Origin of the sequence: Serratia sp. AXJ-M (genome assembly GCF_046531865.1) — a bacterium.
Lineage (GTDB): Bacteria > Pseudomonadota > Gammaproteobacteria > Enterobacterales > Enterobacteriaceae > Serratia > Serratia liquefaciens.
Genome location: NZ_CP059394.1, coordinates 4,192,946 through 4,250,616, shown reverse-complemented (window position 1 = coordinate 4,250,616; position 57,671 = coordinate 4,192,946). Strand labels below are relative to the sequence as shown.

The following is a 57,671-nucleotide window of genomic DNA, read 5'->3' as shown; positions in this document are numbered from 1 at the left end:
CCGCCGGGATTGTGTTGTGGCGCAACGTCCGTAGACTGATGCCAGACAATGGGAAAAGAGAGAAGAGATGACTGAGATTAAGCTTCTGGCGGATTATCCACAGCATCGCGGTCAGGTGATTGATTGGCTGTGGCAGGCGTTTGGCAGCGAAAGCAGCCGGGCATTTTTCGCCAGCGTGGTGGATAGCGGGCTGTGCGGAGCCGATTTGCCCATTACTTTTATCGCCCTGCAGGACGATAAAGTGGTTGGCACAGTCGGCTTATGGCGCTGCGACTTGATCAGCCGGCAGGATCTGACGCCCTGGCTGGCGGCGCTGTATGTCGACGAAAGCCAGCGCGGCAGCGGTCTGGGGCTGCGGTTGCAGCAGCATGTGCAAGACTACGCCCGACGCACCGGCTTCAGTGAGCTTTATCTCTACAGTGACTTTAGCGGCTATTATGAGCGCCATGGCTGGCGCTACATCGGCGATGCGCTAGATTACCCCGATCGCCCGGTGCGGCTGTATCACCGGGAGTTGATCTAGTTCTGCTCGTAAACGTTATTGATGCTGGCCACCGAATGGCGGCGCACCAGCGTCGGGCTGAACATGTTGGTGATCTCCGGCAGCGGCTGATTGTTGGCCAGTGCCAGCGCCAGTTCGGCCGCCTGGGTCGCCATGGCCACCACCGGATAGCGAATAGTGGTCAGACGCGGCCGCAGGTAGCGTGAAATCAGCACGTCATCGAAACCAATCAGCGACATCTGCCCCGGCACATCCACGCTGTTGTCGCTCAGTACCGAAAGGGCACCGGCGGCCATTGAGTCGTTGTAGCAGGTGACCGCGGTGAAGTTTTTACCGCGCCCGAGCAGCTCGGTCATCGCCTGTTCGCCGCCAATCTCGTCTGGCTCGCCGTAGGCAATCAGTTTTTCATCTACCGCAATGCCGTGCTCCTGCAATGCATCGAGATAGCCCTGCAGACGGTCCGCCGCGTCGGAAATTTGGTGGGTGGAGCAGATGATGGCAATACGCTGGTGCCCCTGTTGGATCAGGTGGCGGGTCGCCAGCCAGGCACCGTAGCGATCGTCGAGCGCCACGCAGCGCGATTCAAACCCCGGCAGCGTGCGGTTAATCAGCACCATGCCCGGGATCTGCTGCATCCACCCGCTTAACTCACGATCGGTCAGCTTTTTGGCATGTACCACCAGCGCGGCACAACGGTGGCGTACCAGCTGTTCAATCGCCTGACGCTCTTTTTCCGCCTCGTGGTAACCGTTGCCAATCAGCAGGAAATTGTGGGTGGCGTAGGCCACCTGTTCCACGGCCTTGACCATGGCACCAAAGAAAGGATCGGAGACGTCGGAAACGATCAGCCCGAGCGTTTCGGTCGATTGCTGCGCCAGCGCGCGGGCATTGGCATTTGGGTGATACTGCAGTTGTTCCATCGCGGCCAGCACGGCGGTGCGTGAGCCTTCGCTGGCCTTGGGAGAATTGTTTATTACGCGGGATACCGTGGCCACGGAAACACCCGCCAGCCTGGCAACATCCTTTATGGTAGCCATATCTGTCATACATCCTGGGTAATCGCTTACATCCCTCAGTCTTGCGGAAAAAGCCCGGGGCTGCAAGCGCTGGCGATCGTAACTTGTGGCGGCTGTTGCAGATATGGGCAATTTACCCCGAGCTTAGACCTGCGCCGCTCAGTGATAGAGCCATTTGTGCTTTGGCGTGGCGCGTCGGCTAATGCTATTTTTGGGCATCCATTCTTGGCTGAGAACACCATGTCGATTAAACGCTATCCGCAACTCGCTCACTGGGGCGCCTATACCGCCGTGGTTGAAGACGGCAGGCTTATCCGTTGTGAGCCGTTTGCCGACGATCCGGATCCTTCCCCAATGCTCGACTCCATCGCGCCGATGGCCTATTCCGACAAGCGCATCCGCAAGCCGTCCGTGCGCCGCTCCTGGCTGCAAAAGCGTGAAGGCAGCGACCGTACGCTACGTGGCCGCGAGGATTTTGTCGAAGTGGATTGGGATCTGGCGCTCGATCTGGTGGCGGAAGAGAACCGGCGCGTGCGCGATCGCTACGGCCCCTCCGGCTTGTTTACCGGTTCCTATGGCTGGTCATCTGCCGGGCGCCTGCACCACGCTCGTTCGCTGGTGCGCCGTTTTTATTTTGCTGGCGGCGGCGGTGTCGATCAGTTGGGCAACTACAGCTGGGGAGCGGCCCAGTTTTTCCTGCCGTATGTGATCGGCACTTTCACCCCATTGACCGGCCGTGTCACCAGCTGGCCCAGCGTGGTTGAGCACTGCGAGCTGTTTGTGGCCTTCGGCGGCCTGGCGTTGAAAAATGCCCAGGTCTCTTCCGGCGGTGCGGCGGAGCACTCGCTCAAACCCTGGCTGCAAAAGCTGGTGAAAAAAGGCACTCCGGTGATCAACATCAGCCCGATGCGTGATGACTGCCCGGAATTTGTTAATGCCGAATGGATCCCAATTCGCCCGAATACCGACGTGGCGCTGATGCTGGCACTGGCGTATGAAATCCAGCGCCGTGGCGCTCAGGATGAAGCTTTCCTCTATAGCCACTGCACCGGCTATAGCCAGTTGGCGGATTATCTGCGCGGCACCGACGACGGCGTGGCAAAAACGCCCGAATGGGCCAGTGTCATCACCGGCATTCCGGCGGCGCGTATCGGTTTGCTGGCGCAGCAACTGATCGGCGTGCGCAGTTTTATCACCTGCTCCTATTCGGTTCAGCGCGCTCATCGCGGTGAACAACCCTACTGGATGATGATTGCCCTGTCGGCGATGCTCGGCCAGGTGGGGCTGCCGGGGGGCGGTTTCTCCTTTGGTCACGGCTCGATGAACGGGGTCGGCAACCCGCGGGTGGATACGCCGGGGCCCATGATGCCGGTCGGCGCCAACCCTTGTGGGCTTGCCATCCCGGTGGCGCGTATCTGCGACATGCTGTTGCAACCCGGCGGCTCCTATCAGTTCCGTGGCGAGACGCACCAGTATCCGGATATTCATCTGGTGCACTGGGCCGGCGGCAACCCGTTCCATCATCACCAGCAGCTAAACCGGCTGGTGGAAGGCTGGCAAAAACCGGATACGGTGATAGTGCAGGATATCTGGTGGACGCCGGCGGCCAAGATGGCGGACATTGTGCTGCCGGTTACCACCTCGCTGGAACGTAACGATATCGGCGGTTCATCGCGCGATCGCTACGTATTGGCGATGCATCAGGCCATTGCGCCACAGCATCAGGCACGTAACGACTTTGATATTTTTGCCGATCTGGCGGAGCGGCTCGGTTACCGTGAGCAGTTCACCGAAAACCGCGACGAGCGGGCCTGGATCGAATCTATCTATCAACAATGCGGCCAGGCGCAGGCTGGGACCGGCGTAGAATGGCCCGAGTTTGAGGATTTCTGGCGCAAAGGCTACGTCGAGCTGCCGGCACCGGCGAAAGAATTCGTGTTCTTCGACGATTTTCGTGCCGATCCGCAGGCCCATCCGCTGCAAACGCCGAGCGGCAAGATTGAGTTGTTCAGCGAGAAAATCGCCGGTTATCGCTATGCCGATTTTGCCCCACATCCGCAGTGGCAGCCGCCAGTCGAGTGGCTGGGGGCACCAGAAGCCAAAGAGTGGCCATTGCACCTGATATCCATCCAACCGAGCGATCGCCTGCACAGCCAGATGGATCCGGCGCCGCTGGCGCAGGGCAATAAAACGGCCGGACGTGAAACGCTGTATATGCACCCGGAAGATGCAGCCAGGCGCGGCATTGCCGAGGGGGCGGAGGTACAGGTCAGCAATGCGCGTGGCAATTGCCTGGCAGGCGTTGCGATCACCGACGGCGTCACCCAGGGCGTAGTGCTGATGGCAACCGGCGCCTGGTTTGACCCAGGTTTTGGTGCCGAGCGCCTGCAGGTGGAACAGTCCGGCAACCCGAACGTGTTAACGCTGGATATCGGTACCTCGCCATTGACTCAAGGGCCGAACGCCATGAGCTGCCTGGTAGAAGTGAGTGTACGATAAACATCCAGCCCCACGGCAAGGCGAGCTCACTGTGGCTTGAAAGGCCGTGGGGATACACCGCTGGTTACACTTTGCGCCCTAATGTTTCGATTGGCCGCTGGCTGGTTTTCGGCTCAACGGGGTAAATTAAACGTCCCAGAGGTATTGATTGGTGAGTTTCAGCAACTTGTTTGTTGAGCCCATATTAATTTGCACCAACCTACGCAGATGCGTAGGTTTTTTTTTGCCCGATCCCCCTCCGTCCCGCCTGCGTAAAATCTGATTTTGTATTTTTATTCCGCAGGACTATTTACATTTCATTGAGTTATTTCAGTACATCGCGGGAAATTTACAGCTGGTTGCATTTAGAGCAAAACTCTTGCGATTGATCGGTAGTTTCTTAATCGCCACCTCTCTAGAGTAGGTGATCCCAGAGGTATTGATTGGTGAGAAATCAGCATACTCTGTATGTTGAAGCCATTTTCAATTGCACCAACCTACGCGGATGCGTAGGTTTTTTTTTGCCTGCCATATAGTATTCTTTTCCCTACAACCATTTACGCTCATCTTGGGCAAAGGGAGAAGGGCATGATCTTTTCAATGCTGCGGGTGCTATTCCGCCTGCTGTACCGGGTACGCGTTGAGGGCGACGCCCGACATTTCGATCAGAAAAAGCTGCTGATTACGCCCAATCACATCTCCTTCCTCGACGGTATTCTGTTGGCGCTGTTTTTGCCGATCAAACCGGTGTTTGCCGTCTACGCCAGCATTGGCGATCGTTGGTTTATGCGCTGGTTGCGGCCTTATATCGATTTCGTTTCGCTCGATCCCACCAAGCCGATGGCCATCAAACAGTTGGTGCGCATGGTTGAGCAAGGGCGGCCCATCGTGGTGTTCCCCGAAGGGCGCATTACCGTGACCGGCTCACTGATGAAAATTTATGATGGTGCCGCGTTTATTGCCGCCAAATCGGGGGCGACCGTGGTGCCGATACGGCTTGATGGCGCCGAATTCAGCCCTTTTGGGCGTATGGCCGGGGTATTCAAGATCCGTTGGTTCCCGCAGATCAGCATCCGTATTTTACCGCCGACGTCATTGCCGATGCCGGTCGCGCCACGCGCCCGAGAACGTCGCATGCTGGCCGGCGATCGTTTGCACCAGATCATGATGAAGGCGCGTATGGACACGCGCGAGCCACAGACCCTGTTCCGCGCTTTGCTGGCGGCGCAGCATCGCTATGGTCGGAGCAAGCCGTGCATTGAAGATATCAACTTCAAGGAAGACAGCTACCAGACACTGATTATAAAAGCGCTGGGCGTCAGCCGTATCCTGCAGCGCTTTACCGCCGAGGGCGAACATGTCGGCATGCTATTGCCGAATGCCACCATTACCGCCGCGGCGATTTTTGGTGCCTCGCTGCGCAACCGTATCCCGGCGATGCTCAACTACACCGCGGGTTCCAACGGCCTGAAAAGCGCCATGCTCGCCGCCAGTCTTAAAACCATCGTCACCTCGCGCCAGTTCCTGGAAAAAGGCAAGCTGACACATTTGCCGCAGCAGGTGCCGGAGGCCAACTGGGTGTATCTGGAGGATCTGAAAGATACCGTGACCCTGGCGGACAAGCTGTGGATCCTGCGTCATCTGTTCCAACCCGCGCGCGCCATGCTGCCGCAGCAGCCTGACGATGCGGCACTAATCTTGTTCACCTCGGGGTCGGAGGGCAATCCGAAGGGCGTGGTGCACTCCCACGCCAGCCTGCTGGCCAACGTTGAGCAGATCCGTACCATTGCCGACTTCACTCCGCGCGACCGTTTTATGTCGTCGCTGCCGCTGTTTCACTCGTTTGGTTTGACGGTCGGGCTGCTGACCCCGTTGATGACCGGCAGCCGTATCTTCCTCTACCCCAGTCCGCTGCATTACCGCGTGGTGCCGGAGCTGGTGTATGACCGTAACTGCACCGTACTGTTCGGCACGGCCACTTTCCTCAATAACTATGCGCGTTTTGCTCATCCGTACGACTTTGCCCGGTTGCGCTATGTGGTAGCCGGTGCGGAAAAGCTGGCGGACAGCACCAAACAGATTTATCAGGACAAATACGGTATTCGCATCCTGGAAGGCTATGGCGTGACCGAGTGTGCGCCGGTGGTGTCAATCAACGTGCCGCTGGCGGCCAAGGTGGGTACCGTCGGGCGCATCATGCCGAATATGGAAGCGCGTTTAATGAAGGTGCCGGGTATTGAGAACGGTGGACGCCTGCAACTGCGTGGGCCGAATATCATGAAAGGCTATCTGCGGGTGGAGCATCCGGGCGAGCTGGAGCCGCCAGCGGCAGAGGATGAACAGGGCAACCTGCAGCCGGGCTGGTACGATACCGGCGATATCGTCACTCTGGACGAACAGGGCTACTGTGTGATCCGCGGTCGGGTGAAGCGCTTTGCCAAACTGGCGGGCGAAATGGTCTCGCTGGAAAGCGTGGAGCTGCTTGCACAGCGCGTATCGCCGGAAGGGCTGCACGCCGCTACGGTGAAAAGTGACAGCAGTAAGGGCGAGGCGCTGGTGCTGTTCACTACCGATGCAAGCGTAACCCGCGAAGCCTTGCTGCGGGCAGCGCGTGAATTGGGCAGCCCTGAACTGGCGGTACCGCGTGATATTCGCCTGTTGAAAACGCTGCCGGTGCTGGGCAGTGGCAAACCGGATTTTGTGACCCTGCGTAAAATGGCTGAACAGCCGGAGACTGTCTGATGAACCCGTCGTCGAACACTGATTCACCCTTGCTTTCGCGCAGCATGATTGCCGTCATTTGCGCACAGTTTCTCTCTGCGTTCGGTGACAATGCGTTGCTGTTCGCCACGCTGGCGCTGATCAAACAACAGCTTTATCCCGACTGGAGCCAGCCGATTCTGCAGATGGCGTTTGTCGCCACCTATATCATTCTCGCGCCTTTTGTCGGCCAGATTGCCGACAGCTTTGCGAAAGGGCGGGTGATGATGGTGGCCAACGGCCTGAAGCTGGCCGGCGCATTGGTGATCTGTTTCGGGTTGGATCCGTTCCTCGGTTATAGCCTGGTGGGCGTGGGTGCCGCAGCTTATTCACCGGCCAAATATGGGATTTTGGGTGAGATCACCAGCGGTGAGAAACTGGTCAAGGCCAACGGCCTGATGGAGGCCTCCACTATCGCGGCGATCCTGCTGGGCTCGGTGGCCGGCGGCATCCTGGCAGACTGGCACGTGGTCGCCGCACTGGCGGTATGTGCGCTGGTTTACGCAGCGGCGGTGATCGCCAACCTGTATATTCCGCGCCTGCCTGCGGCACATCCGGCGACGTCATGGACGCCACGTGCCATGACTCGCGCTTTCTTCAACGCCTGTGTGGTGCTGTGGCGCGATGGGCAAACCCGTTTCTCATTGATTGGTACCAGCCTGTTTTGGGGCGCAGGGGTCACGCTGCGCTTTCTGTTGGTGCTGTGGGTACCGGTGGCGCTGGGTATCGCCGATAACGCCACGCCGACGTTGCTGAATGCCATGGTGGCGGTGGGGATTGTGGTTGGCGCCGGTGCCGCAGCTCGCTTCGTTACGCTTGAGACCGTGAAACGCTGTATGCCGGCCGGGATCTTGATTGGCGTAGCGGTGGCGATATTCGCGCTGCAAACTACCTTGCTTAGCGCCTATGCGGTACTGCTGATTATCGGCATCTTGGGCGGCTTCTTTGTGGTGCCATTGAATGCGTTGTTGCAAGAACGAGGCAAAAAATCGGTGGGGGCAGGCAACGCGATCGCGGTGCAAAACCTTGGCGAGAACACCGCCATGCTGTTGATGCTCGGGCTCTATTCGCTGGCGGTGAAAGTCAGCGTACCGGTGGTCGGCGTGGGGATCGGTTTCGGTGTGGTTTTCGCGCTGGCGATCGGCGCACTGTGGTTGTCGCAACGACGGGCAAAATAATCAAAGGGGCGCGGTTTAGGCGCCCCTGATTATTTAGGGGGCAGGAATGGTAAAGCGGGTGTGGATCTCCTCCAGCCCCTGAAGCACGTCTTCATTCAACACCAGGTCGAAACTGTCGATGTTGGTTTTCAGCTGTTCCAGCGTGGTGGCGCCCAGCAGGGTACTGGCAACGAAGGGTTGCTGGCGAACAAAGGCCAGGGCCATCTGCGAAGGATCCAGTCCGTGTTTTTTGGCTAATGCGACGTATTCGGCAATCGCCAACTGCGTTTGCGGGGCCGAATAACGATTAAAGCGGCTAAACAGCGTATTTCGCGCACCGGCCGGTTTGGCGCCGTTCAAATACTTGCCGCTCAGGGTGCCGAACGCCAGGCTGGAATAGGCTAACAGTTCGACGCCTTCGTGCTGGCTGATCTCCGCCAGAGCAATCTCAAAACTGCGGTTCAACAGGCTGTAGGGGTTCTGAATTGAGACGATGCGCGGCAGCTCATGCTTTTCAGCCAACTGCAGGTAACGCATCACGCCCCAAGGCGTTTCGTTAGACACCCCGATATAACGAATTTTACCGGCGCGCACCTGCTCGGTCAGCGCTTCCAGCGTTTCCAGCAGGGTGACGGTAGCCTTTTCGTCAGTGTACTGATAGTTGAGCTTACCGAAGAAGTTGGTCGCACGCTGCGGCCAATGCAACTGGTAGAGATCGAGATAATCGGTGTTGAGGCGTTTCAGGCTGGCGTCCAGCGCGGCACGGATATTTTTGCGATCCAGCGCCTGCTGCGGGCGGATACTGCTGTCAGTCCCGCGCACCGGCCCGGCGATTTTGCTGGCCAGCACCAGTTTCTCACGGTTGCCGCGAGCCTTGATCCAACTGCCGATGTACTGTTCGGTCAGCCCCTGGGTTTCAGGGCGGGGCGGTACCGGGTACATCTCTGCGGTATCGATCAGGTTGATGCCAGCGGCTAATGCATAGTCGAGTTGCGCGTGGGCATCGGCTTCACTGTTCTGTTCGCCAAAGGTCATGGTGCCCAGTCCCAGCACGCTCACTTCTAAAGAACTGTGGGGAATACGGTGGTATTGCATTAACGGCCTTCCTTTCGTGTTAGCGCTTACGGGCTATACACCCGATAAAACAGGAGCCAAACAATCTGCAAGGCGGTGATATCGCCTTTGCCGACTATAACCAAGCCGAGAAGATGGGGGAAGTGGATTCAGTGCGGGGAGGGCTATCGCGCAACGCGGGGGCGATAGCCAATCGGGAAACTAGCGTTCGATGACCTGTGAAACCTGATCGCCGTTGATCTGGCGATGGTTGCCTTTTTCGTCTTTATAGCTGATGAGGCCGGTATCTTGGTCAATCTCTGGCTTGCCCTGAGTCAGGATCATATTGCCGTCTTTGGTCGCCATCACGTAATCGCTGGAGCATCCCGCCAACCCGGCGGCCATCACCAACGCAGACACTGCCATTACCCACTTTTTCATCCTGCGGATCCTCAGTTATGTATGCAAAAAGAAGCTTCTTTCTAGATTAGCAAACTATAGATGCATCGTGTTTCGGATAAGTCCTTATCTCTGTAAGAGAAAGTGACATTGAAACTGTGCGGGGGATACAAAAATATTAACGGGAGCGGCTTACGCTCGCTCCCGTTGGGGGATTACTCAGAGGCGGGTTTTTTCTTGCTGCGCATCAGGTTGAGCGCTTCTACCGACATCGAGAAGAACATCGCAAAGTAGATGTAGCCTTTAGGTACATGCACCTGGAAGCTTTCCAGCATCAGGGTGAAGCCCACCAGGATCAAGAATGCCAGCGCAAGCATTTTCACCGAAGGGTGGCGGTTAACGAACTCGCCAATCGGCCGGGCGGCAAACATCATAACGCCCACGGCAATCACTACTGCTGCCATCATGATAAACAGATGATCGGACAGGCCTACCGCGGTGATCACTGAATCCAGGCTGAAAATGATATCCAGCAGCATGATCTGCACGATGGCACCGAAGAAGCCGTGCACTTTAGTGTGGTGCTCTTCGTCCGACCCTTCGATGGTTTCATGGATCTCTTTACTGGCTTTCCAAATCAGGAACAGCCCCCCCAGCAGCAGGATCAGATCGCGAGCCGAAACGCTGTGATCCATGACGGTAAACAGCGGATGGGTCAGACGGATCACCCAGGCGATAGAGGCCAACAGCCCCAGACGCATTAACATTGCGCCGGCCAGCCCGATGCGACGCGCCTTGTTCTGCTGGGCTTTCGGCAGTTTAGACACCACCAGGGAAAGGAAAATAATGTTATCAATACCCAGAATGATCTCAAGAATGGTCAGCGTACCTAACGCTAACCAGGCATTGGGATCCATAATCCATTCGAACATTGCCTAGCCACACCTTAATAAAAAGCAAAGGCTGAATTATACGCGTTTATTGATACGGCGACACTGTTAGCTAAACACAGCCTAAACAAAAGCGATCAGATTAAGAAATGTCTTGCCAGCAGCGCGGCGGTGAAACTTTTTTTCAAATAGAAACCACGCGGTAATGTGAGGATCGGCTGACCTTGTTCGCCGATGGCTTCGGTCAGGGCTTTACTGTTGGCCGCCTTGGGGCGTAGTTGCAGCACTTCACCGTGCCGTGCGGTGATCCGTTCTACGTGGCCAAGCACGATCAAATCCATCAGCTCTTCCCAGTCGCGGCGCAGCATCTCTTCTTCTTCTTCGTTCGGGCTCCACAACAGTGGTGAACCTATGCGCCGCTGTGCCAGCGGAATCTGCCGCTCGCCTTCCACCGGGATCCACAGCACCCGCGCCAGCTTATGGCGTACGTGGCTGCTGGCCCAGGTGACGCCGCTGTTGCCGGTCAAGGGCGCTACGCAGACGAAAGTGGTTTCCAGCGGCTTGCCGGCGGCGTCTATCGGGATGGTTTTCAGCTCGATGCCCAACTCGGGAAAATCCTGTTCCGGCTTGCTGCCGGCCATGGCGCCAAGATACTGCTCCAGCAGCATGCCAACCCATCCTTTATCCCGCTTCAGGTCTTTGGGAATAGGCAACTGCGCACGTGTCGCCAGTTCTCCCAACTGACAGCCGGCAAGCTGCTGCGCCCGTTCAAACAGTTGCTGTTCATTTTCTGGAGGAGGGGGCAGAGGAGATAAAAACGCCATAATGCGAACCTGCTAGATTTGGTTGAAAAACGTACTGTATTTGTACACAGCGAACCTTGGTGGGTAAGGTCTGGGGAAAAGAATAATAGTAGCATGATTTTCCATGACTTTTTTCCCGCTACATGACGGGGGAAAAATTCAGGGCGACGCTTGTGCACCTGAAGCCACCGACAATAAACAGGATCTTACACCTATTTATCCACAGATTTATGGGATAACCCAAATTTTTACCGATCACTGGTTCGATTTACAGCCTTGACTCAGGGGGTTTTTTGCGAAATTGTCCGTTTTGTGCGTAACTCATACGGATAATCTGTGGATAAAAACGACGTTGGTGGATCTTTCGCCAGGGTAAGATCCTAAACGGATATAGATCACATTTTTACTCTGTATAGGGTTGTTGATAAATAAATAACTATATGTTTTTAATGGTGTAATTTTGTTTTTGTTTTTATGGTGATTTTGAGTTCACCAGAGTTTTACCGGCTTATCCCTTGAGTTCTTCACACACCTATCCACAGAAAAAGTGAATAAAACCGCGTGTAAACGGCTTCACATGTTTATAACTTTGCCATTATCTGTGAGTTATCCCAATGTTATCCGGTCTGCACCGCCGCAAAGCAGTGGTTTACCGCCTGTAGCTTGTGTGAAACAATCAGGGTATCTATGCGAATTTAAGCTTATCGAGGTAGTCCGGTGATCGATGATGATGGCTACCGCCCGAATGTTGGTATCGTAATCTGTAATCGTCAGGGGCAAGTCCTGTGGGCTCGCCGTTACGGTCAACACTCCTGGCAGTTTCCCCAAGGGGGGATCAACCCCGGTGAAACCGCAGAACAGGCAATGTACCGTGAGCTGTTCGAAGAAGTGGGGCTGAGCAAAAAGGATGTGCGTATCCTGGCCTCAACCCGCAACTGGTTGCGCTATAAATTGCCAAAACGTTTGGTGCGTTGGGACACAAAGCCGGTTTGTATCGGCCAAAAGCAGAAATGGTTTCTTTTGCAGTTAATGTGCAATGACGCTGATATCAATATGCAACGCAGCAGCACGCCGGAGTTTGACGGCTGGCGCTGGGTGAGCTTTTGGTATCCGGTGCGCCAGGTGGTGTCGTTCAAACGCGACGTTTACCGCCGGGTGATGAAAGAATTCGCCGTCACCGTGATGCCGATGCAGGAGCAGGCAGCGCAGCGGCAGACCCCCGCTTATCGCCGGAAGAGAGGTTAAGTTAAGCCGACTATGCTCACGCGCTTGCGAGAAATTGTTGAGAAGGTGGCCGCGGCGGCCAGCCTGACAGATGCGCTGGATCTTTTGGTCAATGAAACCTGTCTGGCAATGGATACGGAAGTCTGTTCCATCTATCTGGCAGACAATGACCGCCGCTGTTATTACCTGATGGCGACACGCGGGTTAAAAAAACCGCGTGGGCGCACTATCGCACTGGCCTTTGATGAAGGCATCGTCGGCCTGGTTGGGCGCCGTGCGGAGCCGATTAACCTGGCGGACGCGCAGAGCCACCCCAGCTTCAAATATATTCCCCAGGTGAAGGAGGATCGGTTCCGATCCTTCCTCGGCGTGCCGATCATTCATCGCCGCCAACTGCTGGGCGTATTGGTGGTTCAGCAGCGTGAGCTGCGCCAGTTCGACGAAAGCGAAGAGTCTTTTATGGTGACGCTGGCCACGCAAATGGCCGGTATCCTATCCCAATCGCAGCTTAACGCTCTTTTTGGCCAGTATCGCCAGACGCGCATTCGTGCGCTGGCGGCATCGCCAGGCGTGGCAGTGGCTGAAGGTTGGCAGGACAGCAGCCAGCCGTCACTCGATCAGGTTTACAAGGCCTCAACGCTCGATACCGCCAGCGAACGTGAACGCCTGACCCAGGCGTTGGAAGAAGCCGGGGCGGAATTCCGCCGTTTCAGCAAGCGCTTTGCCGCCAGCTCGCAAAAAGAGAGCGCGGCGATTTTCGATCTTTACTCTCACCTGCTGAACGACGCCCGCCTCAAGCGTGAACTCTTCGCCGAGATCGATGCCGGCTCCGTAGCGGAATGGGCGGTGAAACAGGTGATCGAAGTCTTTGCCGCCCAGTTCGCCAGCCTGCAAGACACCTACATGCGCGAGCGCGCCAGCGATCTGCGCGCGCTCGGTCAGCGTCTTTTATTCCACCTCGACGATACCACTCAGGGCGCAACCCAGTGGCCGGCGCGTTTTGTGCTGGTAGCCGATGAACTGACCGCTACCCTGTTGGCCGAAATGCCACAGGACAGGCTGGTCGGCGTGGTGGTCCGCGACGGTGCCGCCAACTCACACGCGGCTATTTTGGTGCGGGCGATGGGTGTGCCGACGGTGATGGGGGCGGATATCCAGCCTGCATTGCTCAGCCAGCGCCTGCTGATTGTCGATGGCTATCGCGGCGAGCTGCTGGTTGATCCTGAGCCGGTGCTGGTGCAGGAATACCAGCGGCTGATCAGCGAAGAGCTGGAATTAAGCCGATTGGCGGAAGACGATGTCGAACAGCCGGCTCAGCTCAAAAGCGGCGAGCGAGTGCAGGTGATGCTCAACGCCGGTCTTAGCCCGGAACACGAGCAATTGCTGGGAGGGCGCGTCGATGGCGTCGGCCTCTACCGTACCGAAATTCCATTTATGCTGCAGAGTGGCTTCCCTTCCGAAGAGGAACAGGTCGCCCAATATCAGGGTATGTTGCAGCTCTATCCGAACAAGCCGGTGACGCTGCGCACGCTGGATATCGGCGCCGATAAGCAGCTGCCTTATATGCCTATCAGCGAAGAAAACCCCTGTCTGGGTTGGCGCGGTATCCGCATCACCCTGGATCAGCCGGAAATCTTCCTGATCCAGGTGCGCGCCATGCTGCGTGCCAATGCCGGTACCGGCAATCTGGGCATTTTGCTGCCGATGATCACCAGTCTGGAAGAGATCGACGAGGCCCGACGCCTGATCGACCGCGCTGGGCGGGAAGTAGAAGAAGTGCTGGGGTATGAAATTCCCAAACCCAAACTTGGCGTAATGCTTGAAGTGCCGTCGATGATCTTCCTGATCCCGCATCTGGCCGGGCGGGTGGAGTTTATTTCGGTCGGTACCAACGACCTGACCCAGTACCTGTTGGCGGTTGATCGCAACAATACCCGAGTGGCTTCGCTGTACGACAGCCTGCATCCTTCCATGCTGCAGGTGCTCAAGATGATTGTTGTTCAGGCCCAGGCCGTCGGGCTGCCGGTGGGGTTGTGCGGTGAACTGGCCGGCGATCCCATGGGGGCCTTGCTGCTGGTGGGCATGGGCTACCGCAACCTGAGCATGAACGGACGTAGCGTGGCGCGGATCAAATATCTGCTGCGGCATATTGAGCTCTCCGACGCCGAAGTGCTGGCGCAGCGGGTACTCAGTGCCCAAATGACCACCGAAGTGCGCCATCAGGTGGCGGCGTTTATGGAGCGGCGTGGCATGGGCGGGTTGATCCGCGGCGGCAAGTAACGCCGCAGGCTGACTGATTTTTTTACAGAACTTTTCCCAGCAGTCCAGTCCGGAGACGCTTAAGCTTATGCTATTATCCGCCTCCTCACTGTGTTGAAAGCAACGGAAAAAGTGCTCCTGCTGCGTTTCACCGCGTTTGGCACCTGCCGCCCCCGGATGGGGAAGAATAATAGACATGTTGTGGTGATAGATGACCAATAGCTATCTGGCGTTTCCTAAATTTGATCCGGTGATTTTCTCTATCGGCCCGGTCTCTCTGCATTGGTACGGTCTGATGTACCTGGTTGGCTTCGTTTTTGCCATGTGGCTGGCGGTGCGCCGTGCCAACAAACCGGGCAGCGGCTGGACCAAGGATGAAGTAGAGAACCTGCTGTATGCCGGTTTCCTCGGCGTGTTCGTCGGTGGCCGCGTTGGCTATGTGTTGTTCTACAACCTGCCGCTGTTCCTGGATAACCCGCTCTATCTGTTCAAAGTCTGGGATGGCGGTATGTCGTTCCACGGCGGCCTGATGGGGGTTATTCTGGTGATGTTCTGGTTCGCTCGTCGTACCAAACGCACCTTCTTCCAGGTTTCTGATTTTATTGCCCCGCTGATCCCCTTCGGCCTGGGTGCCGGTCGCTTGGGCAACTTTATCAATGGCGAACTCTGGGGCCGTGTTACCACCGATACCCCATGGGCGATGCTGTTCCCAAGTTCACGCGCGGAAGACGTAGCGCTTGCCGCCGCCGATCCGCAACTGCTGCCGATCCTGAATCAATACGGCGTGCTGCCGCGCCACCCGTCCCAGCTGTATGAACTGCTGCTGGAAGGCGTGGTGCTGTTTATCATTCTGAACCTGTTTATTCGCAAACCGCGGCCGATGGGCGCCGTTTCCGGCCTGTTCCTGATTGGTTATGGCGTATTCCGCATTATCGTCGAAGCTTTCCGTCAGCCGGATGCCCAGCTCGGCCTGTTCGACGGCGTAATCAGCATGGGGCAGATCCTGTCCGTTCCTATGGTGGTGGCCGGTATTATTATGATGATTTGGGCGTATCGTCGTCGCCCGCAGCAACAACTGTCGTGAGGAACAAATGAAACAGTATCTGGATTTGATGAACAAAGTGCTCGCCGAGGGCACCCCTAAAGCCGACCGTACCGGCACTGGCACGCTGTCGATTTTCGGCCACCAGATGCGTTTCAATTTGCAGGAAGGCTTCCCGTTGGTGACCACCAAAAAATGTCACCTGCGTTCGATCATCCATGAACTGTTGTGGTTCCTGAACGGCGACACCAACGTGGCTTACCTGAAGGAAAACAAGGTCAGCATCTGGGACGAGTGGGCGGACGAGAACGGCGACCTTGGCCCGGTGTACGGTAAACAGTGGCGTGCCTGGGGAGCCGCAGACGGCCGTCAGATCGACCAGTTGACCACGGTGCTGAACCAGCTGAAACAGGATCCGGATTCACGCCGCATCATAGTCTCGGCCTGGAACGTGGGTGAATTGGATCAGATGGCGCTGGCGCCATGCCATGCGTTCTTCCAGTTCTACGTGGCGGACGGCAAATTATCCTGTCAGCTGTACCAGCGCTCGTGCGATGTGTTCCTCGGCCTGCCGTTCAACATTGCCAGCTACGCGCTGTTAGTGCATATGATGGCGCAGCAATGCGATCTGGAAGTGGGTGATTTCGTCTGGACCGGCGGCGATACCCACCTGTACAGCAACCATATGGAACAAACCCAGCTGCAGCTGACCCGTGAACCGCGTGCCTTGCCAACGCTTTTGATCAAACGCAAACCGGCATCGCTGTTCGATTACCGTTTCGAAGATTTTGAAATCGAAGGGTACGATCCGCATCCCCCAATCAAAGCACCGGTTGCTATCTGATTTTCTCCGCATAAGTTATCCCCGAGGGCGCACAGGTTGCGCCCTTATTTTTTTCTGCCGTCCCTCTCTGCGCACTGCATCGTATTTTGTTGTGCTTGTTCACCAGTTGCATAGAAAGCCTGCGCGATGCGCTTCAAGGCCGAAAAGCCCCCCTTTACCCTGTTGCGCGCCTGATTACACTGGCCGCCATGAACGACGAGATGAAGTTTAACCCCGATGGCCAGCGCGGCATGACGCTGATAGAACTGCTGGTGGTGATTACCCTGGCGGGTCTGCTGACGGGCTGGGGTGTCAGCCACTGGCGTCATTATCAGCAGGCTTTGCGGTTGGAACACACTGCACAACAACTGCTGGCTTTCCTCAACCGGTTGCAGGCTGATGCCAACTGGCACAACCGCACGGCGCTGCTGGGGATTAAACCCGGAACGGCCTGGTGCATCGGTGAAGGTCAAACGCCTGCGAATTGCGCTGCACTCGACGATGACATCTTCAAGCCGCATTACCCTGATGTGCGGCTGACAGGCCATACCCAAAAAGAGATGGGGTTTTATGGCCTGCGCAATAATGCGCAGGCGGGGCATATTGTGCTTAGCAACGGTGCAGGCAGCCTGAGGTTGGTGCTTTCTGCCAAGGGGCGACTGCGACTGTGCAGCGAAGGGGTGAGCATCAGGGGGGTTGCGCTATGTCAGCCTTAGAGCGGGGTTTTACGCTGCCGGAGGTGATGTTGGCGCTGACGTTCGGCAGCCTGATTGCGCTTGCTGCCGCCAAAACCTATCCGGTTTTACGTCAACACAGCGTCGATGTCGGCAGGCACTACCGGCTGGAGTCGGTACTGCGGCAATTGGCCTTCGGCATTGAGAAAGATCTGCGCCGTGCGGGGTTTTGCGCCGGTCAGTGCCGTGGGCAACCAATACTGCTTAGCCACCTTCCCGGAGAAGCGGCGGGCAGTTGCGTGATTATCGCCTATGACATCAGTCTTAACGGCCGTTGGGAGGCTTTCGGCGCCGATGCCGACTATTTCGGTTATCGCCTGCGCCAGGGGATGTTGGAAGGGCAGCGGGGTGTTAATCATTGTCGGGGCGGTGGCTGGGAACGCCTGATCGATAACGACGAAGTGCGTATCGAAGCCTTTAGCGTAAAGACCAACCTGGGTGAAAACGGAAAAACCTGGGCTACGCTGGTGCTAAGTGGCCGTGCGAAAACGGATAGCAATATACGGCGCAGCCTGGTCTGGGCGGTCAATATGGCTTCTCTGCCATGAACATTAGTGCCGAACGAGGCGGCAGTACCCTGGCGGCCGTGATGATGCTGTTGGTGATGGGGCTGATGCTGTTGAATGCCCAGCATCGCCAACTGGACAGCGCTTTACTGCTGGCGACCGACGAGAAGCGCTATTTACGGGCTTACAATCAGGCCGCTTCAGCGCTCAGTTGGGGTGTGGCCCAGACTTGGCCTCGCGGGCAATTGAGCGTCAGTGGCTGGTGGTGCCGGCAAGCCGACGCGCTACGCGCCTGCGCAAAATTATCATCCCAGGCGGGTATTGTCCTGGTGCGTGGTGAAGCACCGATGAATGGCGCAGAGCCTTTGCGGTTATATCAACGGAGCAAGCCTGAGGGCGCAACCGGAGAGATTGCGCTCAGAGCAGAAACCGGCGGGTGGCTGGATTTTTGCCCTGAAAAAAAGCAGGCGGACTGTGAGGATTAACCCAACTGATGCATCTGACGCAACCTTATGGCGCCAGCGGGGCTTCAGCTTGCCGGAGGTCTTGATTGCCGCGTTGCTGTTCGCGGTGTCGCTACTGGGGTTGTTACAGTATCATCAGGTGCTGTTGCAGTCGTTCCAGCGTCAGTGGCAGTATCGACAGGCGTGGTCGTTGGCGCACCAGCATCTGGAAGTGTTCGCCGCTAGCGAGCGCATGGATGCCGGGCTGCCGCCACTGGCACCCGGCTGGCGGCGTGAGACCAGCTTGAGCAGCCCACAGCCTGCCTGTCAGCGGTTAGTGGTAAGAATACAAACGCCCCAACAGCAGTGGGCGGAACTCAGTCGTTGGTACTGCATGCGCCAGTGAGCTGGCACATATTTTGTTTTAAGGGAGCGCCCAATGTTTAAGGTTTATCACTCCAATCAGTTGGACGTGTTAAAAACGCTGACCAGTATTTTGATAGCCAGAGAGCCCTTGGCCGATCCTTTCCAACAGGAAGTGGTGCTGGTGCAGAGCCCCGGTATGGCGCAGTGGCTGCAGATGCAACTGGCGGAGCAGTTCGGCATCGCCGCCAACATCGCTTTCCCCCTGCCGGCTACCTTCATCTGGGACATGTTTACCCGGGTGTTACCGGGTATCCCGAAAGAGAGTGCCTTCAGCAAAGACGCCATGACCTGGAAGCTGATGTGGCTGCTGCCCGATTTACTCACCCAGCCTGAATTTGCTCCACTGCAGCATTACCTCACCGACGACGGCGACAAACGTAAAATTCACCAGCTGGCCGGTCGGGTGGCAGACCTGTTTGACCAATACCTGGTGTATCGCCCGCAATGGCTGGAAAGCTGGCAGAAGGGCGAACGCGTTGACGGACTGGCGGAAGCGCAGCAATGGCAGGCCCCGCTGTGGGCGCGCCTGGTAGAGTACACCGCGGAATTGGGGCAGCCGGAATGGCATCGCGCCAACCTGTATCGCCGTTTTATCAACGAGCTGGAAAAGGCACAGCAGCCCCCAGCGGGATTGCCGCCACGGGTCTTTATCTGCGGCATTTCGGCATTGCCGCCGGTCTATCTGGAGGCCCTCCAGGCGCTGGGCAGGCACATTGACGTTCACCTGATGTTCACTAACCCTTGCCGCTACTACTGGGGAGATATTCAGAGTCAATCATTTCTGGCGAAATTGCAGAGCCGCAAACGACGCCATTATCAGGATCAAACCGAATATGCGTTATTCAAAGATCCTGAAAATGCCGCCGCACTGTTTAATGAAGCCGGTGAGCAAGACCTGCCGAACCCGCTGTTGGCCTCATGGGGCAAGTTGGGACGCGATCACCACTTTTTGCTTTCGCAGATCGAATCTGCGCAGGAAGTTTTCGCATTTGTCGATATCCCTGCGGACAATCTGCTGCATGGCATTCAGTACGATATGCTGGAGCTGAAGAACAGTGCGGTTATCGGCACCACGCCGGAAACGCTGGAAAGCAGCGCCACCAAACGACGACTGGATCCTGCCGATCGCTCCATCAGCCTGCACGCTTGCCACAGCCCGCAGCGTGAAGTTGAGGTGCTGCACGATCAGTTATTGAGCATGTTGGCGGATGACCCTGAGCTGACGCCGCGCGACATTATTGTGATGGTGGCGGACATCGACAATTACACGCCTTATATCCAGGCGGTATTCGGCAATGCCTCCCCGGAACGCTACCTGCCGTTTGCCATTTCTGACCGCAAAGCCAGCCAGGCCCACCCGGCGCTGCAGGCTTTTATCTCGCTGTTGGATCTGCCGCAGAGCCGCTTTACCTCAGAGCAGGTGCTAGCACTACTGGAGGTTCCCGCACTGGCGGCGCGATTCTCCATCCGGGAAGAGGGCCTGCGTCTGTTGCGCCATTGGGTGGGTGAATCCGGCGTACGCTGGGGCCTGGATGACGACAACGTGCGCGAACTGGATTTGCCCGCCACCGGACAGCACACCTGGCAATTTGGCATTACGCGTATGCTGTTGGGTTACGCCATGGACAGCAATGCCGGTGACTGGCAGGGAGTCTTGCCCTACGACGAATCGAGCGGATTGGTCGCCGAGCTGGCTGGGCAGCTAGCTGAACTGCTGGCGGCGTTGAGCCGCTGGCGGCAACGGCTGGGGCAACTGCGTACGCTGCCGGAATGGCAGCCGCTGTGCCGCCAACTGCTGGAGACCTTCTTTGAGCAGGACGGTGAAACCGAAGTGGTGCTGGCGCTGATTGAGCAGCAGTGGAACAAGCTGTTCGAGTTCGGGTTGGCGGCCCGTTATCCCGATGAGGTGCCACTGTCCATCCTGCGTGATGAACTGGCGTCACGCCTCGATCAGGAGCGGATCAGCCAGCGTTTCCTGGCCGGGCAAATCAATTTCTGCACCCTGATGCCGATGCGTTCCATCCCGTTCAACGTGGTTTGCCTGCTGGGTATGAACGACGGCGTTTACCCACGGACGCTGCCGCCGTTAGGCTTTGATCTGATGGCACAGCAGGTCAAGCGTGGCGATCGTAGCCGCCGTGATGATGACCGCTATCTATTCCTGGAGGCGATACTGTCGGCGCAGCAACGGCTGTATATCAGCTTTATTGGCCGTTCCATTCAGGATAACAGCGAACGTTACCCTTCGGTGTTGGTGACCGAGCTGCTGGAATACCTTGAACAGAGCTACTGCCTGCCGGGTGATGAGGCGTTGGACGCCGATGGCAGCGCAAAACGCGTGGGTGATCACTTGCTTAACTGGCACTCGCGTATGCCGTTTGCCGCCGAGAATTTCCTGCCCGGTACCGAAGATCAGAGCTACGACGCGGAATGGCTGCCGGCCGCCGACGGAAAAGGAGCTGCACATCCGGCGTTTAATCAACCTCTGCAGCCGGAAGCGCAGACCCAGATTTTGCTGGATGACTTGCTGCGATTCTATCGCCACCCTATCCGCGCCTTCTTCCAACTCCGTCTGGGGGTCAGCTTCATTCTGGAAGAAACCGAACTGCCGGATGAAGAGCCCTTTACCCTGGATAATCTCAGCCGTTATCAGTTCAACAGCCAACTGTTGAATACCCTGATTGACGGTGAGGACGCCACGCGCCTGTTTCAGCGAGTTCGTGCCGCCGGCGGATTACCCTTTGGCCCATTCGGTGAAATTTATTGGCAGAAGCAGCAGGAAGAGATAGCTGAACTGGCTGAGCAGGTGCGGGCAGAGCGTAGCGAAGGGCACAGTCTTGAACTGGATATCGACATTGCCGGCGTGCGCATTAGCGGCTGGTTGCATCAGGTTCAGGAAGACGGGCTGTTACGTTGGCGGCCATCCACCCTGTCGGCCGTCGATGGGATATTGCTGTGGCTGGAGCATCTGGTGTACTGCTGCGCCGGTGGCACAGGGGAAAGCCGTATTTACGGTCGCAAAGGGGCAGCCTGGCGTTTTGCCGCCCTGAGCGCAGAGGATGCCCATGAGCAACTGGCCGAACTGGTGGCTGGTTATCAGCGCGGTCTGTGTCAGCCGTTGCTACTGCTGAACAAAAGCGGCTGGGCTTGGCTAAGCCAATGTTACCAGCCGGAAACGCAGCAGATTGACTGGGATGAAGAGGTGCAAATCAAGGCTCGAGCCAAGCTGCTGCAGACCTGGCAGGGCGATCAGCGCATTCCGGGAGAAGGCGAGGACCCTTATGTGCAGCGGGTATTCCGGCAGTTGGATAATCCTTCTTTAGCGCAAATTCTGGCCGAAACAGAACGTTACCTGCTGCCGGTTGCGCGACATAACCTTGGGTAACAATCCCCCGGTGGTACTGATTGCCGGGAGGTGGTAAAAATAATTAGGGTTATATTCAACTATCGGGGTCAGCTCCGGTCTTACATAACGTACAAGCATATAGATATTATTGTGTTGTGTTGTTTTGATGTACGCCGTCAACGTCAGGGATTTGGCGCGATGGCGTCAGAATAGGGGTTTATTTTGGATATGCGCAGACAGTTGGCCCGCATCACCGGGTTAGTATTATTGGTTATGTTTTGGGCACCGTTGAGCTGGGCCGCACAGGGATGGCAACCGCTGGCGGAGAAGATCAACAAAAGCGATCACGATCCGCGTCAGTATCAGGCGATCAAACTGACGAACGGCATGACCGTGCTGCTGGTGTCCGATGCTCAGGCACCAAAATCGCTGGCGGCGCTGGCGCTGCCGGTGGGCTCGCTGGAGGATCCGAACAGCCAGCTTGGGCTGGCGCACTACCTGGAGCACATGGTGCTGATGGGATCCAAGCGCTATCCGCAGCCGGAAAACCTGTCCGAGTTTCTGAAGAAACACGGTGGCAGCCATAACGCCAGCACCGCCTCTTACCGCACCGCATTCTATCTGGAAGTGGAAAACGATGCGCTGGCCCCGGCGGTAGACCGCATGGCGGATGCCATTGCCGAGCCGATATTGGATCCAGGCAATGCCGATCGCGAACGTAATGCAGTGAATGCCGAACTGACGATGGCACGTTCGCGTGACGGTATGCGCATGGCGCAGGTCGGGGCGGAAACGCTAAACCCGGCTCACCCGAGTGCGCGCTTTTCCGGCGGTAACCTCGATACCCTGAAAGACAAGCCCGGCAGCAAGCTGCACGACGAACTGACCGCATTCTATCAACGCTATTATTCCGCCAATCTGATGATGGGGGTGTTGTACAGCAACCAACCCTTGCCGGCATTGGCTGAACTGGCGGCCAAAACCTTTGGCCGCGTACCTAACCATGATGCCAGCGTACCGCCGATAACCGTCCCGGCCGTCACGCCTGAGCAACAGGGGATCATTATTCACTATGTGCCGGCTCAGCCGCGCAAGCAGTTGAAGGTCGAGTTCCGCATCGACAACAACAGCGCTCAGTTCCGCAGTAAAACTGATACCTATATCGCTTACCTGATTGGCAACCGCAGCCAAAACACGCTGTCGGACTGGCTGCAGAAGCAAGGGTTGGCGGATGCAATCAATGCCGGGGCCGATCCTATGGTCGATCGCAACGGCGGGGTGTTTTCTATCAGCGTTTCGCTGACCGATAAAGGCCTGGCCAAACGTGACGAGGTGGTTGCCGCAATTTTCAATTACCTGAAGATGTTACGCAGCGAAGGCATCAAGCAAAGCTATTTTGATGAGATCTCCCATGTATTGAACCTGGATTTCCGTTATCCCTCGATCACCCGTGATATGGACTATATCGAATGGCTGGTGGATACCATGCTGCGCGTGCCGGTCGAACATACGCTGGATGCGCCTTACCTGGCCGACCGCTACGACGCCAAAGCGATTGCCGAGCGTCTGGACGCCATGACGCCGCAAAACGCACGCATCTGGTTTGTCAGCCCGAATGAACCACACAACAAAACGGCCTACTTCGTTAATGCGCCTTATCAGGTCGATAAGATTACGCCGCAGCGCTTCGAGCAGTGGCAGCAACTGGGCAAGGGGATCAACCTGTCGTTACCGGCCTTGAACCCGTATATTCCTGATGATTTCAGTCTGACCAAGCCTTCGCACGAGTTCAAAAAACCGGAGATGGTGGTCGACCAACCGGGCCTGCGCGTATTGTATATGCCGAGCCGCTACTTCGCCGACGAGCCTAAAGCCGACGTTACAGTGGCATTCCGCAATGCAAAAACCATGGACTCGGCGCGCAACCAGGTGCTGTTCTCGTTGACCGACTATCTGGCGGGAATTTCGCTGGATCAACTGAGCTATCAGGCCTCGGTTGGCGGCTTGAGTTTCTCTACTTCACCGAACAACGGTCTGCAATTCAACGCCAACGGCTTCACTCAGCGTCTGCCGCAGTTGCTGACGTCGTTGATTGAGGGGTACTCCAGCTTCACGCCGACGGAAGACCAACTGGCGCAGGCCAAATCCTGGTATTTGGAGCAACTGGATTCTGCCGAAAAGGGCAAAGCCTTCGAACTGGCGATTCAGCCGGTGCAGATGGTTTCCCGCGTGCCGTACTCCGAACGCAGCGAGCGCCGTGAGGTGTTGAAAACCCTGACGCTGAAAGACGTGCTGGCCTACCGCGACAGTCTGCTGGCCGATGCGACACCGGAGTTGCTGGTGGTGGGCAATATGAGCAAGCAACAGGTGGATACGCTGGCCTCCACGTTGAAACACCGTCTGGGGTGTACCGGTATTGAATGGTGGCACGGCGAAGACGTTGAAGTGGCTAAAAAACAGCTGGCCAGCCTGCAGCGTGCCGGCAGCAGCACCGACTCGGCGCTGGCAGCGGTCTATGTGCCGACCGGCTATGACGAAGTGACCGGCATGGCCTACAGCTCGCTGTTGGGCCAGATTATTCAGCCGTGGTTCTACAGCCAGTTGCGTACCCAAGAGCAATTGGGCTATGCGGTATTTGCTTTCCCGATGTCCGTGGGGCGGCAGTGGGGGATTGGTTTCCTGTTGCAAAGCAACAGCAAGCAGCCGGCATATCTGTACCAGCGCTATCAGGATTTCTACCCGAAAACCGAAAAACGCCTGCGTGAGATGAAACCGGCCGACTTTGAACAGTATAAGCAGGCGATGATCAACGAGTTGAAACAGCGCCCGCAAACCCTGAGTGAAGAGGCTGGCCGTTTTGCCAATGACTTCGATCGCGGCAATTTTGCCTTTGATACCCGCCATAAGCTGATTGAACAGATCAAGCAACTGACGCCGGTCAAATTGGCGGACTATTTCCATCAGGCGGTGATCCAGCCGCAGGGTCTGGCGGTATTGTCGCAGGTGAGCGGCAGCGGCCAGGAGAAGGCGGATTATGCCGTGCAGCCGGAGTGGGTGACTTATCCTAATGCATCCGCACTGCAGCAAACTATGCCGCGTAAGGTCGCTACACCATGACAGAGACTACCCCGCAGCGGCTTGATCCGCTAACGTTGCCGCTGTTTGGCGAACGGCTGATAGAAGCCTCGGCGGGGACCGGCAAGACCTTTACCATCGGGGCGCTGTATCTGCGCCTGCTGCTTGGCCTGGGCCAGGCGGCGGCTTTTCCCCGGCCGCTGACGGTAGAGGAGATCCTGGTGGTGACCTTTACCGAGGCCGCCACCGAGGAGTTGCGTGGACGTATTCGCAGCAATATCCATGGGTTGCGTATTGCCTGTGTCCGTGGCCGTAGCAAGGATCCGTTATTTACCTCGTTGATGGCGGAGATTAAAGATCTGCCCGACGCCGCTGCGCAGCTGTTGGCGGCCGAGCGGCAGATGGACGAAGCGGCGATATACACCATCCACGGTTTCTGTCAGCGTATGCTGACCCATAACGCCTTCGAGTCCGGCATTCTGTTTGAGCAGACTCTGGTGCAGGATGAGTTGCCGCTGCGTCGCCAGGCCTGTGCGGATTTTTGGCGTCGCCATTGTTACCCGTTGCCGCTGGGCGTGGCCCGGGCGGTAAGTCAGGAATGGAGCGGCCCGGAAGCCCTGCTGGCCGATCTCTCCGGTTATTTGCATGGCGAAGCGCCGCTGTTACGACGACCGCCGAAAGATGACGAAACGCTGCTGATGCGCCATGAGCAAATCGTGACGCGCATTGACGCCATTAAAGCTCAGTGGGGGGCGGCAGCAGGCGATCTGGAAGCCTTAATTAGCCAGTCCGGCGTAGACAAGCGCAGCTACAGCAGCAAACATCTGCCCAACTGGCTGCATAAGGTGGGCGAATGGACGGTGCTGGAAACGCAGGACTATCAGCTACCGAAAGAGCTGGAGAAATTCCGCCAGTCGGTGCTGTTGGATAAAACCAAAAAAGGCGAGCCGCCACGTCATCCGCTGTTTGTGGCTATCGACGAACTTTTTGATGAACCGCTGACGCTGCGAGATTTGATCATGGCGCGGGCATTGAGCGAGATTCGCCTTTCTATTCAGCAAGAAAAGCGTCAACGAGCCGAGTTGGGCTTTGACGATTTGCTCAGCCGTTTGGATAGCGCACTGCACAGTGAAGGCGGCGATCGGTTAGCGCAGGCGATCCGTCAGCGTTATCCGGTGGCGATGATCGATGAATTCCAGGATACCGATCCGCAGCAATACCGTATCTTCCAAAAGCTTTACGTTGGCCGCCCCGAATGCGGCCTGCTGCTGATAGGCGACCCGAAACAGGCGATTTATGCCTTCCGCGGTGCCGACATCTTTACCTATATGCGAGCCCGCTCGGAGGTAAGCGCCCACTATACGCTTGAGACCAACTGGCGCTCGTCACCGGCAATGGTCGGCAGCGTTAACCATCTGTTTGCTCAGGTGGAAAAACCCTTCCTGTTCAGCCAAATTCCCTTTATTGACGTGGCCGCCGCCGCAAAAAACCGGGGCTTGGCTTTTGAACTGCAAAACCAACCGCAACCGGCAATGCAATTCTGGCTGCAGCAGGGAGAAGGTGTTGGCGTTAGTGAGTACCAACAATTGATGGCGCGCCTGTGTGCCACACAAATCCGTGACTGGCTCAGCGCCGGGCAACAGCAGCAGGCTTGGCTGGTGGATGGCGATAAACGCCGGGCGGTGCAGGCTTCAGACATTACCGTGCTGGTGCGTAGCCGTAACGAGGCGGCGTTAGTTCGCGATGCACTCAGTGCGCTGGCCATTCCTTCGGTTTATTTGTCCAACCGCGACAGCGTGTTTGATACGCCAGAGGCCAAGGATTTGCTGTGGTTGCTGCAGGCCGTGCTGGCACCGGAGCAGGAGCGAACCTTGCGCAGCGCTATGGCGACCGGGCTGATGGGATTGGACGCATTGGTGCTGGACAGTTTGAATCAGGATGAGCGCGCCTGGGATAGGCTGGTCGACGAGTTTGACGGCTATCGCTCCCTCTGGCTGCGTCGGGGAGTATTGCCGATGTTGCGCGAGGTGATGAAGCAGCGCCATCTGGCAGAAAACCTGTTGGCCACGCAGGGTGGCGAGCGTCGATTGACCGACGTGATGCATTTGGGGGAACTGTTGCAGGAAGCCTCAGCCCAGCTCGACAGCGAGCATGCGCTGGTACGTTGGCTGGCACAGCAGATTGCCCAACCCAATCGACAGTCTGACAACCAACAGCTACGTCTGGAAAGCGATCGCCATCTGGTGCAGGTGATCACCATCCATAAATCCAAAGGGCTGGAGTTTGATCTGGTGTGGCTGCCGTTCGTCGGTAATTTCCGCCAACAGCAGCAGGTGCTGTATCACGATCGCCAGAGCTTCCAGGCTTTGCTCGACCTCAACGCCGATGAAGAAAGTATCGAATGGGCGGAGGAGGAGCGACTGGCGGAGGATTTACGCCTGTTGTACGTGGCGTTGACCCGTTCGGTGTATCACTGCAGCATCGGTATTGCGCCGCTGATCCAAGGCACCCGCAAGAAGCAGGGGGATACCGATTTACACCGCAGCGCGCTGGGCTATCTGGTGCAAGCCGGCCAGGCCGGCGATGCAGCCTATCTGCAGCAATGCCTGCAACAGCTTGTCAGGGAGGGCGTTGCGCTGTCGCTGGTCGACACGCTGGATGAACAGCCCTGGTTGCCGCAAACGCCGGAATTGAGCGAATTGGCCGCCAAAGGTTTTTCACGTCAGGTGCAGGATTTTTGGCGAGTGACCAGCTATACCGGCTTGCAACAGCACGGCGCAGGCCTGATGCAGGATTTATTGCCGCGGCTGGATGTTGATGCCGCAGGCGAGCAAGCTCAGGACAGTGAGCCAGCGCTCACACCGCACACTTTTCCACGCGGTGCTACGCCAGGGACTTTCTTGCACAGCCTGTTTGAAACGCTCGATTTTACCCAACCGCTCGATGAACAGTGGCTGCTGGAGCAACTGCAACAACAAGGCTTTGCCGAACATTGGCAACCGATACTGCTGGCGTGGATGCAGGTGTTGCTCAACACTCCGCTCAATGATACCGGTGTCGTGCTGTCGGCATTGGCGCCGCAGCAAAAGCAGGCGGAACTGCAGTTTTATCTGCCTATCGACAGGCTGTTGCAGGCCCGTGAGCTGGATGCCCTGGTGAAAAACTACGATCCGCTTTCTGCTCGCTGCCCGGCACTGGATTTCCAACAGGTGCAGGGAATGTTGAAAGGGTTTATTGACCTGGTGTTCTGCTGGCAGGGGAAGTACTACCTGCTGGATTACAAATCCAACTGGTTGGGCGAGGACAGCAGTGCCTATACCCGGCCGGCGATGGAGCAGGCGATGGCAGAACACCGTTACGATCTGCAGTATCAGTTATATACCCTGGCGCTGCACCGTTATCTGCGCCATCGGCTGGTGGACTACGACTATCAACGGCACTTCGGCGGGGTGATTTATTTGTTCCTGCGCGGGGTGGATGCGCAGCATCCAGGCAACGGCATCTTCGCCTGTCGGCCAGAGCAAGCGTTAGTCGAGGGTATGGACAGGTTGTTCAGCGGCGAGGCCATTACGGCAGAGGATGAGCCATGATAGCTTTACTGGAACAGGCGCAGGCACTCGGCGTGCTGCGCCCGCTGGATTTACAGTTTGCCCGCGTGGTGGCCACAGCGGACCAGCCGGATATTTTATTGGCTGCCGCTTGCCTCAGCGCCGAGGCGGGTGCCGGCCATGTTTGCCTGATGCTGGAACAGTTGTTGCCGGAGAATCTTTTTGACGGACGTCAGCCAGAGCTGGCGCAGGCTGTGTGGTTGGCGGCCGGGCAGCCCGATCTGACCGACTGGCAGCAGCGCCTGTCCGCCAGTGCGGCGGTTGGCGATGGCAGCACGGCGATGCCGATGGTGTTGCAACAGCAGCGTTTGTACCTGCAGCGCATGTGGCAGAACGAAGGTGAGGTTGCCGATTTTATCAGCGGTGACAGCCTCCATCAGGCGGTTGAAGAAGCCGAGCTACGCACTATTCTCGATCAATTATTTGGCGAAGCGACCGACGAACCGAACTGGCAGAAAATTGCCGCGGCTGTGGCCGCCACGCGGCGCATCGCCGTCATTTCCGGCGGACCGGGCACCGGTAAAACGACCACCGTGGCCAAGCTGTTGGCCGCGTTGGTGCAGCTTGCCGAAGGCCGACGTTTGCGCATTCAGTTGGCGGCACCCACCGGTAAAGCGGCGGCGCGCCTGACCGAATCCTTAGGCAGCGCCGGCAGGCAACTGGCGCTAACGCCGGAGCAACGTGCGCTGTTCCCAACCGAAGCCTCCACTCTTCACCGTCTGCTAGGCGCTCAGCCCAACAGCCAGCGTATGCGTTATCACCGTGGCAACCCGCTGCATCTGGATGTACTGGTGGTCGATGAAGCCTCGATGGTTGACCTGCCGATGATGGCGCGCCTGATTGCCGCTTTGCCTGCTCAGGCGCGGGTGATTTTCCTGGGCGATCGCGATCAGCTGGCTTCGGTTGAGGCTGGCGCGGTGCTGGGCGATATCTGCCGCTTTGCCGAGCAAGGTTATAGCGTGGCACGGGCAGAACAGCTCTCGCGGCTGACGGGTTGTCTGCTGCAGGGGCAAAGTGCCGAGGCGGAGGCAGCCGTGCGCGACAGCCTGTGCCTGCTGCGCAAGAGCTATCGCTTTGATGCCAACTCGGGCATTGGTCAACTGGCCTTTGCGGTAAATGCCGGGGATGGCAAGAAGGCAGCATGGGCGCTGGGCGGCAATTTCAGTGACGTTACGGGGCACCCGTTGGCGGAAACGCAAGACTATCAGGCACTTTTGGATGCGTGCGTGGCGGGCTATCGTGATTATCTGCAGCAGGTGGCGACAGGTGCTGACGCGGTGACGATACTGGCTGCGTTTGGCCAATTCCAGGTGCTATGCGCGCTACGAGAGGGGCCATTCGGTATTGCCGGGTTGAATGAGCGTATTGAAACGGGACTGCAACGCGCCGGTTTGATCCAGCGTAAGCCAGGAACTGCGGGGCGCTGGTATCCGGGGCGTCCGGTGATGATTGGGCGTAATGACAGCGCGCTGGGGTTGTTCAACGGTGATATCGGTATTGCTTTGCGAGATGAGAGCGGCGAGCTGCGCGTTCATTTCCAACTGCCGGACGGTAGCATTAAGTCGGTGCAGCCGAGCCGTTTACCGGCGCATGAAACCGCCTATGCGATGACGGTGCATAAATCGCAGGGCTCGGAGTTCGATCATACGGTACTGGTACTGCCCAATCATTTCTTGCCGGTGCTGACCCGGGAACTGGTGTATACCGCGATTACCCGGGCGAGGAAGCAGCTTTCGCTGTATGCCACCGAAGCCGTTTTACTACGGGCGATCCGCACCCCGACCCAACGCCGCAGTGGGTTGGCAGAGCGGTTACAGATAACGGGTTAAGAGAGAGCTTGGGGCGCAGCATGCTGCGCCCGCGCGGGTTACAGATCGGCCAGCAGAATTTTGGAACGGCGTTGGTAGTTGTACAGCGCCTGTTTTTGCATTGGCAGCACGTCAACTTCCGCCGGGGTGAACCCGCGCTCCTGGAACCAGTGGATGCTGCGAGTGGTCAGCACGAACAGTTTACGCAGGCCCATCTGGCGCGCCTGACTCTCCACCCGCTGCAGCAACATTTCACCGCGTGATGAGCTGCGGTAATCCGGGTGCACCGCCACGCAGGCCATCTCGCCGATTTTCTCTTCCGGGAACGGATACAGCGCCGCGCAGGCGATGGTCAGGTTATCGCGTTCAATAATGGTGAACTTGTCGATCTCCATTTCCAACTGCTCACGTGAGCGGCGAACCAAAATGCCTTGCTGTTCAAGCGGACGGATCAGTTCGAGGATGCCGCCGATGTCGTTAATCGTGGCCCGGCGCACCTGTTCCGCGCTCTCCATGACGATTTGGGTGCCGATACCATCGCGTGAGAACAATTCCTGCACCAACGCACCGTCTTCCTGATAGCTGATCAGGTGGCTGCGGCGTACGCCGCTGCGACAGGCCTTTACCGCGCCGCGCAGGAAGCGCACGGTGCCCGAATGGTAATCACCGCTCTCTTCCAGTTCTTCGATGCGTTTCTGCGCATCGTTGGGAAACAGTTCGGAAATGATATTGCCTTCCTGATCGGTGACCCCTTGAGACGAGCAGAAGCCGATCATCTTCTCGGCTTTCAGCTTGATGGCCAACTGGGTCGCCACTTCCTCTGACGTCAGGTTAAAGCTTTCGCCGGTAACCGAAACGGCAACCGGGCCGATCAGCACAATGGCGTTGCTGTCGAGCTGACGATGAATGGCTTCTTCATCAATACGACGGATGCGGCCGCTGTGGCAGTAATCCACACCGTCATCGATACCCAGCGGTTGGGCAATGATAAAGTTACCGCTAACCACGTTGATATGCGCACCCTGCAGCGGTGTGTTGTTGAGGCTCATTGACAGCCTGGCGGTGATATCCAGTTGCAACAGGCCTGCTGCTTGTTTAACCAGCTCAAGGGTGTGGGCGTCGGTAACGCGCGTATGTTTGTGATAAATCGGTTCGTAATTATGCTGCGCCAAATTAACGTCGATTTGCGGCCGTGCGCCATAGACCACCACCAAACGAATGCCCAGGCTATGCAGCAGCCCGATATCGTTGACGATGTTGGAAAAGTTCTCATGTTCGATGGCTTCCCCGCCAAGCATGACGACAAACGTCTTGCCACGGTGGGCGTTGATATAGGGAACTGAGTGACGGAATCCTTGGACCAGCTCTGTACTACGTTCCTTCACGGCCAAACCTCATCTGCATATTTATACGGTATTTTTGTATTTTTATTCTTTTCTTGGCCTGATGGCAAGCGGGAAATTGTCTCTATATCTTTGCTAAGGGCGCTGAATCGTTAATAAATTGAAAAACCATAAAAAGATTTTCTGATGACAGCGCCGGAATGATTGGTTAAAGTTTTCGGCATTCCCGTTTACTGGTGTTTTTTTCATCTGTTTTAATCTGTTACCACTGCCGGAGTCGCATGCCAAACTCAAATCACAATCTGGGCCGCCGTCGTTTATTGCAGGGGGTTGCCGCTAGCTGGTTGCTGAGTGTGAGTCGCGTAGGCGTCGCCGCTTCGTCGCACGTCATCGCCGTACGTGTCTGGCCTTCGTCTACCTATACCCGAGTGACGCTCGAATCTAACGTTGAACTGAAATATAAACAGTTTGCGTTGACCAATCCCGATCGCGTGGTGGTGGATATCGAGGGCGTGCAGCTCAACAGCGTGCTTAAGGGCATTGTCGGCCAGGTACGCGACGACGATCCTTACCTGAAACAGGCGCGTGTCGGCCAGTTCGATCAAAACACCGTCAGGCTGGTGCTGGAGCTTAAACGCAGCGTCACGCCCCACATGTTTACATTGGCGCCGGTGCCGGAATACCGCAATCGTCTGGTGATGGATCTGTACCCGAGCAAGGGCGGCAGCGGCGAAGACTATGATCCACTGTTGGCGTTACTGGAAGATTACAACAAGGGCGATCTTGAGCGCACTTTACCGGCGGAAGCACCGCAGGCCGGTAAAGCAGGGCGCGATCGGCCTATTGTCATCATGCTGGATCCCGGCCACGGCGGCGAGGATCCCGGTGCGATTGGCAAATTCAAAACGCGTGAAAAAGATATCGTACTGCAGATTGCCCGCCGCCTGAGCACCTTAATCAAGCGTGAGCCGAACATGAAGGTGTTTATGACGCGCAATGAGGACGTCTTCATTCCGCTTAAGGTGAGGGTGGCTAAGGCACGTAAGCAGCGCGCCGATCTGTTTGTGTCGATCCATGCGGATGCCTTCACCAACCGTGCCGCGCGCGGTTCGTCGGTATTTGCGCTGTCGACCAAGGGGGCCACCAGCTCGGCGGCCAAGTTCCTGGCGCAGACCCAGAACGAATCGGACCAAATCGGCGGTGTCAGCAAAAGCGGCGATCGCTATTTGGATCACACCATGTTTGATTTGCTACAAACCGCAACCATCAACGACAGCCTGAAATTCGGCAAGGAAGTGCTTAACCGAATGGGTAAAATTAACCGTTTGCATAAGAATCGTGTCGATCAGGCCGGTTTTGCGGTGTTAAAGGCGCCGGATATCCCCTCTATCCTGGTTGAAACGGCATTTATCAGCAACATAGAGGAAGAGCGCAAACTGCGTACTGCCCATTTCCAGCAGCAGGTGGCGGAGTCTATTCTCGCAGGTATCAAAGCGTATTTTGCTAACGGCGGTGCGGTTGCACGCAGCTAGAGGGAGGCGGCGGGGATCTACAGACCGCTGCGCTTTCGCAATAACTGTATTCCTGAACAAGCCGGAGTTTGCCCCAACGGCGAATGTTTTGCCAAGTCTTCCTATCCCTGATTGTCCCTGAAACTGGCGACGAAAAGCTCGCGAATCCTATCGGCAGCACCCATTTCGTTGCCCCTTCACCGGCAATCGTCAAGCCAATGGTTGGCTGCAATAAGCGTGACTCCCCATTCCTCATCTGCTAAGGCTCCAGATCCTGGTTCGTCGATTCGCTCACACTCTGAGACACCGGCGCGCAAAATCCGTGTTGCACATTGACAGGGAATAAAAAATATATTCTATTTAAAAATATATTTTATTCACATGAAAAAGGATATCCCGTGTCAATGTCCGCAAACGAAGGAATGCAGAGCATTCAGGAAATGGTAGACAGCACGGGGACGCGTCGCGGCCAAGTGCTGTTGCTGACTATGTGCGCGCTTTGTCTACTGTGTGATGGTTTCGATATCCAGGCTATGGGTTATGCCGCACCGGCCATTCGGGATGCCTGGTCGCTGGAAACCGCGGTGCTGGGCCCGGTGTTTAGCGCCGGCTTGGCCGGCATTGCCATCGGTGCCTTTGCTCTGGGCTGGCTTGCCGATCGCATCGGGCGTAGGCCGTCCATCATTTCTGCCACACTCATTTTTGGCGTATTCACCCTGTGCTCTGCCTTCGCCCAGAATGTTAACCAACTGATGGCGTTCCGTTTCCTTGCCGGTATAGCCTTAGGCGGCGTGATGCCCAACTGTATTGCGTTGGTTGTCGAATACAGCCCCTTACGCCAGCGAGCGACCTATATCACCGCGATAACCTGTTTTTTTGCGATCGGCGGTGGGCTGGGTGGCGTTACCGCGGCTTTGCTGATCCCGCTCGTTGGCTGGCAGGCTATTTTTATTCTCGGGGGGCTTTTGCCGATTATCCTGGCGATTTCTATGTGGGCTTACCTGCCGGAGTCGGCACAATGGATGTTGAGATGCGGAAAGGGAGAAGCGGCAATTCGTTCAACCTTGCGAAAAGTGTTTCCGGAGCAGCAGGCCATGAGCGTCGATCTTTCCAACAGCCACATGGGCATGCAGCGCGCCAAAGCCACGGTGGTTGATCTCTTTCGAGATAACCGTGCTGCGTTCACCTTGCTGCTTTGGCTGGTGAATTTTATGAATCTTATCGATCTCTATTTTTTGGCAAATTGGCTGCCAACCCTGATCAAGGACGCGGGCCTGTCGCTGGAAATCGCCAATTTAGCCACGGGAGCATTACAGTTTGGCGGGGTTTTAGGCACCTTGGCGCTGGGTCGCCTGATTGATAAATTCGGGGCTTACAGCGTGCTTATCACCGGCTTTTCAATTGCGGCCCTTTCAATAGCCGCGATAGGTTTTGAGCCGAAAAATCTGCTGATACTGTTCAGCTCGGTCTTTGTTACAGGCGTTTTCGTCGTCGGCGGCATGCCGGGGGTAAATGCGCTGGCTGCCGGCGGTTACCCGACATTTTTGCGTTCAACCGGTTTAGGTTGGGGGCTGGGTATAGGGCGGGGCGCTTCGATGCTCGGGCCTCTATTGGGGGCTGCACTGATTGCCCGCCATTGGATGGCATCCGATCTGTTGCTGCTTGCGGCGGTGCCGGCGGTGGTATCGGCGTTAGCCATTGGGGGGATGTGGCTGCAAAAACGTGAAAGTCATTATGATTGATCGGGTGTGCTAACCTGATTTCATGGACGTCAGGGAGAGGGCGTTGTTCGCGGGAGTGAAATCGGGATTGGTGGATTTCAGATACAAAAAAACACCCGTTAAGGTGCTTATCTGTGGTCATTAAGATTGGTTGCGGAGGCCGGATTTGAACCGACGACCTTCGGGTTATGAGCCCGACGAGCTACCAGGCTGCTCCACCCCGCGTCCGTCTTAATGCTTGTATTATCGTAAACCAACTTTCATAAGATACCGCTGGTACAGTATCGGTTGGTTGCGGGGGCCGGATTTGAACCGACGACCTTCGGGTTATGAGCCCGACGAGCTACCAGGCTGCTCCACCCCGCGTCCGTATAATACTTTTTTCATCGAATCCAACACTTACTTGATACTGCTCTTGCAGTATCGGTTGGTTGCGGAGGCCGGATTTGAACCGACGACCTTCGGGTTATGAGCCCGACGAGCTACCAGGCTGCTCCACCCCGCGTCCGATGGAAGCGCACTATACTCTCCGTGCATTTTGTTGCAACCCTTTTTGCATTTTATTGAACTAAAACAGCCTTTCTGTCGAATAAGTCCGCAACTTGCGTTCTTTTTCATCATTATCCGGCCGAGGGCTTTTTTTATAGGCGGCGATTCCTTTATCTATGGGCGTTTGTTATCGTTCGCCGGTAGATCATATCAGTTGAGAGTGTGCGCGATGAAAGGACGTTGGGGCAAATACCTGCTGGGCGGGTTAGTGGTAGCGATACTGGCAGGCTGTTCGTCAAAGCCGACCGATCGGGGACAGCAATATAAGGATGGACGCCTGGATCAGTCGCTGGAGTTGGTGAATCAACCCAACGCGAAAGGGGTTCCTGTAAATGCCAAGGATTATTCAGATCAGCTGATGGAGATTAAATACGCTTCTCCTTCACTTTTTAATCGCAACAACACCACCTATCAGGCAGTACAGAACTGGATGGCCTCCGGCGCCGATACGCGCAATCTGAACCAGTACGGCCTCAGCGCTTACCAGATGGAAGGCGTAGACAACTACGGCAACGTTCAGTTTACCGGTTATTACACGCCGGTAGTGCAGGCGCGCTATACCCAGCAGGGTGAGTTCCGTTATCCGCTGTACCGCATGCCGCCAAAAGGAAAAGGCCGCCTGCCCGATCGCGCGGGTATTTACTCAGGCGCGTTGGATGACCGTTATATCGTGGCGTACACCAACTCCCTGATGGACAACTTTATGATGGAAGTCCAGGGCAGTGGCTATGTGGATTACGGCAACGGTCAACCGTTGGTGTTCTTCGGCTACGGCGGCAAGAACGGCCATGCTTATCGCAGCATTGGCAAGGTACTGATCGATCGCGGTGAAGTGGCGAAGGCAGATATGTCGATGCAGGCGATTCGTCAGTGGGCGGATACCCACAGCGCGGCAGAAGTGCGTGAGCTGCTGGAACAAAACCCTTCCTTTGTCTTCTTCCGTCCGGAGGCCTTTGCACCGGTACGGGGCGCCAGTGCGGTGCCGCTGATCGCCAAAGCCTCGGTGGCCTCCGACCGTTCACTGATCCCGGCGGGCACCACGCTGCTGGCGGAAGTGCCACTGCTGGACAACAAGGGTAAATTCACGGGAAAATATGAGATGCGTCTGATGGTGGCGCTGGACGTCGGTGGGGCGATCAAAGGCCAGCACTTCGATATGTACCAGGGCATCGGGGCTGACGCCGGTCACTCGGCGGGTTATTACAACCACTATGGCCGCGTTTGGGTGCTCAAAGGCGCCAACGTAAACGCGCCGCTGTTTACCAGCCAGACCAGCTCCGCCTCCGGCGGTTCGCTGTTGGTCACCCGTTAACGGCATCAGGCTTTACCCGATAAATTTCAGGCTGGTCGTCTGACTGTGGCTTGAAAGGCAACGGGTATACCGATATTGACCCGCGAGGGCCGGATCCTCCGGCCCTCGAGACTGCAGACAAACATATAATGTTTGGTGGCAGGCGCTAAAGATTTTGAAAATAATCAGGAAAATCAATTTATTGATTTTCGGCTGATAACACAAAGGGGGAAAAACCACGCTTTTATCCCCCTTTGTCAATAATCTTAAGGGCCGGATCCTCCGGCCCTTATCATTTGCAAAGTTAAGGTAATCAAAGCGTTATGAGCACAGCCTATTCTGAAGCCTATCTGCAGCGTTTTGGCGGCACGGCACGTTTATACGGTCAGCAGGCGTTGGCGCTGTTTGCCCAGGCGCACATTTGCGTGATTGGCATCGGCGGCGTGGGCTCCTGGGCGGCAGAAGCGCTGGCGCGTACCGGCATCGGCGCTATTACGCTGATTGATATGGACGATGTCTGCGTCACCAACACCAACCGTCAAATTCATGCGCTGCGCCAACATGTCGGGCAGTCAAAAACGGAAGTGATGGCGGAGCGTATTCTGGCGATCAACCCAGAGTGTCGGGTGACCTGCATTGACGATTTCATTACGGCGGACAACGTTGCCGAGCTGCTCGATAACAATTTCAGCTACGTCATTGACGCGATTGACAGCGTGCGGCCGAAGGCGGCACTGTTGGCTTATTGTCGACGCTACAAGATACCTGTGGTCACCACCGGCGGTGCCGGTGGACAGATAGACCCGACCCAGATTGCGGTGGTTGATCTGGCGAAAACCATACAGGATCCGCTGGCGGCCAAGCTGCGTGAGCGGCTGAAAAATGATTTCAACGTGGTGAAGAGCAGCAAGGGCAAGCTGGGCATCGACTGCGTGTTTTCCAGCGAACCCTTGGTTTATCCGCAGCCGGATGGCAGCGTTTGCGCGTCGCGCAGCACCGCAGAAGGGCCAAAAAGAATGGATTGCAGTGCGGGATTCGGTGCGGCAACCATGGTTACCGCGACCTTTGGCTTTGTCGCCGTTTCCCACGCGCTGAAAAAGATGGTAGCGAAAGCCGCGCGTCAGGCGTAGCGGGCGCCGATCGCTTTCACAGCGGCAGCCAGCGCTTCCAGTCCACTGGCTCGGGTGGCGCTGAGCTGGGCGCGTAGCGCCAACTGATCAAACAACCCCAAGGGGTCCATCGCCGCGATTTGTTGCGGCGTTTTTCCTTCTACCGCCGTCAGCAGCACCGCCAACAGGCCGCGTACGATACGACCTTCGCTGTCGCCATAAAAATGCAGCGTCCCGTCCGCCTGCAACTGATGCCCCAGCCAGACCCGGTTTTCACAGCCGCTCAATTCCATTTCCGCTGCACGTAATGCTTCCGGCAACGGGGGCAGCTGCTTTGCCAACATAATCAGTTGGCGATAGCGATCTTCCCACTGTTTCAGCGCGGTAAATTTTTCGATTAGCGCCTCGGCGGTGATTTCACGGCCAAAGGGATGAGGGGCAAGCATAGCGTCTCCGGTGTTCATTCAGTCTAGTCGGCCAGCAGGTCGATGGCGTTGATCAGGGCTGCGACCAAAGCATCGACATCTTCCAGGGTGTTATAAGGTGCAAAGGAGGCGCGCAGCGTCCCACTGACCCCGAGCGCCGCCATCAGCGGTTGGGCGCAGTGCTGGCCGGCACGTACGGCGATGCCTTGTTCTGCCAGCAGGGTGACGATGTCGCTGTGGTGGATGCCGGCAATATCGAATGCCAGCAGGCTGGAGCCTGAGCAACGGAAGCTGCGAAAGCCCGGTAATCCCCCCAACCTTTGTTCGGCGTTATCGGCCAGGCCACGGCTGTAGCGTTCGGCAGCCAACATGTCCTGATTGCCAAGCCACTCCAGTGCGGCGGCTAACCCCAACACGCCGGCGATATTAGGCGTGCCTGCTTCAAAGCAGTGAGGAGGCTTTTGCGGCGTGAACCCCTCGAACGATGCCTGGGTCAGCATCTTGCCGCCGCCCTGCCACGGTGCCATTTGCGCCAATAACTCGCTCTTGCCATATAGCGCCCCTATGCCGGTTGGGCCGTAGAGTTTGTGGCCGGAGAAAGCGTAGAAATCAATATCAAGTCGCTGAACATCGGCAGGGCAGTGCACTATGCCTTGCGCGCCGTCGATCATCACGCGTGCGCCGGCGCGGTGGGCCAAAGTGATGGCATACGCCAGATCCGGGCAGCCGCCGGTGACGTTGGACATTTGCCCCAGTGCCAGCAGACGGGTTTTGGCGTTGAGCAGGCCAGGCAACAATGTCAGGTCCGGCAGGCGATCTGCACCAAGGGGCAGTTTTACCACCCGAGCTCCGGTTTGCTCTGCCACTATCAACCAGGGGATCAGATTGGCGTGATGCTCGGCCTCGCTCACCAGAATTTCGTCACCCGGTTGCAGCAGTGGGCGAGCATAGCTCTGCGCTATCAGGTTGATGGCTTCGGTGGTGCCGCGGGTCCAGATAATATCATCGGCTGAAGGGGCGTTGATCAGTGTAGCGACCTGTTGGCGCGCCTGCTCGAAACGGGCAGTCAGGTCCTGTGCGGCCCTATGCTGGCTACGATGCACCGTTGCCGCATCGTCACGATAAAACTGCTGCGTAGCGGCGATGACCGCCAGAGGTTTTAATGCGGTGGCGGCGCTGTCGAGATAAATGCCCGCCTGCTGCAATGCAGGAAACTGATTACGGAAGTCGATGGGATTAAAAGGCGTCATACCCTGATTATCACTGGCTGGAGTCAATCACTGATCCTGTCTTATTTTACGGCTGGAGACAAGCTATCACGACCATTAGGACTTATCGCCTGGCAATCTTGGGAAAGTTTGTTATGCTAATAAGTACGCGCTAAATAATGGCGTTGAATAATAGAAAGGGTTTTTTACAGCATTTAAAACTACAAGGAGTCCACAATGAAGAAGACAGCCGCAGTTATCTCTGCTCTGATGCTTACGTTCACCCTGGCAGCCTGCTCCAGCAATTACGTGATGCACACCAATGATGGGCGCACTATTGTCGCTGACGGCAAGCCAAAAGTGGACAACGACACCGGGATGATCAGCTATAAAGATGCCAACGGTGTTGAGCAGCAGATCAACCGCTCCGACGTGAAAGAAATGGTTGAAAGCAACCAGTAAACGTCAGGCAAAAAAAAGCACCGCAAAGCTTGCGGTGCTGCATAAAATCACTATGGACAGACAGGGTAAATGTACAGGAAGTGAAAAAACAGTAGCTTAGCTACCACGTCTGGATTGCCAGACAATTTGCAAACACAACATCACAACCACAAGCCAAAAGTTCATCGGCGTCCTCGACACCCACTCCCTTTTCGTTCCGGCCCGGGAAGTGCCGCCACTATAGGTATTTGCTGGCGCATGCTCAACGGACAATTTATAATGGCTCGGATTAAAAAAACTAATGGTAGCGCTTTGTTGTTCTGTGCCTTTTGCACCGCACACCACGCCGCCTGATTTTTTATGCCGAATCACTCGGAATATTGTTACACAAAAGTAGCTAATAAATGTCTAAACGCTTACCACCTCTGAATGCACTGCGGGTCTTTGACGCGGCTGCTCGTCATCTGAGTTTTACCAAAGCGGCTGAAGAACTGTTTGTCACCCAAGCCGCGGTGAGCCACCAGATCAAGTCGCTGGAGGACTTCCTCGGCCTGAAGCTGTTTCGGCGCCGCAACCGCTCGCTGTTGCTGACGGAAGAAGGGCAAAGTTATTATCTGGATATCAAGGAAATCTTCTCCTCGATCAATGAGGCAACGCGCAAGTTACAGGCGCGCAGCGCCAAGGGTGCACTGACCGTCAGTTTGCCCCCGAGTTTTGCCATTCAGTGGCTGGTGCCCCGCCTGTCCGGCTTTAACTCAGCTTATCCGGGAATTGACGTGCGTATCCAGGCGGTGGACCGTGAAGAAGACAAGCTGGCGGATGACGTGGACGTGGCGATTTTCTATGGTCGCGGCAACTGGACTGGGTTGCGCGCCGAGCGTTTATACGCGGAATACCTGCTGCCGGTATGCTCTCCCAGCCTGCTTACCGGCGAACATGCGTTAAAAATGACGAGCGATCTGGCTTATCACACGCTACTGCATGATACTTCACGCCGCGATTGGCTGGCCTACACGCGCCAGTTGGGGTTGCAGCACATCAATGTACAGCAGGGGCCGATTTTCAGCCACAGCGCCATGGTGGTTCAGGCGGCAGTGCATGGGCAGGGGATTGCGCTGGTCAATAACGTGATGGCGCAGACCGAGATCGAAGCCGGGCGATTGGTATGCCCGTTTAACGACGTCCTGGTCAGTAAAAATGCTTTTTATCTGGTATGTCATGACAGTCAGGCAGAACTGGGTAAAATAGCCGCCTTTCGTCAGTGGATCCTGGCGCGGGCAGCCAGCGAGCAAGAAAAGTTCCGCTTTCGCTACGAACAATGAGGCCGGTCGCCGTTTTGTCGCCGCCGGTTTTTTTCAATAAAGGTAAATAACGATGAGCAGTCGTTCAATGCTGATTTTTGCCGCTATCAGCGGTTTTGTATTTGTTGCTCTGGGCGCGTTTGGCGCACACGTATTAAGTGGCACGCTGGGCGCTAACGAGATGGCCTGGATCCGTACCGGGCTGGAATATCAGGGCTTTCATACCCTGACGATCCTGGCACTGGCAGTGGCGATGCAACGCCGTGTCAGCCTGTGGTTTTACTGGAGCGGGGCGTTATTGGCGCTCGGCACCGTACTGTTCAGCGGCAGCCTGTACTGCCTGGCGCTGTCGCACCTGAAGGTCTGGGTCTATATCACGCCGATTGGCGGCGTGTGTTTCCTGGCCGGTTGGGTATTGATGTTGATTGGCGCTTTGCGTCTGAGGAAAAAGGCCGAGCGCCATGAATAAGATTGCGTTGTATTGCCGCCAGGGTTTTGAAAAAGAGTGTGCGGCGGAAATTACCGCCAAGGCTGCCGAGCTGGAAGTGTTTGGCTTCGCCAGAGTGAAGGACAACAGCGGCTACGTGCTTTTTGAGTGCTACCAACCGGACGATGCCGATCGCCTGGCGCGGGAAATTCCGTTCCGCGAGCTGATTTTTGCCCGCCAGATGCTGGTGGTGGGCGAACTGCTGCGTGATTTGCCGCCGGAAGATCGCGTATCACCGATCGTTGGCATGCTGATTGGCGTGGTCGACCGTGGTGGTGAGCTGCGAGTAGAAGTGCCGGACACCAACGAAAGCAAAGAGCTGATGAAGTTCTGCCGCAAACTGACGGTGCCGTTGCGCGCCGCGATGCGTGAGCAGAAAGTGTTGATGGCCCGTGAGAATGCAACCCGTCCGGTGGTGCACGTGTTCTTTATCGCGCCGGGTTGCTGTTATGTCGGTTACTCCTTCAGCAACAACAACTCACCGTTCTATATGGGCATTCCGCGCCTTAAATTCCCTTCCGACGCGCCAAGCCGTTCTACGCTGAAGCTGGAAGAGGCATTCCACGTGTTTATCCCCGCCGACGAGTGGGACGAGCGTTTGGCCAGCGGTATGCATGCGGTCGATCTGGGGGCCTGTCCGGGCGGTTGGACCTACCAACTGGTGCAACGCAGCATGATGGTGCACGCGGTGGACAATGGCCCGATGGCGCCAAGCCTGATGGATACCGGACAGGTAACCCATCACCGCGCCGACGGGTTCAGATATGAACCTTCCAGCAGCAAGATTTACTGGCTGGTGTGTGACATGGTGGAAAAACCTGCGAAGGTGACCAGCTTGATGATCCAATGGCTGGTGAAAGGCTGGTGTCGCGAGGCGATCTTCAACCTGAAGTTGCCGATGAAAAAACGCTACGAAGAGGTTTCGCAGAACCTGCAGTCGATCAGGGAAGCGCTGGATGCGGCGGGTATCAGCTCGCAAATCCATGCCAAGCAGCTGTACCACGATCGTGAAGAAGTTACCGTGCACGTTCGCCGTATGTGGTCTGCCGTGGCTGGTCGTCGCGACGAGCGTGATTAATTGAGCGGGCGCTTTCTGCAGCGCCCTGGTTTATGCCGGTAACCGCAGTTGCTGCAGGTTACCGGTTAACGTCAGGTCGGTGCGCAAGGTGGCGACCTTTTTACTGACATAAGCCATGTCGCGGTGTTGTTGCAGTTTACCGCGCCATTTCTCCGGCACCTGCTCCAGGGCCTGGTAGAGCCCGTCCAGCGAACCTGCCTGCTGCAACAGCAATACCGCCGTTTTCGGTCCGATGCCGGCTACGCCAGGGATCTTGCTGCTACTGATCCCCGCCAATCCCCAGTAGTCCGCCAACTGCTGTGGCGATACCCCAAACTCCTGCTGCACAAACGGCATATCCAGCCAGCGCTTTTGAAAGTAATCGCGGATTTGCACGCTGGGTGCCAACAACTGACAGTAACCTTTGTCGGTGGACACAATAGTGACCTGATGGCCGCCGCCGGCGACTTTGGCCGTCAGCGTTGCCGCCAGATCGTCCGCTTCATTGCCTGGTGAGTGCCAACAGCCAACGCCGAGAGCCTCGAACGCCTGGCGAAGCTGCGGCATTTCCTGCTGCAGATTCTCCGGCATCGGCGAACGTCCAGCCTTATAGTCGGGCAGGATCTGATGACGCCAGCTTTCGCTGCGATCGTCCTCGTCGAATACCGCCACCGCGTGCGTTGGGCGGCTGTGCTGGATCAACTGTTGCACGGCGTGCTGGCAGGCGTTGACACAGGGAGACCCCTGCACGGCGTGAATGCGGCGGATGAGGTTGAGGGCGTCGACAATCAGTAGGTGTATAGGCATTAACTCGTCGTCTTTCAAGCTGCAACGTTGCTGACTTCACGTACTCCCCCCAAGTAAGCTCCGGGGATGAACACGCTTACCGCCTGGCTGCAACTTGAAATCCATATAGAGTAAAGGCGGAAAAGTCAGGTAAAAAGAAGGGCGGTTATTAAGCCGCCCCGGAGAGTTCATTAAGCGACTATTTCGTAGCAGGGCACATAGGCGCTGCCCGGCAGCTTCATACGGTGTTGAGCGACGAAGCCCTGCAACAGGCTGTCCATCTGTTTCATCATCTGCGGTTCGCCGTGCAGCTTGTACGGGCCGAACTGTTCGATGGCATGAATGCCATTTTCCTTCACGTTGCCGGCGACGATGCCGGAAAACGCGCGGCGTAGCGCAGCGGCCAACTGTTCGGCCGGCTGGTCCGGATACAGGTTGAGATTCGCCATATTTTCATGGCTCGGCTCGAACGGCAATTGCAGATCCGGCGCGATGCGAATAGACCAGTTGAAGCTGTAGGCATCGCCGGTATTGCGGCGGTTTTCTTTCACCAGCGGCATGGCTTTTTTCATCTGCCGCGCCACTTCGGCCGGATCGTCGATGATGATGGTGTAATGGCGGCGCGCTGCGTCCCCCAGCGTGTTCATGATGAACTCGTCCAACACGCGGAAATAGTCGGCGCTCTCTTTTGGCCCGGTGAGGATCAGCGGCAAGACCTGTTCGCTGTTTTCAGGGTTCATCAGAATACCCAGCAGATACAGCAGTTCTTCCGCCGTGCCAACGCCGCCCGGGAAGATGATGATACCGTGGGCAATACGGACGAAGGCCTCCAGGCGTTTTTCGATGTCCGGCATGATAACCAGCTCATTGACCAGCGGGTTTGGCGGTTCTGCGGCAATGATTGAAGGTTCGGTCATGCCGATAAAACGGCTGTTGCGGTAGCGCTGCTGGGCGTGGCCCACGGCGGCGCCTTTCATCGGCGCTTCCATGGCACCCGGTCCGCAGCCGGTACAGATATTCAGCTCGCGCAGGCCCAGTTGGCTGCCGACCTTGCGGGCATAAAGGTATTCATTTTCATTGATCGAATGGCCGCCCCAGCACACCACCAGGTTAGGATCCTCATCGAGGTGCAACGCACGGGCGTTACGCAGGATAGAGAACACCAGGTTGGTAATGTGGGCCGAGTTTTCCAGATTCAGATGCTGGAAACGGCCGGCGCTGTCGATCTGCCCGTGAACGAACAGAATATCGCGCAGCACGGCGAACAGGTTGGCCTGCAGCGAGCGGATAATTCGACCGTCGACAAAGGCGTCTTCCGGTGGGTTAACCAGTTCCAGTTTCACACCGCGCTCACGGCGCAGCACGTTGATATCAAAGGTTTCGTAGCGTGACAGCAGCTGTTTGCTGTTGTCGGTCTGGCTGCCGGAGTTCAAAACGGCCAGCGAACAGTTGCGGAACAAACGGTATAGATCACTGCTGGCGGTACGCTTCAGCATGTCTACTTCCAGCTGCGACAGCAAATCCATAGAGCCAAGCGGGCTGATGTGTGTAATCAAGGTAACTCCTTTGCACCCGGAACGGGGCAGTAGTAATCCATACGCAGCAAAACAGCATCTCGTTATTGTCAGGGCACGGCGGCAAAACCCGACCGGAATGCCCGGCGCACCTGATTTAACCTTACCGCCGTCCCCCGATTTTTACCAACACAAACCACTCGTTAGCTCAGTTGTTGAGCAATGTTTCGCACTATTGGCGTGTCGGACGACCTCGAAACGGGACAAAGTCCGTTTTGCTGCGCCAGGGATTGATGTCCTGCCCGCCGCGACGGGGGCAACGTGCGTAGATTGTCAGGCTTTGCCCAGCGTCAGTTCCGACAGGGAGGGGGCTTGGTCGGAGGACATCTGCTGTCACCTTGGTGAGAGATAGGTACAATGGTCGCCAGTTTACCGTATGCGAGAAAAAATATGGACCACGATGTACCGCACGCCCTGCGTGAATTTACCCAGCGTTATGTTGAGCTTTGGCAGCAGGAGCGCGGTCATGCGCCGGCAAGTCAGGAGCTGTACGGCGTGCCGTCGCCCTGCCTGGTCGAAAACCGTGATGACCAGGCGCTGTGGTTGCCGCAACCCTTCACCCCGGCCGCAACGCTGGAAAAGGTAGAGACTGCGCTTGAGCTTCGTCTGCAGCCGGACATCAATCTGTTTTATACCCAGCAGTATGCTGGCGATATGGGTGCGCAGTTCGGCGAACATCATTTGACCTTGCTGCAGGTATGGAGCGAAGACGATTTTATCCGCCTGCAGGAAAACCTGATCGGTCATCTGGTAACGCAAAAACGTTTGAAACTGTCCCCGACGCTGTTCCTGGCAACCACCGAATCAGAAATGACTCTGGTCTCTTTGTGCAACGTCAGTGGGAATGTGGTGCTGGAGCAATTTGGCAGCGATAAGCGCACCTTACTGGCGGCGTCGTTGGGCAATTTCCTCGATGCATTGCGCCCGCGGATTGACGCTTGACGCTAATTTAACCGTATCCCGTGTGAGATATCTCGCACACGGGCTGTGAGAGATCGCTTTTAATTTTCACCGCATTGTCGCTGAGATGGATTTTATTGTTATCCAGATCAATTGGTTAGTTTTTCTTTAGGATAACTCTTAGCATTAATTTTCCGTCAGCCTGCCGGTAAGCTCTTGTGAACCCGGGATAATTGAGCGATCTTATGTTCACCGGAAGGGATACGGCGGAGCTGGAAAGCATCAGGATGATGCAGCTTCAGGAAGAAGAAGTGGATGCGCTCAGTGAAGAGCGAAGGACGGCGTCAGGAGATGCCAGGATGTTTCAGGATTGAAACCAGGGACACCTCCAGGATGGAGATTGAGAGCCGGCAAAGGATGGTTGGCGGGTCATGAAGACTGAGGAACCGCATCAGGATGATGTTACGGGACAACGCCAGGATGGTTTGGTCAGGATGGCCGCAGGAAAAGTTTTCAAGGATTGAGCAGGGAGCACACTGTGTAGCGGGACTGCTATAAAACGAACCGAGGGCACTGTTAGCGCAGTGCCCTCAACTTTTTATACGGATTTATGCTTTAAGCCGTCAACAGGCTTAACCCTGCTCGAATTCATCTCAGTTGTTAACCAATCGCCCCCAGCGTATCGCCATCGACCTGTTTTTTAGGCAGCAGGAACAGCGTGGCATAAATATCCAGCAGATAAATCGCCGCCAGCAGGCTGATTGCCGCAGCGAAGGATACCTGCGTCACCAATGCGCCGATCACCAATGGCCCCAGGCCGCCAACGCCTCGCCCCAGATTGAACAAAATGTTTTGTGCGGTAGCGCGCGCCTGTACCGGGTAAGTATCGGAGATCAACGCGCCGTAGCCGCCAATCATCCCATTAACGAACATTCCCATCAGCGCGCCGGCAAACAGCATTAACGTCGGGTCGCTAAGTTGCGCATAGACCACTACCATCACCACCGCACCGATCTGATAGCTGATAAAAATCTTCCAGCGGCTGAAGCGGTCGGCCAAGACGCCAAACAGCCAGATACCGAACGTCATGCCGATCACCGTAACCGCTGTCCACAGGCCTGACTTGGTTAATGAGAAACCGAAGTTTTTGGCCAGGTAGGTCGGCATCCAAATCATCAGCCCGTAATAGCCGAAGTTCTGCACCGAGCACAAAATAAAAATACCGATACTGGCCTTGCTGGTGGCGCGGTCTTTGAACAGCAGCCTGATACGTTGGGCGAAAGAGAGCTGTTCACCGGTGCTTTGCTGGCGGACGAACGCTTCCGGTTCTCCCAGGGTGCGGCGGATCAGGAACGACGCCAGTGCGGGCAACAAGCCCACCAGGAACATGCCGCGCCAGCCGATATGCGTCAGCAGTAACGGGGTGAGAAACGCCGCCGCCAATACGCCAAGCTGCCAGCCCATGCCCACGTAGGCCGAGGCTCGATTGCGTTTTTCCGCCGGCCAGGCTTCGGCGATCAGCGCCATGCCGATACCGAACTCCCCGCCCAGCCCGATGCCCGCCAGCGTACGGTAGGCGAGCAAATCCCAGTAGCCTTGTGCCAGGGCACAAAGGCCGGTAAACACCGAGAACATCAGGATGGTGATGGTCAATACCCGGATACGACCAAAGCGATCGCTGAGGTGACCGAAAATCACCCCGCCCAGTACGGCGCCGATCAGCGTCCAGGTGACCAGCGAACCGGCGGCGGAAGAACTCAATCCCATTTCGATACTGATGGCCGGCAGCATAAAGCCGAGGATCAGCAAGTCAAAGCCGTCCATGGCGTAGCCGGTGACCGAAGCCAGCATGGCTTTGCCGGGCGTGGCGTGGTTTTTTGTCGTTGTGATTGCAGGCATGTGTCTAATCTGTTTGGTTTAGTCGGTGGGCCTATTGTGCCGTGGGGCGCTGGACGCCACCAGATAAAAACGGCCGTGCTAGTCAAGTCAGCCGAATTTGGGCTATAAAAATGCTATGCTTTGCCGCTTTTCAGCCACGCGGCTGAATCATCATCATGAAAATAGATCGGGAATGCAGATGAGTATAAATAATCAGGTTCGCCACAGTTTGCAGGCGATTGAACAGTCAATGCGCGATCTGGCTCTTTGGCAGGCCGCGCCGCCTGAGCCTGAGGCCTTCGCCAGCACTGAACCTTTCTGCGTAGACAGCATGTCGGCCGAAGCCTGGCTGCAATGGGTGTTTCTGCCGCGTATGTACGCGCTGCTGGATGCGGATGCGCCGTTGCCGACGCGTTTCGCCATCACGCCTTATTTTGAAGAGGCGCTGAAAGATAATGACCCCAACTGCATGCCGCTGCTGGTTGTGCTGCAGAAATTGGACAACATGCTGAATAAAGAGTCGTAATTATATTCCGACGTGGCCGCTGATTTTCGCCAGGCGGCAGATGGGTGTATTAGCGCAGACGCCAGGACAGGGTATTTGGCGGCGTCTTTCGAACCCGATAAACCTTGGCCGTTTATCCGGGGATCTGCAAAGGATTATAAGGTGCTGCAATAATGGATTTATTAAAGTTTATCCTTCGTCTGCCTTTTACGTTAATCAAGGGCGCATTTCGCCTGCTGGCACTGAGCCTGGCGTTACTGGGCCGGTTATTCAGGCCGCTGATCGGTAACCTTGCCTGGAGTGCGCCTGCCTGGTGGACTGCGCTGTCCGGCGGTGTGAAACGGGCGTTTTTGCGGCTGGAAAGCGGCGTAAACAAATACCCGAAAGCCATCAGTCTGGCGTTGCTGGTTTTGTTGTGTATCGCCGGTGGCGCTGTCTACGGCTGGCACTGGTGGCTGAACCGACCGCAACCGATCGAACCGGCACCCATGGTGTATCAGCAAACCGACGTGCAGGCCGCTGGCCCTGAAGCGATAAACTACGCGGTTCAGAAGCCGACACCGCAGAAGCTAAGCCTGACGTTCAGTCACTCGGCGGCGCCTTTGACCGACGTTGGTAAAGCGGTGACCAAAGGCGTGACGCTTAAGCCGCAGGCCGAGGGCCAGTGGATCTGGAACGACGCCTCAACCCTGGTCTTTACGCCGAACAAACCGCTGCCGATGGGCACGCAATACCAGGTTAACCTCGATCCTGCCACGTTGCTGGCCCCGCAGATCAAGCTCGCCAATACCCGTTACACCTTTAACGTTCCCGCTTTTAATTACCAACTGGGGCAGGCCGAGTATTACCAGGACCCGCAGGATCCGAAGAAGCGCAGCGCTATCTTTAATCTGAAGTTCAATGCGCCGTTGGACGTCACCAGCTTTGAAAAACAGGTCTCGCTGGGATTGAAGGAAGGCAACGCCAAGTCGGAGAAAAAGCTTAACTTCTCGCTGGTCTACGATGAGAAAAAACTCAACGCCTGGATCCACTCAGAGCCGCTGCAGGCGCTGGATCAGGGCGGTGTGGTGCACCTGACCGTCGGCAAGGGCATAAAAGCGACGGTGCCCGCCAACGCCATCGACGAGGTGAAAAGCAACCGGGTCACGGTGCCGACGCTGTACAGCCTGGCGCTGAGCGATGCCAGCGCCCAGGTGGTCGACGCCGAGGGTGCCAAGGGGCAGCGGGCCCTGATCGTCGCTTTCAGCGACGCCGTCAAGGATAAAGAGCTGGTGCGCGCGACCAAGGCCTGGTTGCTGCCACAGCACGATCCCAGCGATGCTGAAGCCGCTAAAGACCCGAATGATTTTTATCAGTGGGATACCGACAGCGTCGCCAAGAATGTGCTGGCGCAGTCCACGCCGCTGACTCTGACGCTCAACGAAGCTGAAGAGAGCTACCAGCCGCAGTTCAGCTTCAAATTCGATGCCCCGGCACATCGCTTCATGCTGCTTGAGATCGACAATCAGCTGGTCTCCAACGGCGGTTACAAAATGCCGAAAAAGGCCTACCGGGTGATTGAGGTGCCGGAGTTCCCGAAATCCCTGCAGTTCATGTCGCAAGGGTCGCTCCTGTCGGTCAACGGCGATAAGCAGATCAGCGTTGCCGCGCGCAACGTGGCGGGCCTGCGCCTGGATATCAAACGGGTGATCCCAAGCCAATTGCAGCATATCGTTTCTTTCAAAAGCCGGGAATACTCTTCCGCCGAGTTTAACCGGCTGGATGACGAATATTTTACCGAGCATTTTAAATACCAGACCGCGCTCAACAATGACCAGCCGGGCGTGGTGAATTATCAGGGCATCGATCTTTCCCGCTACTTGTCCACCAATCCTGATTCTCACCGCGGCGTTTTCCTGCTGACGCTGTCCGAATGGCAGCCGAACAAGAAGCCGGCGGAGGAAGAGGCAGGAGCGGATGAGTCTGAGGAAGAAAGCGGCGATCAAGCTGGGGTCGGCGATTCACGTTTTGTGGTAGTAACCGATCTGGGCATCGTCGCCAAAAGCTCCCAGGACAAAACGCGCGATGTATTTGTCCAATCGATTCACAGCGGCGCACCGGTCGGCAGCGCGAAAGTGTCGGTGATCGCGAAAAACGGCGTAACCTTGCTCAGTCAAATCACCGATACCAACGGCCACGTGCGCTTCCCGGCGCTTGATGTTTACACCAATGAACGCCAGCCGGTGATGTTCCTGGTGGAAAAGGAGGGCGATGTTTCCTTCTTGCCGACCGGCAGCTATAACGATCGCGGGTTGGATTTCTCGCGCTTCGACATTGCCGGTGAGCAGACCCCGACCGATCCGCGTGCGCTCAGTAGCTATCTGTTCTCCGATCGGGGCGTTTACCGGCCGGGAGATACCTTTAATGTTGGCCTGATCACCCGTGCTGCTGATTGGAGCGTGGGGCTGGCCGGCGTGCCGGTACGTGCTGAAATCCGCGATCCGCGCGATAAGCTGATGACCACGGTGCCGCTGACGTTGGGCGCCAGCGGGTTCAACGAGCTGAGCTACACCACCGATGAGAATTCACCCACCGGCGAGTGGAACGTCTATCTGTATCTGGTGGGGAAAAACCACGACACCTCAACGCTGCTTGGTCATACCTCCGTCAATGTGAAAGAGTTTGAGCCGGATCAACTGAAGGTGAAGCTGGAGCTGACGCCAAACCGGCAACAGGGCTGGGTGAAACCTTCTGAATTGAAAGCCAATATTGACGTGCAGAACCTGTTTGGCACGCCGGCGCAAGACCGTCGCGTCACTTCCAGGTTGACGCTGCGCCCCATGTATCCGAGCTTTGACCGCTTCCCGGACTACGCCTTCTATGAGAATCGGCAGAACAGCGACGGCTTCGAAACCGAGTTGGAAGACCGCACTACCGACGAGCAGGGCGCGGCTAACATCCCGCTGGATCTCAAAGGTTATGCCGACGCCACTTATCAGTTGCAACTGTTGTCGGAAGCCTTTGCCGCAGGCGGCGGGCGTTCGGTGGCGGCTACCGCCAGAGCCCTGGTATCGCCTTATGATTATCTTGTCGGCGTGAAGGCGGATGGGGATCTTGGCTATATTAACCGCGATGCGCTGCGCCAGCTGAATGTGATCGCCGTAGATCCGTCGCTCAAACAGATTGCCTTGGCGGATCTGAAGCTGGTGCTGATCGAACAGAAATACATTTCCGTGCTGACCAAGCAGGATTCCGGCGTTTACAAATATCAATCGAAAATGAAGGAAGTGACGCTGTCGGAGCAGCCGTTGGCACTGAGTGAACAGGGGAATGATCTGCGGCTGGCGACCGACAAGCCGGGGGATTTTGTGCTGGTGATTGAAGACGCGCAGGGCAAGGTGCTTAACCGCGTTGCCTACAGCGTGGCCGGGAATGCCAACCTTAGTCGTTCGCTGGATCGCAATGCGGAACTGAAATTGAAGCTGAACCAGGCGGAATATCAACCCGGCGAAGAAATAGAGGTGTCGATCAACGCGCCTTACACCGGCAGCGGTCTGATCACCATCGAGAAAGATCGGGTTTACGCCTGGCAGTGGTTCCATAGCGATACCACTAGTTCGGTACAAAAAATCCGCCTGCCAGCCAGCATGGAGGGCAACGGCTATATCAACGTGCAATTTGTGCGCGACGTCAACTCCAGCGAAATCTTTATGAGCCCGCTCAGTTACGGCGTTATGCCATTCAAAATCAGCACCCGCGCACGGCAGAATGGGCTGGAAGTGACAGCACCAACGGTGATTAAGCCAGGCGAAGATCTGACCATGACGGTGAAAACCGATGGCCCGCAGCAGGTGGCGTTGTTCGCCGTCGATGAAGGGATCCTGCAGGTGGCTCGCTACCGCTTAAAAGATCCGCTGGAGTTCTTCTTCAGCAAGCGTGAACTGAGCGTCACCAGTTCGCAAATTCTTGACCTGATCCTGCCGGAGTTCAGTAAGCTGATGGCGTTGACGGCGGCCCCGGGCGGCGATGCGGGGGAAGGTTTGGATCTCAACCTGAACCCGTTCAAACGCAAGCGTGATAAGCCGGTCGCTTACTGGTCAGGTATCACCGAGGTGAACGGCGAGAAGGCGTTCGTCTATCCGGTGCCGGATTACTTCAACGGTAAAATCCGGGTCATGGCTATCTCGGTCACGCCGGACAAGATCGGCAAGGCGCAAACCGCCGCGACGGTGCGGGACAACTTCATCATGACGCCAAACGTACCGGCGATGGTGGCACCGGGCGATGAGTTTGACGTCAGCGTGGGCGTCAGTAACAACCTCGAAGGATTGAACGGTCAACCGGTGGCGGTAAGCGTGCACTTGACGCCGCCTCCTCAGTTGGATGTGGTGGGCAACGCCGTGCAAGGCCTGTCACTGGCGGAAAAACGCGAGGGTGTGGTTAACTTCCGCCTGCGTGCCAAATCTGCGCTGGGGGATGCGCCTTTGGTGTTTGACGCCAGCTATGGCGACAAGAGTAGCCGTCGCACGGTCAGCACCTCGGTGCGGCCGGCTATGCCGTATCGAACCCAAACGGTAATGGGGCGGATGAGCGGCGGCAGCCAAAACGTCGAAGGCCTGCGTCAGATGTTTGACGCCTATGCGCAGCGCCAGGCGGCGGTTTCCCATTCACCGCTGGTGCTGACCAACGGACTGGCTCAATACCTGGCAGACTACCCTTACTACTGTTCCGAGCAGATCGTCAGCCGCTCCATTCCGCTGATCCTGCAGAGCCGTCATCCGGAAATGGCGGGGGGCCTGAGCCAGTCCGAGGTTAGCAAACAGCTGCGCAACCTGCTCGGCGTGTTGCGTTCTCGTCAGAATGACAGCGGGGCCATTGGCGCCTGGCGGTCATCGCCGGATGCCGATCCTTTCGTTACGCCGTATGTGGTCCAGTATCTGCTGGAAGCGAAACAAGCCGGGTATGCGCTGCCGGAGGGGATGCTTGAGGAGGCCAACGGCGCACTGCGTGAATTGGCGGCCAGCGGCTTTGATGACCTGTATCGGCTGCGTTTACGCAGCTGGGCTATCTATCTGCTGACGCGGCAAGGCGAGGTGACCACCAATGCGCTGGCAATGGTGCAGGATACGCTGCAAAAACGCTATCCGGACAGTTGGAAAACCGATCTGAGCGCGCTGTATCTGGCATCGTCTTATCAATTGCTGAAGATGGATGACGAGGCTGCCGCACTATTGCAGCCAAGCTGGCAGCAGTTGAGCAAAGCCTATGACAACGCCTGGTGGACGCAGAATTACTTTGATCCGCTGGTGCAGGATGCGACGCGGCTGTATTTGATTACTCGCCATTTCCCGGAAAAGGTGGCATCGATTCCGCCGCAGGTGTTGGAGAACATGGTGAAGGCGCTGAAAGAAGAGCGCTACACCACCTACTCTTCCGCGATGAGCATACTGGCGCTGGAGAGCTATTCGGCCCAGGTGGCGCAGTCAGCCAACGCGGGTTCGCTGGACATTACGCAGATTGGTAAAGGCGGCAATGCAGCACCACAGCGGATAGCCGAGCTGCAGGGGCTGTTTGCCAAAGGGCAGTTTACCGCCGATGCCGCCGCTGTCCGTTTTACCAACAGCGGTGATGCGCCGGCCTGGTACTCGGTGACGCAGGCCGGTTATGACCTTGCTGCGCCACAGAAAGCCCTGGCACGCGGGCTGGAAATCACCCGCGATTACACCGATGAGCAGGGTAAGCCGGTCACGCAGGTAACGCTGGGCCAGAAGGTCAATGTACATCTGAAAATCCGTGCTAACGCTAAAGAGGGGCTGAGCAATCTGGCGATCGTCGATCTATTGCCTGGCGGGTTCGAAGTGGTGCAGCAAACGCCGCCGGAACCTGCCGCTGACGAGGACAGCGAAGCGGAAGCGCCAAGCAGCGGTTGGCAGTCACCGCTGGCGGCTTCAGGATCCAGCTGGGCGCCGGATTACAGCGACACTCGTGAAGATCGGGTGATCATTTACGGCAGTGCCAGCACCGACGTACAGGAGTTCGTTTACCAGATCAAAGCGACCAATACCGGCAGCTTTATTATCCCACCGGCCTATGGCGAAGCCATGTATGACCGTGAAGTACAGGCCATGTCGGTCGGCAGCGGTAAACTGGTGGTGGTGCCGGCGGAAAATAAATAAGCCGTGACTGGCGTCGGGCGGATATCCGCCCGACGCCAGCGCGTTGAGATCCGATGAAAATCCTGAAAACACCCTGGCTGCAGAATAGCCTGATGGCGGTCTTTCTGCTCGCGCTGGTGCTGGGTGCCATTCGGTTATGGCCCCACCCGCCGTTGGCGCAAGAATTACCGCTGTCCTCCACCTACTATGATCGCCAAGGTACGCTGATGCGCATCACGCTGGCCAACGACGATCGTTACCGGCTATGGACTCCGCTGGAGGATATTTCACCTTTGGCGGTGCGTGGTCTGCTGCTGCATGAGGATCGGTGGTTTTACTACAACCCCGGTTTTAACCCCGTTAGCCTGGCGCGCGGTTTCTGGCGTAGCTATGTTTCCGGTGGCAGGATGCAGGGCGGTTCGACCATCAGCATGCAACTGGCGCGCATGCGCTGGCATCTCAACACCCGTAAGCCGGGTGGCAAACTGCTGCAGGTGGCGCGTGCGATACAGCTAGAACTGAGCTACTCCAAGCACGATATTTTAGAAGCCTACCTGAACTACGCTCCTTACGGTCGCAATATCGAAAGCATCGGTGCCGCCAGCCTGATCTACTTCGCCAAGCCACCGCGAGACCTGACTCTGCCTGAAGCGTTAACCCTGGCCGTATTGCCGCAGTCACCCAGTTACCGTCTGGAACCGAAAACGGGCGTGCTGGGTGTTGCCCTGACGCAGGCGCGCGACCGCTTGTTCCAGCGCTGGCAGCAAGTCTACGCGACCGACAGCAGCCAACAGGCCCTGTTTCGGCTCCCGCTAGCGCTGCGTCAACCCGAGCAGATGCCCTATATTGCACCGCACTTTATCGAGCAACTGCGTCAGCAGACTCAGCAGCTGGTGCAGCGCAATAGCCGCGTCGACACCACGCTGGACGTCGGGCTGCAACGTTTGGTCGAACGCCAGGTAAATGCCTTTATCGCCCGTAATCAGAGCCGTGGGATCCACAATGCTGCAGTGCTGCTGGTGGACAGCCGCGATATGGGGGTCAGGGCGCTGGTGGGGTCAGCAGACTATTACAACCGCCAGATCCAAGGGCAGGTGAACGGCACCCATGCCAAGCGTTCGCCCGGTTCGACCCTGAAGCCCTTTATCTATGCCCTGGGCATGGAGCAAGGCGTGCTGCATCCGATGACCATCCTGAAAGATGTACCTTCCTCATTTGGTGCCTACGCGCCGGAGAATTTTGACCGGCGTTTTCTTGGGCCGGTAACCGCCACCGATGCGCTGAATTTTAGCCGCAATATTCCCGCTGTGTACGTGGCGTCGCAACTGCGGCAGCCGACGTTCTATCAGTTCCTGCGCCTGACTGGCGTCGAGAATATGGCCAGCGAGAATCACTATGGCTTGTCGCTGGTATTGGGGGGCGGTGAGGTTACCGCTCAGGAACTGGCGAAGCTCTATGCTCTGTTGGCGAATCGCGGCGCATTGCGTCCGTTACGCATGCTGAGTAGCGATGCGGAGACGCCGGCGGTGCGCTTGCTCAGCGAAGAAGCCAGTTTTATTACGCTGGATATGCTGCGGCAACACCGCCGCCCGGGAGATACCTTGGCGCAGCGTTCATCGTCGCTGCCGGTCTATTGGAAAACCGGGACTTCATGGGGATTTCGCGATGCCTGGAGCGTAGGGATTTTCGGGCCCTATGTGCTGGTGGTGTGGGAGGGGAACTTCGACAGTCGCGGCAATAATGCCCTGGTGGGCGCCGATGCAGCGGCTCCGTTATTCTTCAATATTATCGACAGTGTGCATGCCAGCTATCCCACGCTGCGGGAGCCCCGACAGCCATTTCCGAAGCGGCTGCGGCGGGTGGATATTTGTCTGGCCAGCGGCGATTTACCCACCCCCTGGTGCCAGCAAAAGGGCAAAACCTGGTTTATTCCCGGCAAGTCACCGATCAAGGTCGACAGCGTTTATCGGCCGGTGGTGCTGGATATTCACAGCGGTGAGGTGGCCTGTCCGCCCTATGACCAGGCACAAACCCGCACTGAAGTGTTTGAGTTCTGGCCTTCCGATCTGGCCAACGTGTTCGCTCAGGCCGGGTTGCCTAAGCGTTCGCCGCCGATAAATCGCTGTAAGGACAACGGTATTGCCGTCGGGGGTAATGCGCCGCGCATCACCTCGCCGCTTAAGAACACCACCTATACCCTGCGGCAATCGCAGCAGGGACGCGATAAAATTGCCTTCAACGCAGTGACCGATGCCGACAGCAAAACGGTGTACTGGTTTGTTGACGATATCTATCTCGGTAGCAGCGCCAGCAAAAAGGCCATCGACTGGCGGCCGATCAACAATGGGCAGTACCGCATTCGGGCGGTGGACGATCGCGGCCGGGCCGATAGTCGTCTGGTGACCATCGAATGGGTTAACTAGCCCTGACGCACTCCTGTATACTCGCGCCGGAATCTGGGCTTTTACGTAGGAAAAGAGATTGTGATTGAGGTTTTGTATCAGGATGAGCACCTGGTGGCGGTGAACAAGCCGTCCGGTTGGCTGGTGCACCGCAGCTGGCTGGATCGCCATGAAACCCGGTTTGTGATGCAGACCGTGCGCGATCAGATTGGCCAGCACGTGTTTACCGTGCATCGCCTTGATCGTCCTACATCCGGGGTATTGCTGATGGCGTTGTCCAGCGAGGTGGCGCGGCTGTTGTCGCAGCAGCTTGAACAGCATCAGATGCAGAAAACCTACCATGCGGTGGTCCGCGGTTACGTGCTGGAAGGCGATACCCTCGATTACCCGTTGACGGAAGAGCTGGACAAAATTGCCGACAAGTTTGCCTCGGCGGACAAAGGTCCGCAGCCAGCAGTCACCCATTATCGGCCGCTGGCGCAGGCAGAGATGCCGGTGGCGATTGGCCGTTACGACAGCGCGCGCTACAGCCTGGTTGAATTGAAACCGGAGCATGGCCGCAAGCACCAGTTGCGGCGCCATATGGTGCATATCCGCCATCCCATCATCGGTGACAGCAAGCACGGCGATCTGCGTCAGAACCGCGGCATGGCGGAGCATTTCGGCTGTTCACGCCTGATGCTTCACGCCAGTCACC

Annotated in this window: 41 protein-coding genes, 3 tRNA genes and 1 pseudogene (1 of these 45 cut by a window edge); 30 read left to right on the top strand and 15 right to left on the bottom strand. The window is 56.8% G+C overall.

The features are described 5' to 3' along the window. Positions 1-67 precede the first annotated feature (67 nt). Positions 68-523 (top strand): GNAT family N-acetyltransferase, encoded by a 456-nt coding sequence (locus H0S68_RS19895; RefSeq protein WP_122080102.1) that lies wholly within the window; start codon positions 68-70, stop codon positions 521-523. Here H0S68_RS19895 and galR read toward each other — a convergent pair. Further along, entirely contained in the window at positions 520-1,539 is a 1,020-nt protein-coding gene (gene galR / locus H0S68_RS19890) for an HTH-type transcriptional regulator GalR (RefSeq protein WP_020828407.1), read from the bottom strand. The two genes, H0S68_RS19895 and galR, sit on opposite strands and share 4 nt — an antisense overlap. A 219-nt stretch (positions 1,540-1,758) precedes the next feature. Between galR and H0S68_RS19885 the strand changes: the two genes are divergently transcribed. The 3 genes from H0S68_RS19885 (at position 1,759) to lplT (ending at position 7,934) form a co-directional block, all read left to right on the top strand. Then, positions 1,759-4,017, top strand: a complete 2,259-nt coding sequence (locus tag H0S68_RS19885) for a molybdopterin guanine dinucleotide-containing S/N-oxide reductase (RefSeq protein ID WP_410528980.1) — start codon at positions 1,759-1,761, stop codon at positions 4,015-4,017. Positions 4,018-4,584: 567 nt separating this feature from the next. After that, a complete protein-coding gene (gene aas / locus H0S68_RS19880; RefSeq protein ID WP_410528979.1) occupies positions 4,585-6,738 on the top strand; it encodes a bifunctional acyl-ACP--phospholipid O-acyltransferase/long-chain-fatty-acid--ACP ligase in 2,154 nt (717 codons plus the stop codon). Continuing rightward, on the top strand, positions 6,738-7,934 hold the full coding sequence (gene lplT, locus H0S68_RS19875) for a lysophospholipid transporter LplT (RefSeq protein ID WP_130016957.1): 1,197 nt from the start codon (positions 6,738-6,740) through the stop codon (positions 7,932-7,934). Before aas ends, lplT begins: the two co-directional genes overlap by 1 nt. Positions 7,935-7,967: 33 nt before the next feature. Here lplT and H0S68_RS19870 read toward each other — a convergent pair whose 3' ends face one another. The 4 genes from H0S68_RS19870 to mutH all read right to left on the bottom strand — a co-directional run bounded on the left by H0S68_RS19870 (position 7,968) and on the right by mutH (position 11,079). After that, the gene (locus tag H0S68_RS19870; RefSeq protein ID WP_020828403.1) at positions 7,968-9,008 is read right to left on the bottom strand and encodes an NADP(H)-dependent aldo-keto reductase; all 1,041 of its coding nucleotides are present in this window, start codon (positions 9,006-9,008) and stop codon (positions 7,968-7,970) included. A 180-nt stretch (positions 9,009-9,188) separates the two neighbouring features. After that, positions 9,189-9,407, bottom strand: coding sequence for a YgdI/YgdR family lipoprotein (locus H0S68_RS19865; RefSeq protein ID WP_020828402.1), 219 nt, complete (start codon positions 9,405-9,407; stop codon positions 9,189-9,191). Between the two features lie 173 nt (positions 9,408-9,580). After that, positions 9,581-10,297, bottom strand: a complete 717-nt coding sequence (locus H0S68_RS19860; protein WP_048760797.1) for a TerC family protein — start codon at positions 10,295-10,297, stop codon at positions 9,581-9,583. Positions 10,298-10,392: 95 nt separating this feature from the next. Then, on the bottom strand, positions 10,393-11,079 hold the full coding sequence (gene mutH, locus H0S68_RS19855; protein WP_046372754.1) for a DNA mismatch repair endonuclease MutH: 687 nt from the start codon (positions 11,077-11,079) through the stop codon (positions 10,393-10,395). A 696-nt stretch (positions 11,080-11,775) separates the two neighbouring features. Here mutH and rppH point away from each other — a divergent pair. The 12 genes from rppH to recD all read left to right on the top strand — a co-directional run bounded on the left by rppH (position 11,776) and on the right by recD (position 30,373). Then, positions 11,776-12,303 (top strand): RNA pyrophosphohydrolase, encoded by a 528-nt coding sequence (gene rppH / locus H0S68_RS19850; RefSeq protein WP_012146527.1) that lies wholly within the window; start codon positions 11,776-11,778, stop codon positions 12,301-12,303. Between the two features lie 12 nt (positions 12,304-12,315). Beyond that, the gene (ptsP, locus tag H0S68_RS19845; protein WP_020828399.1) at positions 12,316-14,562 is read left to right on the top strand and encodes a phosphoenolpyruvate--protein phosphotransferase; all 2,247 of its coding nucleotides are present in this window, start codon (positions 12,316-12,318) and stop codon (positions 14,560-14,562) included. A gap of 190 nt (positions 14,563-14,752) precedes the next feature. Continuing rightward, positions 14,753-15,625, top strand: coding sequence for a prolipoprotein diacylglyceryl transferase (lgt, locus tag H0S68_RS19840; protein WP_020828398.1), 873 nt, complete (start codon positions 14,753-14,755; stop codon positions 15,623-15,625). A gap of 7 nt (positions 15,626-15,632) precedes the next feature. Further along, a complete protein-coding gene (gene thyA, locus H0S68_RS19835) occupies positions 15,633-16,427 on the top strand; it encodes a thymidylate synthase (RefSeq protein WP_020828397.1) in 795 nt (264 codons plus the stop codon). 188 nt (positions 16,428-16,615) lie between these two features. Next, on the top strand, positions 16,616-17,122 hold the full coding sequence (locus H0S68_RS19830) for a prepilin peptidase-dependent protein (RefSeq protein WP_122080669.1): 507 nt from the start codon (positions 16,616-16,618) through the stop codon (positions 17,120-17,122). Further along, entirely contained in the window at positions 17,110-17,688 is a 579-nt protein-coding gene (locus H0S68_RS19825; RefSeq protein ID WP_217331844.1) for a prepilin peptidase-dependent protein, read from the top strand. Before H0S68_RS19830 ends, H0S68_RS19825 begins: the two co-directional genes overlap by 13 nt. After that, positions 17,685-18,131: a YgdB family protein gene (locus tag H0S68_RS19820; RefSeq protein WP_128865135.1), complete on the top strand. Its 447-nt coding sequence runs from the start codon at positions 17,685-17,687 to the stop codon at positions 18,129-18,131. Before H0S68_RS19825 ends, H0S68_RS19820 begins: the two co-directional genes overlap by 4 nt. Positions 18,132-18,180: 49 nt before the next feature. Beyond that, positions 18,181-18,495 (top strand): prepilin-type N-terminal cleavage/methylation domain-containing protein, encoded by a 315-nt coding sequence (locus H0S68_RS19815; protein ID WP_410528978.1) that lies wholly within the window; start codon positions 18,181-18,183, stop codon positions 18,493-18,495. 33 nt (positions 18,496-18,528) lie between these two features. Continuing rightward, positions 18,529-21,900, top strand: a complete 3,372-nt coding sequence (gene recC, locus H0S68_RS19810) for an exodeoxyribonuclease V subunit gamma (protein WP_410528977.1) — start codon at positions 18,529-18,531, stop codon at positions 21,898-21,900. Between the two features lie 189 nt (positions 21,901-22,089). Further along, positions 22,090-24,978 carry a pitrilysin gene (gene ptrA, locus H0S68_RS19805; protein ID WP_410529475.1) on the top strand — a complete coding sequence of 963 codons (2,889 nt, stop codon included), beginning with the start codon at positions 22,090-22,092 and terminating at the stop codon, positions 24,976-24,978. Then, complete coding sequence (recB, locus tag H0S68_RS19800; protein WP_410528976.1) at positions 24,975-28,526, top strand: exodeoxyribonuclease V subunit beta; 3,552 nt, start codon at positions 24,975-24,977, stop codon at positions 28,524-28,526. Before ptrA ends, recB begins: the two co-directional genes overlap by 4 nt. Beyond that, entirely contained in the window at positions 28,523-30,373 is a 1,851-nt protein-coding gene (gene recD, locus H0S68_RS19795) for an exodeoxyribonuclease V subunit alpha (protein ID WP_410528975.1), read from the top strand. The genes recB and recD overlap by 4 nt, the downstream gene beginning before the upstream one ends. Positions 30,374-30,411: 38 nt before the next feature. On the opposite strand, the gene argA is transcribed toward recD, so the two are convergent. Next, positions 30,412-31,737: an amino-acid N-acetyltransferase gene (gene argA, locus H0S68_RS19790; protein WP_041414902.1), complete on the bottom strand. Its 1,326-nt coding sequence runs from the start codon at positions 31,735-31,737 to the stop codon at positions 30,412-30,414. 239 nt (positions 31,738-31,976) lie between these two features. Between argA and amiC the strand changes: the two genes are divergently transcribed. Further along, the gene (gene amiC / locus H0S68_RS19785; RefSeq protein WP_217331848.1) at positions 31,977-33,227 is read left to right on the top strand and encodes an N-acetylmuramoyl-L-alanine amidase AmiC; all 1,251 of its coding nucleotides are present in this window, start codon (positions 31,977-31,979) and stop codon (positions 33,225-33,227) included. A gap of 311 nt (positions 33,228-33,538) precedes the next feature. Beyond that, complete coding sequence (locus H0S68_RS19780; RefSeq protein ID WP_217331849.1) at positions 33,539-34,948, top strand: MFS transporter; 1,410 nt, start codon at positions 33,539-33,541, stop codon at positions 34,946-34,948. A 127-nt stretch (positions 34,949-35,075) separates the two neighbouring features. Here H0S68_RS19780 and H0S68_RS19775 read toward each other — a convergent pair. From H0S68_RS19775 to H0S68_RS19765, 3 genes are all read right to left on the bottom strand, one after another. Next, positions 35,076-35,152 (bottom strand) — tRNA-Met (locus H0S68_RS19775). Between the two features lie 64 nt (positions 35,153-35,216). After that, positions 35,217-35,293: transfer RNA gene (locus H0S68_RS19770), tRNA-Met, on the bottom strand. Between the two features lie 62 nt (positions 35,294-35,355). Further along, positions 35,356-35,432 (bottom strand) — tRNA-Met (locus tag H0S68_RS19765). A gap of 213 nt (positions 35,433-35,645) precedes the next feature. On the opposite strand from H0S68_RS19765, the gene mltA reads away from it, so the two are divergent. After that, on the top strand, positions 35,646-36,788 hold the full coding sequence (mltA, locus tag H0S68_RS19760; RefSeq protein ID WP_128865132.1) for a murein transglycosylase A: 1,143 nt from the start codon (positions 35,646-35,648) through the stop codon (positions 36,786-36,788). Between the two features lie 302 nt (positions 36,789-37,090). After that, positions 37,091-37,897 carry a tRNA cyclic N6-threonylcarbamoyladenosine(37) synthase TcdA gene (gene tcdA, locus H0S68_RS19755; protein WP_122080088.1) on the top strand — a complete coding sequence of 269 codons (807 nt, stop codon included), beginning with the start codon at positions 37,091-37,093 and terminating at the stop codon, positions 37,895-37,897. On the opposite strand, the gene csdE is transcribed toward tcdA, so the two are convergent. Both csdE and csdA read right to left on the bottom strand, forming a co-directional pair. Continuing rightward, positions 37,888-38,322 (bottom strand): cysteine desulfurase sulfur acceptor subunit CsdE, encoded by a 435-nt coding sequence (csdE, locus tag H0S68_RS19750; protein ID WP_261110303.1) that lies wholly within the window; start codon positions 38,320-38,322, stop codon positions 37,888-37,890. The genes tcdA and csdE overlap by 10 nt on opposite strands. A 23-nt stretch (positions 38,323-38,345) precedes the next feature. Continuing rightward, positions 38,346-39,551, bottom strand: a complete 1,206-nt coding sequence (gene csdA, locus H0S68_RS19745) for a cysteine desulfurase CsdA (protein WP_410529474.1) — start codon at positions 39,549-39,551, stop codon at positions 38,346-38,348. 195 nt (positions 39,552-39,746) lie between these two features. On the opposite strand from csdA, the gene H0S68_RS19740 reads away from it, so the two are divergent. The 4 genes from H0S68_RS19740 to rlmM all read left to right on the top strand — a co-directional run bounded on the left by H0S68_RS19740 (position 39,747) and on the right by rlmM (position 42,816). Beyond that, positions 39,747-39,971 (top strand): YgdI/YgdR family lipoprotein, encoded by a 225-nt coding sequence (locus H0S68_RS19740; protein ID WP_004952250.1) that lies wholly within the window; start codon positions 39,747-39,749, stop codon positions 39,969-39,971. 383 nt (positions 39,972-40,354) lie between these two features. Continuing rightward, on the top strand, positions 40,355-41,272 hold the full coding sequence (locus H0S68_RS19735) for a transcriptional regulator GcvA (protein WP_044553150.1): 918 nt from the start codon (positions 40,355-40,357) through the stop codon (positions 41,270-41,272). A 52-nt stretch (positions 41,273-41,324) separates the two neighbouring features. Then, positions 41,325-41,720: a DUF423 domain-containing protein gene (locus H0S68_RS19730; RefSeq protein ID WP_020828380.1), complete on the top strand. Its 396-nt coding sequence runs from the start codon at positions 41,325-41,327 to the stop codon at positions 41,718-41,720. Then, positions 41,713-42,816, top strand: coding sequence for a 23S rRNA (cytidine(2498)-2'-O)-methyltransferase RlmM (gene rlmM / locus H0S68_RS19725; protein WP_020828379.1), 1,104 nt, complete (start codon positions 41,713-41,715; stop codon positions 42,814-42,816). The genes H0S68_RS19730 and rlmM overlap by 8 nt, the downstream gene beginning before the upstream one ends. Before the next feature lie 30 nt (positions 42,817-42,846). On the opposite strand, the gene xni is transcribed toward rlmM, so the two are convergent. The 3 genes and pseudogenes from xni to queF form a co-directional block, all read right to left on the bottom strand. After that, positions 42,847-43,602, bottom strand: a complete 756-nt coding sequence (xni, locus tag H0S68_RS19720) for a flap endonuclease Xni (RefSeq protein ID WP_262244727.1) — start codon at positions 43,600-43,602, stop codon at positions 42,847-42,849. A gap of 170 nt (positions 43,603-43,772) precedes the next feature. Continuing rightward, complete coding sequence (ppnN, locus tag H0S68_RS19715; protein WP_122080086.1) at positions 43,773-45,137, bottom strand: nucleotide 5'-monophosphate nucleosidase PpnN; 1,365 nt, start codon at positions 45,135-45,137, stop codon at positions 43,773-43,775. A gap of 190 nt (positions 45,138-45,327) precedes the next feature. Next, a pseudogene (gene queF / locus H0S68_RS19710) lies at positions 45,328-45,438 on the bottom strand (NADPH-dependent 7-cyano-7-deazaguanine reductase QueF); the annotation flags it as partial. Positions 45,439-45,545: 107 nt separating this feature from the next. On the opposite strand from queF, the gene syd reads away from it, so the two are divergent. After that, positions 45,546-46,097, top strand: coding sequence for a SecY-interacting protein (syd, locus tag H0S68_RS19705; RefSeq protein WP_128865130.1), 552 nt, complete (start codon positions 45,546-45,548; stop codon positions 46,095-46,097). A 203-nt stretch (positions 46,098-46,300) separates the two neighbouring features. After that, complete coding sequence (locus H0S68_RS19700) at positions 46,301-46,429, top strand: hypothetical protein (protein ID WP_262244728.1); 129 nt, start codon at positions 46,301-46,303, stop codon at positions 46,427-46,429. Positions 46,430-46,715: 286 nt separating this feature from the next. Here H0S68_RS19700 and H0S68_RS19695 read toward each other — a convergent pair whose 3' ends face one another. Continuing rightward, on the bottom strand, positions 46,716-47,954 hold the full coding sequence (locus H0S68_RS19695; RefSeq protein ID WP_115058140.1) for an MFS transporter: 1,239 nt from the start codon (positions 47,952-47,954) through the stop codon (positions 46,716-46,718). Between the two features lie 178 nt (positions 47,955-48,132). Here H0S68_RS19695 and H0S68_RS19690 point away from each other — a divergent pair, with 178 nt between their 5' ends. The 4 genes from H0S68_RS19690 to truC all read left to right on the top strand — a co-directional run. Then, on the top strand, positions 48,133-48,459 hold the full coding sequence (locus tag H0S68_RS19690) for a YqcC family protein (protein ID WP_170868555.1): 327 nt from the start codon (positions 48,133-48,135) through the stop codon (positions 48,457-48,459). A gap of 152 nt (positions 48,460-48,611) precedes the next feature. Beyond that, positions 48,612-54,593 carry an alpha-2-macroglobulin family protein gene (locus H0S68_RS19685; RefSeq protein ID WP_410528974.1) on the top strand — a complete coding sequence of 1,994 codons (5,982 nt, stop codon included), beginning with the start codon at positions 48,612-48,614 and terminating at the stop codon, positions 54,591-54,593. A 53-nt stretch (positions 54,594-54,646) separates the two neighbouring features. Next, positions 54,647-56,995 (top strand): penicillin-binding protein 1C, encoded by a 2,349-nt coding sequence (pbpC, locus tag H0S68_RS19680; RefSeq protein WP_410528973.1) that lies wholly within the window; start codon positions 54,647-54,649, stop codon positions 56,993-56,995. 60 nt (positions 56,996-57,055) lie between these two features. Beyond that, positions 57,056-57,671, top strand: partial view of a tRNA pseudouridine(65) synthase TruC gene (gene truC / locus H0S68_RS19675; RefSeq protein WP_020828370.1) — the 5' portion only. 155 nt of this gene lie beyond the right edge of the window; 616 of the gene's 771 nt are visible here — the first part of the coding sequence; it begins with the start codon at positions 57,056-57,058; the stop codon falls past the right edge of the window.

Excerpts from the sequence above, each read along its gene's own strand:
- mutH (WP_046372754.1), bottom strand. The coding sequence starts at position 11,079 with ATGGCGTTTTTATCTCCTCTGCCCCCTCCTCCAGAAAATGAACAGCAA.
- csdE (WP_261110303.1), bottom strand. The coding sequence starts at position 38,322 with ATGCTTGCCCCTCATCCCTTTGGCCGTGAAATCACCGCCGAGGCGCTA.
- rlmM (WP_020828379.1), top strand. The coding sequence starts at position 41,713 with ATGAATAAGATTGCGTTGTATTGCCGCCAGGGTTTTGAAAAAGAGTGT.
- pbpC (WP_410528973.1), top strand. The coding sequence starts at position 54,647 with ATGAAAATCCTGAAAACACCCTGGCTGCAGAATAGCCTGATGGCGGTC.
- csdA (WP_410529474.1), bottom strand. The coding sequence starts at position 39,551 with ATGACGCCTTTTAATCCCATCGACTTCCGTAATCAGTTTCCTGCATTG.
- ptrA (WP_410529475.1), top strand. The coding sequence starts at position 22,090 with ATGCGCAGACAGTTGGCCCGCATCACCGGGTTAGTATTATTGGTTATG.
- H0S68_RS19735 (WP_044553150.1), top strand. The coding sequence starts at position 40,355 with ATGTCTAAACGCTTACCACCTCTGAATGCACTGCGGGTCTTTGACGCG.
- H0S68_RS19695 (WP_115058140.1), bottom strand. The coding sequence starts at position 47,954 with ATGCCTGCAATCACAACGACAAAAAACCACGCCACGCCCGGCAAAGCC.
- H0S68_RS19865 (WP_020828402.1), bottom strand. The coding sequence starts at position 9,407 with ATGAAAAAGTGGGTAATGGCAGTGTCTGCGTTGGTGATGGCCGCCGGG.
- H0S68_RS19740 (WP_004952250.1), top strand. The coding sequence starts at position 39,747 with ATGAAGAAGACAGCCGCAGTTATCTCTGCTCTGATGCTTACGTTCACC.
- recD (WP_410528975.1), top strand. The coding sequence starts at position 28,523 with ATGATAGCTTTACTGGAACAGGCGCAGGCACTCGGCGTGCTGCGCCCG.
- ptsP (WP_020828399.1), top strand. The coding sequence starts at position 12,316 with ATGCTCACGCGCTTGCGAGAAATTGTTGAGAAGGTGGCCGCGGCGGCC.
- H0S68_RS19870 (WP_020828403.1), bottom strand. The coding sequence starts at position 9,008 with ATGCAATACCACCGTATTCCCCACAGTTCTTTAGAAGTGAGCGTGCTG.
- H0S68_RS19820 (WP_128865135.1), top strand. The coding sequence starts at position 17,685 with ATGAACATTAGTGCCGAACGAGGCGGCAGTACCCTGGCGGCCGTGATG.
- syd (WP_128865130.1), top strand. The coding sequence starts at position 45,546 with ATGGACCACGATGTACCGCACGCCCTGCGTGAATTTACCCAGCGTTAT.
- H0S68_RS19895 (WP_122080102.1), top strand. The coding sequence starts at position 68 with ATGACTGAGATTAAGCTTCTGGCGGATTATCCACAGCATCGCGGTCAG.
- xni (WP_262244727.1), bottom strand. The coding sequence starts at position 43,602 with ATGCCTATACACCTACTGATTGTCGACGCCCTCAACCTCATCCGCCGC.
- thyA (WP_020828397.1), top strand. The coding sequence starts at position 15,633 with ATGAAACAGTATCTGGATTTGATGAACAAAGTGCTCGCCGAGGGCACC.
- amiC (WP_217331848.1), top strand. The coding sequence starts at position 31,977 with ATGCCAAACTCAAATCACAATCTGGGCCGCCGTCGTTTATTGCAGGGG.
- lplT (WP_130016957.1), top strand. The coding sequence starts at position 6,738 with ATGAACCCGTCGTCGAACACTGATTCACCCTTGCTTTCGCGCAGCATG.
- recC (WP_410528977.1), top strand. The coding sequence starts at position 18,529 with ATGTTTAAGGTTTATCACTCCAATCAGTTGGACGTGTTAAAAACGCTG.
- H0S68_RS19700 (WP_262244728.1), top strand. The coding sequence starts at position 46,301 with ATGTTCACCGGAAGGGATACGGCGGAGCTGGAAAGCATCAGGATGATG.
- galR (WP_020828407.1), bottom strand. The coding sequence starts at position 1,539 with ATGGCTACCATAAAGGATGTTGCCAGGCTGGCGGGTGTTTCCGTGGCC.
- H0S68_RS19825 (WP_217331844.1), top strand. The coding sequence starts at position 17,110 with ATGTCAGCCTTAGAGCGGGGTTTTACGCTGCCGGAGGTGATGTTGGCG.
- H0S68_RS19690 (WP_170868555.1), top strand. The coding sequence starts at position 48,133 with ATGAGTATAAATAATCAGGTTCGCCACAGTTTGCAGGCGATTGAACAG.
- mltA (WP_128865132.1), top strand. The coding sequence starts at position 35,646 with ATGAAAGGACGTTGGGGCAAATACCTGCTGGGCGGGTTAGTGGTAGCG.
- H0S68_RS19730 (WP_020828380.1), top strand. The coding sequence starts at position 41,325 with ATGAGCAGTCGTTCAATGCTGATTTTTGCCGCTATCAGCGGTTTTGTA.
- H0S68_RS19885 (WP_410528980.1), top strand. The coding sequence starts at position 1,759 with ATGTCGATTAAACGCTATCCGCAACTCGCTCACTGGGGCGCCTATACC.
- H0S68_RS19685 (WP_410528974.1), top strand. The coding sequence starts at position 48,612 with ATGGATTTATTAAAGTTTATCCTTCGTCTGCCTTTTACGTTAATCAAG.
- H0S68_RS19830 (WP_122080669.1), top strand. The coding sequence starts at position 16,616 with ATGAACGACGAGATGAAGTTTAACCCCGATGGCCAGCGCGGCATGACG.
- aas (WP_410528979.1), top strand. The coding sequence starts at position 4,585 with ATGATCTTTTCAATGCTGCGGGTGCTATTCCGCCTGCTGTACCGGGTA.
- tcdA (WP_122080088.1), top strand. The coding sequence starts at position 37,091 with ATGAGCACAGCCTATTCTGAAGCCTATCTGCAGCGTTTTGGCGGCACG.
- lgt (WP_020828398.1), top strand. The coding sequence starts at position 14,753 with ATGACCAATAGCTATCTGGCGTTTCCTAAATTTGATCCGGTGATTTTC.
- recB (WP_410528976.1), top strand. The coding sequence starts at position 24,975 with ATGACAGAGACTACCCCGCAGCGGCTTGATCCGCTAACGTTGCCGCTG.
- H0S68_RS19860 (WP_048760797.1), bottom strand. The coding sequence starts at position 10,297 with ATGTTCGAATGGATTATGGATCCCAATGCCTGGTTAGCGTTAGGTACG.